The sequence below is a fragment of the Telluria sp. Soil_C_11 genome (genome assembly GCF_057657395.1).
On sequence record NZ_JBDGIN010000003.1, the window covers coordinates 1 to 55,197 of the forward strand.

General features: G+C 65.9%; 58 protein-coding genes and 1 tRNA gene (1 of these 59 only partly in view). 39 read left to right on the forward strand and 20 right to left on the reverse strand.

What is annotated here, in order from left to right; translation table 11 throughout:
• Positions 1 to 97: 97 nt before the first annotated feature.
• Complete coding sequence (locus AC3A6M_RS05590) at positions 98 to 415, reverse strand: helix-turn-helix domain-containing protein (protein WP_487851742.1); 318 nt, start codon at positions 413 to 415, stop codon at positions 98 to 100.
• 84 nt (positions 416 to 499) lie between these two features.
• Between AC3A6M_RS05590 and AC3A6M_RS05595 the strand changes: the two genes are divergently transcribed.
• The 3 genes from AC3A6M_RS05595 (at position 500) to AC3A6M_RS05605 (ending at position 4,199) form a co-directional block, all read left to right on the forward strand.
• Positions 500 to 865 carry a VOC family protein gene (locus AC3A6M_RS05595; protein WP_487851743.1) on the forward strand — a complete coding sequence of 122 codons (366 nt, stop codon included), beginning with the start codon at positions 500 to 502 and terminating at the stop codon, positions 863 to 865.
• A 155-nt stretch (positions 866 to 1,020) separates the two neighbouring features.
• Positions 1,021 to 3,738, forward strand: a complete 2,718-nt coding sequence (locus tag AC3A6M_RS05600) for a polysaccharide deacetylase family protein (protein WP_487851744.1) — start codon at positions 1,021 to 1,023, stop codon at positions 3,736 to 3,738.
• Positions 3,739 to 3,878: 140 nt separating this feature from the next.
• Positions 3,879 to 4,199 (forward strand): KTSC domain-containing protein, encoded by a 321-nt coding sequence (locus AC3A6M_RS05605; protein ID WP_487851745.1) that lies wholly within the window; start codon positions 3,879 to 3,881, stop codon positions 4,197 to 4,199.
• A gap of 128 nt (positions 4,200 to 4,327) precedes the next feature.
• Here AC3A6M_RS05605 and acs read toward each other — a convergent pair whose 3' ends face one another.
• Positions 4,328 to 6,331: an acetate--CoA ligase gene (acs, locus tag AC3A6M_RS05610; protein ID WP_487851746.1), complete on the reverse strand. Its 2,004-nt coding sequence runs from the start codon at positions 6,329 to 6,331 to the stop codon at positions 4,328 to 4,330.
• Positions 6,332 to 6,552: 221 nt separating this feature from the next.
• Here acs and AC3A6M_RS05615 point away from each other — a divergent pair, with 221 nt between their 5' ends.
• The 4 genes from AC3A6M_RS05615 to AC3A6M_RS05630 all read left to right on the forward strand — a co-directional run bounded on the left by AC3A6M_RS05615 (position 6,553) and on the right by AC3A6M_RS05630 (position 9,831).
• Positions 6,553 to 7,161 carry a YqhA family protein gene (locus tag AC3A6M_RS05615; RefSeq protein ID WP_487851747.1) on the forward strand — a complete coding sequence of 203 codons (609 nt, stop codon included), beginning with the start codon at positions 6,553 to 6,555 and terminating at the stop codon, positions 7,159 to 7,161.
• A gap of 16 nt (positions 7,162 to 7,177) precedes the next feature.
• Positions 7,178 to 8,713: a fumarate hydratase gene (locus tag AC3A6M_RS05620; RefSeq protein WP_487851748.1), complete on the forward strand. Its 1,536-nt coding sequence runs from the start codon at positions 7,178 to 7,180 to the stop codon at positions 8,711 to 8,713.
• A 104-nt stretch (positions 8,714 to 8,817) separates the two neighbouring features.
• Entirely contained in the window at positions 8,818 to 9,681 is an 864-nt protein-coding gene (gene murI / locus AC3A6M_RS05625; RefSeq protein ID WP_487851749.1) for a glutamate racemase, read from the forward strand.
• A 74-nt stretch (positions 9,682 to 9,755) separates the two neighbouring features.
• Positions 9,756 to 9,831, forward strand: a tRNA-His gene (locus AC3A6M_RS05630).
• A gap of 75 nt (positions 9,832 to 9,906) precedes the next feature.
• Here the strand turns inward: AC3A6M_RS05630 and AC3A6M_RS05635 are convergent.
• The 3 genes from AC3A6M_RS05635 to AC3A6M_RS05645 form a co-directional block, all read right to left on the reverse strand.
• Complete coding sequence (locus AC3A6M_RS05635; protein ID WP_487851750.1) at positions 9,907 to 10,584, reverse strand: hypothetical protein; 678 nt, start codon at positions 10,582 to 10,584, stop codon at positions 9,907 to 9,909.
• A gap of 51 nt (positions 10,585 to 10,635) precedes the next feature.
• Positions 10,636 to 11,046, reverse strand: a complete 411-nt coding sequence (locus tag AC3A6M_RS05640) for a hypothetical protein (protein WP_487851751.1) — start codon at positions 11,044 to 11,046, stop codon at positions 10,636 to 10,638.
• 125 nt (positions 11,047 to 11,171) lie between these two features.
• Positions 11,172 to 11,546, reverse strand: coding sequence for a YXWGXW repeat-containing protein (locus AC3A6M_RS05645; RefSeq protein ID WP_487851752.1), 375 nt, complete (start codon positions 11,544 to 11,546; stop codon positions 11,172 to 11,174).
• 310 nt (positions 11,547 to 11,856) lie between these two features.
• On the opposite strand from AC3A6M_RS05645, the gene AC3A6M_RS05650 reads away from it, so the two are divergent.
• Entirely contained in the window at positions 11,857 to 13,371 is a 1,515-nt protein-coding gene (locus AC3A6M_RS05650) for a vanadium-dependent haloperoxidase (RefSeq protein ID WP_487851753.1), read from the forward strand.
• A gap of 53 nt (positions 13,372 to 13,424) precedes the next feature.
• Here the strand turns inward: AC3A6M_RS05650 and AC3A6M_RS05655 are convergent, their stop codons facing one another.
• The 3 genes from AC3A6M_RS05655 to dusA all read right to left on the reverse strand — a co-directional run bounded on the left by AC3A6M_RS05655 (position 13,425) and on the right by dusA (position 16,977).
• Positions 13,425 to 13,766: an energy transducer TonB gene (locus AC3A6M_RS05655; RefSeq protein ID WP_487851754.1), complete on the reverse strand. Its 342-nt coding sequence runs from the start codon at positions 13,764 to 13,766 to the stop codon at positions 13,425 to 13,427.
• Positions 13,767 to 13,840: 74 nt separating this feature from the next.
• Positions 13,841 to 15,625, reverse strand: a complete 1,785-nt coding sequence (locus tag AC3A6M_RS05660) for a methyl-accepting chemotaxis protein (protein WP_487851755.1) — start codon at positions 15,623 to 15,625, stop codon at positions 13,841 to 13,843.
• Positions 15,626 to 15,972: 347 nt separating this feature from the next.
• Positions 15,973 to 16,977, reverse strand: a complete 1,005-nt coding sequence (gene dusA / locus AC3A6M_RS05665) for a tRNA dihydrouridine(20/20a) synthase DusA (RefSeq protein ID WP_487851756.1) — start codon at positions 16,975 to 16,977, stop codon at positions 15,973 to 15,975.
• Positions 16,978 to 17,186: 209 nt separating this feature from the next.
• Here dusA and AC3A6M_RS05670 point away from each other — a divergent pair, with 209 nt between their 5' ends.
• Both AC3A6M_RS05670 and AC3A6M_RS05675 read left to right on the forward strand, forming a co-directional pair.
• Entirely contained in the window at positions 17,187 to 18,011 is an 825-nt protein-coding gene (locus AC3A6M_RS05670; RefSeq protein ID WP_487851757.1) for a flagellin N-terminal helical domain-containing protein, read from the forward strand.
• 137 nt (positions 18,012 to 18,148) lie between these two features.
• Positions 18,149 to 18,979, forward strand: a complete 831-nt coding sequence (locus tag AC3A6M_RS05675) for a hypothetical protein (RefSeq protein ID WP_487851758.1) — start codon at positions 18,149 to 18,151, stop codon at positions 18,977 to 18,979.
• On the opposite strand, the gene AC3A6M_RS05680 is transcribed toward AC3A6M_RS05675, so the two are convergent.
• Genes AC3A6M_RS05680 through AC3A6M_RS05710 form a run of 7 tightly spaced genes read right to left on the reverse strand, consistent with a single transcriptional unit; the run spans position 18,980 to position 25,299 of the window.
• Complete coding sequence (locus AC3A6M_RS05680; RefSeq protein ID WP_487851759.1) at positions 18,980 to 21,082, reverse strand: flagellar biosynthesis protein FlhA; 2,103 nt, start codon at positions 21,080 to 21,082, stop codon at positions 18,980 to 18,982.
• A gap of 2 nt (positions 21,083 to 21,084) precedes the next feature.
• Positions 21,085 to 22,227 carry an EscU/YscU/HrcU family type III secretion system export apparatus switch protein gene (locus tag AC3A6M_RS05685; protein ID WP_487851760.1) on the reverse strand — a complete coding sequence of 381 codons (1,143 nt, stop codon included), beginning with the start codon at positions 22,225 to 22,227 and terminating at the stop codon, positions 21,085 to 21,087.
• A complete protein-coding gene (gene fliR, locus AC3A6M_RS05690; protein ID WP_487851761.1) occupies positions 22,217 to 22,999 on the reverse strand; it encodes a flagellar biosynthetic protein FliR in 783 nt (260 codons plus the stop codon). The genes AC3A6M_RS05685 and fliR overlap by 11 nt, the downstream gene beginning before the upstream one ends.
• A 13-nt stretch (positions 23,000 to 23,012) precedes the next feature.
• Positions 23,013 to 23,282 carry a flagellar biosynthesis protein FliQ gene (gene fliQ / locus AC3A6M_RS05695; protein ID WP_487851762.1) on the reverse strand — a complete coding sequence of 90 codons (270 nt, stop codon included), beginning with the start codon at positions 23,280 to 23,282 and terminating at the stop codon, positions 23,013 to 23,015.
• Between the two features lie 8 nt (positions 23,283 to 23,290).
• A complete protein-coding gene (gene fliP, locus AC3A6M_RS05700) occupies positions 23,291 to 24,085 on the reverse strand; it encodes a flagellar type III secretion system pore protein FliP (RefSeq protein ID WP_487851763.1) in 795 nt (264 codons plus the stop codon).
• A complete protein-coding gene (locus AC3A6M_RS05705; protein WP_487851764.1) occupies positions 24,082 to 24,444 on the reverse strand; it encodes a FliM/FliN family flagellar motor switch protein in 363 nt (120 codons plus the stop codon). Before AC3A6M_RS05705 ends, fliP begins: the two co-directional genes overlap by 4 nt.
• Positions 24,445 to 25,299, reverse strand: coding sequence for a FliM/FliN family flagellar motor switch protein (locus AC3A6M_RS05710; RefSeq protein WP_487851765.1), 855 nt, complete (start codon positions 25,297 to 25,299; stop codon positions 24,445 to 24,447).
• Positions 25,300 to 25,650: 351 nt separating this feature from the next.
• Between AC3A6M_RS05710 and fliE the strand changes: the two genes are divergently transcribed.
• From fliE to AC3A6M_RS05795, 17 genes are read left to right on the forward strand one after another with little or no spacing between them, the layout of a single operon-like run.
• Complete coding sequence (fliE, locus tag AC3A6M_RS05715) at positions 25,651 to 25,995, forward strand: flagellar hook-basal body complex protein FliE (protein ID WP_487851766.1); 345 nt, start codon at positions 25,651 to 25,653, stop codon at positions 25,993 to 25,995.
• Between the two features lie 26 nt (positions 25,996 to 26,021).
• Positions 26,022 to 27,752: a flagellar basal-body MS-ring/collar protein FliF gene (gene fliF, locus AC3A6M_RS05720; RefSeq protein WP_487851767.1), complete on the forward strand. Its 1,731-nt coding sequence runs from the start codon at positions 26,022 to 26,024 to the stop codon at positions 27,750 to 27,752.
• Positions 27,730 to 28,752, forward strand: a complete 1,023-nt coding sequence (locus AC3A6M_RS05725) for a FliG C-terminal domain-containing protein (RefSeq protein WP_487851768.1) — start codon at positions 27,730 to 27,732, stop codon at positions 28,750 to 28,752. The genes fliF and AC3A6M_RS05725 overlap by 23 nt, the downstream gene beginning before the upstream one ends.
• Positions 28,749 to 29,438: a flagellar assembly protein FliH gene (gene fliH / locus AC3A6M_RS05730; RefSeq protein WP_487851769.1), complete on the forward strand. Its 690-nt coding sequence runs from the start codon at positions 28,749 to 28,751 to the stop codon at positions 29,436 to 29,438. The genes AC3A6M_RS05725 and fliH overlap by 4 nt, the downstream gene beginning before the upstream one ends.
• Entirely contained in the window at positions 29,435 to 30,751 is a 1,317-nt protein-coding gene (fliI, locus tag AC3A6M_RS05735; RefSeq protein WP_487851770.1) for a flagellar protein export ATPase FliI, read from the forward strand. Before fliH ends, fliI begins: the two co-directional genes overlap by 4 nt.
• Positions 30,748 to 31,191, forward strand: coding sequence for a flagellar FliJ family protein (locus AC3A6M_RS05740; RefSeq protein ID WP_487851771.1), 444 nt, complete (start codon positions 30,748 to 30,750; stop codon positions 31,189 to 31,191). Before fliI ends, AC3A6M_RS05740 begins: the two co-directional genes overlap by 4 nt.
• 10 nt (positions 31,192 to 31,201) lie before the next feature.
• Entirely contained in the window at positions 31,202 to 32,626 is a 1,425-nt protein-coding gene (gene fliD, locus AC3A6M_RS05745) for a flagellar filament capping protein FliD (RefSeq protein ID WP_487851772.1), read from the forward strand.
• An 11-nt stretch (positions 32,627 to 32,637) separates the two neighbouring features.
• Positions 32,638 to 33,027 carry a flagellar export chaperone FliS gene (fliS, locus tag AC3A6M_RS05750; RefSeq protein WP_487851773.1) on the forward strand — a complete coding sequence of 130 codons (390 nt, stop codon included), beginning with the start codon at positions 32,638 to 32,640 and terminating at the stop codon, positions 33,025 to 33,027.
• The gene (locus AC3A6M_RS05755; RefSeq protein ID WP_487851774.1) at positions 33,020 to 33,343 is read left to right on the forward strand and encodes a hypothetical protein; all 324 of its coding nucleotides are present in this window, start codon (positions 33,020 to 33,022) and stop codon (positions 33,341 to 33,343) included. Before fliS ends, AC3A6M_RS05755 begins: the two co-directional genes overlap by 8 nt.
• A complete protein-coding gene (locus AC3A6M_RS05760) occupies positions 33,340 to 34,473 on the forward strand; it encodes a flagellar hook-length control protein FliK (RefSeq protein WP_487851775.1) in 1,134 nt (377 codons plus the stop codon). The genes AC3A6M_RS05755 and AC3A6M_RS05760 overlap by 4 nt, the downstream gene beginning before the upstream one ends.
• Positions 34,474 to 34,494: 21 nt before the next feature.
• Entirely contained in the window at positions 34,495 to 34,953 is a 459-nt protein-coding gene (locus AC3A6M_RS05765) for a flagellar basal body-associated FliL family protein (RefSeq protein ID WP_487851776.1), read from the forward strand.
• Positions 34,954 to 34,976: 23 nt separating this feature from the next.
• Entirely contained in the window at positions 34,977 to 35,708 is a 732-nt protein-coding gene (gene fliA / locus AC3A6M_RS05770; protein ID WP_487851777.1) for an RNA polymerase sigma factor FliA, read from the forward strand.
• Positions 35,709 to 35,739: 31 nt separating this feature from the next.
• On the forward strand, positions 35,740 to 36,633 hold the full coding sequence (gene motA, locus AC3A6M_RS05775; protein ID WP_487852181.1) for a flagellar motor stator protein MotA: 894 nt from the start codon (positions 35,740 to 35,742) through the stop codon (positions 36,631 to 36,633).
• A 17-nt stretch (positions 36,634 to 36,650) separates the two neighbouring features.
• On the forward strand, positions 36,651 to 37,610 hold the full coding sequence (locus AC3A6M_RS05780) for a flagellar motor protein MotB (RefSeq protein WP_487851778.1): 960 nt from the start codon (positions 36,651 to 36,653) through the stop codon (positions 37,608 to 37,610).
• Positions 37,611 to 37,639: 29 nt separating this feature from the next.
• Entirely contained in the window at positions 37,640 to 37,909 is a 270-nt protein-coding gene (flgM, locus tag AC3A6M_RS05785) for a flagellar biosynthesis anti-sigma factor FlgM (protein WP_487851779.1), read from the forward strand.
• 3 nt (positions 37,910 to 37,912) lie between these two features.
• Complete coding sequence (gene flgN / locus AC3A6M_RS05790) at positions 37,913 to 38,341, forward strand: flagellar export chaperone FlgN (protein WP_487851780.1); 429 nt, start codon at positions 37,913 to 37,915, stop codon at positions 38,339 to 38,341.
• Positions 38,328 to 39,068 carry a glycoside hydrolase family 73 protein gene (locus AC3A6M_RS05795; protein WP_487851781.1) on the forward strand — a complete coding sequence of 247 codons (741 nt, stop codon included), beginning with the start codon at positions 38,328 to 38,330 and terminating at the stop codon, positions 39,066 to 39,068. Before flgN ends, AC3A6M_RS05795 begins: the two co-directional genes overlap by 14 nt.
• Here AC3A6M_RS05795 and flgA read toward each other — a convergent pair.
• Positions 39,058 to 39,771, reverse strand: a complete 714-nt coding sequence (gene flgA / locus AC3A6M_RS05800; RefSeq protein ID WP_487851782.1) for a flagellar basal body P-ring formation chaperone FlgA — start codon at positions 39,769 to 39,771, stop codon at positions 39,058 to 39,060. The two genes, AC3A6M_RS05795 and flgA, sit on opposite strands and share 11 nt — an antisense overlap.
• Positions 39,772 to 39,844: 73 nt before the next feature.
• Here flgA and flgB point away from each other — a divergent pair, with 73 nt between their 5' ends.
• From flgB to AC3A6M_RS05860, 12 genes are all read left to right on the forward strand, one after another.
• Positions 39,845 to 40,216, forward strand: a complete 372-nt coding sequence (flgB, locus tag AC3A6M_RS05805) for a flagellar basal body rod protein FlgB (protein WP_487851783.1) — start codon at positions 39,845 to 39,847, stop codon at positions 40,214 to 40,216.
• A gap of 14 nt (positions 40,217 to 40,230) precedes the next feature.
• Positions 40,231 to 40,635 carry a flagellar basal body rod protein FlgC gene (gene flgC / locus AC3A6M_RS05810; RefSeq protein WP_487851784.1) on the forward strand — a complete coding sequence of 135 codons (405 nt, stop codon included), beginning with the start codon at positions 40,231 to 40,233 and terminating at the stop codon, positions 40,633 to 40,635.
• The gene (locus AC3A6M_RS05815) at positions 40,635 to 41,303 is read left to right on the forward strand and encodes a flagellar hook capping FlgD N-terminal domain-containing protein (protein ID WP_487851785.1); all 669 of its coding nucleotides are present in this window, start codon (positions 40,635 to 40,637) and stop codon (positions 41,301 to 41,303) included. Before flgC ends, AC3A6M_RS05815 begins: the two co-directional genes overlap by 1 nt.
• A gap of 15 nt (positions 41,304 to 41,318) precedes the next feature.
• Positions 41,319 to 42,509 (forward strand): flagellar hook protein FlgE, encoded by a 1,191-nt coding sequence (locus AC3A6M_RS05820; protein ID WP_487851786.1) that lies wholly within the window; start codon positions 41,319 to 41,321, stop codon positions 42,507 to 42,509.
• 17 nt (positions 42,510 to 42,526) lie between these two features.
• Positions 42,527 to 43,252 carry a flagellar basal body rod protein FlgF gene (locus AC3A6M_RS05825; RefSeq protein ID WP_487851787.1) on the forward strand — a complete coding sequence of 242 codons (726 nt, stop codon included), beginning with the start codon at positions 42,527 to 42,529 and terminating at the stop codon, positions 43,250 to 43,252.
• A 20-nt stretch (positions 43,253 to 43,272) separates the two neighbouring features.
• Positions 43,273 to 44,058, forward strand: a complete 786-nt coding sequence (gene flgG / locus AC3A6M_RS05830; protein WP_487851788.1) for a flagellar basal-body rod protein FlgG — start codon at positions 43,273 to 43,275, stop codon at positions 44,056 to 44,058.
• 2 nt (positions 44,059 to 44,060) lie between these two features.
• Entirely contained in the window at positions 44,061 to 44,735 is a 675-nt protein-coding gene (gene flgH / locus AC3A6M_RS05835; RefSeq protein ID WP_487851789.1) for a flagellar basal body L-ring protein FlgH, read from the forward strand.
• 143 nt (positions 44,736 to 44,878) lie between these two features.
• Positions 44,879 to 45,931, forward strand: coding sequence for a flagellar basal body P-ring protein FlgI (locus AC3A6M_RS05840; RefSeq protein ID WP_487852182.1), 1,053 nt, complete (start codon positions 44,879 to 44,881; stop codon positions 45,929 to 45,931).
• Entirely contained in the window at positions 45,931 to 46,287 is a 357-nt protein-coding gene (locus AC3A6M_RS05845; RefSeq protein WP_487851790.1) for a rod-binding protein, read from the forward strand. Before AC3A6M_RS05840 ends, AC3A6M_RS05845 begins: the two co-directional genes overlap by 1 nt.
• A 53-nt stretch (positions 46,288 to 46,340) precedes the next feature.
• On the forward strand, positions 46,341 to 47,711 hold the full coding sequence (gene flgK / locus AC3A6M_RS05850) for a flagellar hook-associated protein FlgK (protein WP_487851791.1): 1,371 nt from the start codon (positions 46,341 to 46,343) through the stop codon (positions 47,709 to 47,711).
• A gap of 22 nt (positions 47,712 to 47,733) precedes the next feature.
• On the forward strand, positions 47,734 to 48,645 hold the full coding sequence (gene flgL, locus AC3A6M_RS05855; RefSeq protein WP_487851792.1) for a flagellar hook-associated protein FlgL: 912 nt from the start codon (positions 47,734 to 47,736) through the stop codon (positions 48,643 to 48,645).
• Entirely contained in the window at positions 48,645 to 49,715 is a 1,071-nt protein-coding gene (locus AC3A6M_RS05860) for a hypothetical protein (RefSeq protein ID WP_487851793.1), read from the forward strand. Before flgL ends, AC3A6M_RS05860 begins: the two co-directional genes overlap by 1 nt.
• A gap of 336 nt (positions 49,716 to 50,051) precedes the next feature.
• Here AC3A6M_RS05860 and typA read toward each other — a convergent pair whose 3' ends face one another.
• The 4 genes from typA to infB form a co-directional block, all read right to left on the reverse strand.
• The gene (gene typA / locus AC3A6M_RS05865; RefSeq protein ID WP_487851794.1) at positions 50,052 to 51,890 is read right to left on the reverse strand and encodes a translational GTPase TypA; all 1,839 of its coding nucleotides are present in this window, start codon (positions 51,888 to 51,890) and stop codon (positions 50,052 to 50,054) included.
• 267 nt (positions 51,891 to 52,157) lie between these two features.
• A complete protein-coding gene (gene truB / locus AC3A6M_RS05870) occupies positions 52,158 to 53,081 on the reverse strand; it encodes a tRNA pseudouridine(55) synthase TruB (protein WP_487851795.1) in 924 nt (307 codons plus the stop codon).
• A complete protein-coding gene (rbfA, locus tag AC3A6M_RS05875) occupies positions 53,078 to 53,506 on the reverse strand; it encodes a 30S ribosome-binding factor RbfA (protein WP_487851796.1) in 429 nt (142 codons plus the stop codon). The genes truB and rbfA overlap by 4 nt, the downstream gene beginning before the upstream one ends.
• Before the next feature lie 92 nt (positions 53,507 to 53,598).
• Positions 53,599 to 55,197 carry the 3' portion of a translation initiation factor IF-2 gene (gene infB, locus AC3A6M_RS05880; protein WP_487851797.1) on the reverse strand. Its footprint extends 1,278 nt past the window's final position, so the window shows 1,599 of its 2,877 coding nt (coding positions 1,279-2,877); the start codon falls outside the window, past its right edge; its stop codon occupies positions 53,599 to 53,601.

Genomic DNA, 55,197 nt, shown 5'->3' on the forward strand with positions numbered 1-55,197 from the left:
CCGACTTGATCCCTGCCTGATCCAAAGGGGACATTTCTACTTTGGAGAGCAGGGGACATTTCTATTTAGCGTTGACAGTGCAACCGTCCAACGGCGGTCACGCCACCTCCAGCCGGCGCCGCCACGGCCTCAGCACATGGCGCACCGGATTGACCTGCGATCCCACCTCCTCCGCCCCGATCAGCCCGCGACGCTTCAGGTGCCGCAGCGCCACCTGCACTGCCGACTTGGACAATCCTGTCTTCACCGCGATGGTCTGCAAACTGGCCGGCACCTGGTCGCGCCCCAGCGCCTGGGCGCTGTGCAGCAGGAACAGATACACGACGAACGCCGCCGGCCGCCGGTCATGCCCCACCAAATCGGGCATCAGGACATCGAATACGTAAGCGTCGAGCGAGGACTGGCGGGTAGTCATGAATACTATAGTGTTTAAAAGCACACGGAGGGCGATGGTGCCACGATAATCACACCCACTACAAGTACAACAGGAAACAAACCCATGATCACCCAACTGAAATTCGTCAGCATCCCCGTCTCCGACCAGGACCGCGCCCTCGCCTTCTACACTGACAAGCTCGGCTTCGAGATCGCCACGGACCAGCCGATGGGTCCGGGCAAGCGCTGGATCGAACTGCGCGTGGCGCATTCGGGCACCCGCGTCGTGCTGTTCACGATGGACGGACAGGAAGACCGCATCGGCACCTTCTTCAACGGCGCCTTCGCCTGCGACAATGTGGAGGCGACTTATCGCCAGCTCAGCGCGCGCGGGGTCGAGTTCATCGAGCCGCCGACTGTGCAGCCTTGGGGATCGTTTGCCAAGTTCAAGGATCCGGATGGGAATACTTTTGTGTTGTCCTCTTCGTAAAAACAACTTGGGTCCCCGCCTTCGCGGGGACGACGTCGAATGCGGGAGCGGCTAATACGACTTTTCAGTATCGTTTGACGCGTCTCGCGCTTTTCCCTGTTCCAGATCTGTCCAGTGGTGATATTGTTGCTTGATTAGAACTTTTCACCACTGCCGTGAAACGCAAAGCCCTCTACCTCGTCATCTTCGCCGTCGCTGCCGCCGGCGCCGCCACCGGCACCTTCATCGTCTCGCGCAAGCCGGGCGCGTCCGCTCCCCAGGCCGCCGGGCCGGCCATCAACGTCAGCGCCATCTCGGACGACATGCGCCACATGCTGGACGCCTACCGCAAGATGATCGTGCTGACGCTCGACGAAGACGGTTTGTCGGCCGCCGCGCAGGCGCAGACGCATGAAGTCGGCCAGCAGATCTTCCACGATAACCAGGAACGCATCGGCAAGGTCGACGACGCGCTCGCCAGGCTGCTGGCCTCTAGCGATCCGCGCCGCTTCGAGGCGGTCGGCAGCCTGCTCGATTACGTCGAGTCGAACGAGGGCCTGTACGACGCCGACCGCCTCGCCTTCCGCGAACTGATGCAGTCGCTGCTCGGCCACGTGGCGAAGGATTCGTCGCTGCCGGCCATCAAGCTGCACAAGCGCGTCTCCGAAGACCTCGATGCGCTGGCCGAGATCGAGCGCAACTACGAAAAGGAGATCCGCGCGGTGTTCGGGCGCTACGAGTCGCGTTCGATCGCCCTCAAGCGCGAAAAGTGGGACAGCTACGTCGCCTACCTGAAGACCATGTACCAGCGCGACCGCATCCTCAAGGATTACGGCGTCGTCATGCCTTATTCGGCAAATGAGCCGGCCAAGCCGGAACCGGCCGAACCGGGACCGTCGCCCCAGGCACGGCAGCCGCAGAAAGAGGACGACGAGATCTTCGGCAAGGCGCTGCCGAAGAAGACCGTGGTGCTGACCTTCGACGATGGTCCGCACCGCCGCTACAGCGAAGAGATCGCCGCCATCCTGAAGCAGTACGGTGCGCCGGCCGTGTTCTTCAGCGTCGGCCGCAACATCGGCACGCTCGACGCGAACGGCGCGGCCCACCTCGGCGCCGGCGCGGAAGTCAGCCGCAAGCTGAAAGCGGCCGGCTACGTGCTGGCCAACCACAGCCTCACGCATGCGCAGTTGTCCAGGCAGAGCGGCGATGGCCTGAAGGCCGAGATCCTCGGCACCGACGCCCTGCTGCGCGCCGTCGATCCGCAGCGGTCAAGCCTGTTCCGCTTTCCCTACGGCGCGCGCAACAAGGAAGGCATGCACATGCTGGCCGATGCGCATCTGAAATCGGTGATGTGGAATATCGATTCGCTCGACTGGGCCGATCCGGTGCCGTCGTCGATCGCCGAACGCGTGCTGCGCTCGGTCGACAAGGAAGGCCGCGGCATCATCCTGTTCCACGACATCCACGAGCGCACCGTGAAGGCGCTGCCGCTGGTGCTGGAAAAGCTCGCGGCCGAGGGCTACCAGTTCGCCGGCTGGGATGGCAGCACATTCAAGGTCAGCGGTTCCGCCGCTGCCAGCGCCGCGCAGTTGCCGATCCAGCGCGCGGCCGCCACCGGCTACGCCAACTCGTGGGCGATCCTGGTCGGCATCGACGAGTACAAGAAGTGGCCGCGCCTGCAGTACGCCGTGCGCGATGCCGAAGGAGTCGGCCAGCTGCTGGTGCAGAAGTTCGGCTTCGCGCCCGAGCGCGTGATCACGCTGAAAAACGAACAGGCCACGCGCGCCGGCATCCTCGGGGCTTTCCACGACCTTCTCGAGCGCGGCAAGAGCACGGGCGGACTGCAGCCGAACGACCGCGTGTTCGTGTTCTTCGCCGGGCACGGCGCCACGCGCAAGCTCAGCTCGGGCCGCGACCTCGGCTACATCGTTCCCTCCGATGCCGATCCGGACAACCTGGCCACCGACGCCATTCCGATGACGGAAATCCAGAACATCGCCGAGAGCCTGCCGGCCAAGCACGAGCTGTTCGTGATGGATGCCTGCTACAGCGGCCTGGGGCTGACGCGCGGCGGCGCCAACGCGTCCTTCCTGCGCGAGAACGGGCGCCGTCTCGGCCGCCAGATGCTGACGGCGGGCGGCAGCGACCAGCTGGTGTCGGACGGCGGCCCGAACGGCCACTCGGTGTTCACCTGGACCCTGCTGCAGGGCCTGGGCGGCAAGGCCGACCTGAACGGCGACGGCCTGATCACGGCGACGGAACTGGCGGCCTATGTGGCGCCGGCGGTGTCCAGCGTGTCGCAGCAGACGCCGGCCTTCGGCAGCCTGCCGGGATCGGAGGGCGGCGACTTCGTGTTCGAGCTGCCGGAAGAGACGGAATTCCTGAATACGAACACGGCCCAGCTGTCGAACGACGCGATCGCGCTGAACACCAGGCTGGACGCCAAAGCTTCTCCTCCCTCCTCGACCGTGGTGGTGAAGGACCTGCAGGGCGGCACCGCCACCATCAAGGCGCCCGCCGCGGTGCCGGTATCGAGCCGCCAGCAGGCCCAGCGCGCCAACGACCACGGCCTGCAGCTGTATAAAGAGAAGCAGTACGCCCAGGCCGAGGCCCAGTTCACCGAGGCCCTGAAACTGCGCCCGAACTTCGCGCTGGCGGCCAACAATCTCGGCTTCGTGTTCTACAAGCAGGACAAGTTTGTGGAGGCCGCGCGCTGGTTCGAGAATGCGATCAGGATGGATCCGTCGCGGGCGATCGCCTACATGAACCTGGGCGATGCGTATGCGCGGGCGGGCCAGGGTGAGAAGGCCCGGACTGCCTACAAGACCTACCTGGAGCTGGCGCCGGGTGGGAGTGGTGCGGGGTATGCTAGGCAGCAGCTCGAAAAACTTTGATATCGTCGTTCCCGCGCAGGCGTAATAGTGCCCCCGGCACTATTCCCCAAGTTAGCTGGTCATTCGCAAAACTTGGATCCCCGCCTGCGCGGGGACGACGTATCGAGGTAGCGGGAACGACGGACTTAAAGGTAACCATCATGGACATGAAACGCATCAACGCCGGCAAACTCCGCGCCATCGGCTACGACCCGAAGGAACGCATCCTGAGGGTCGAATTCGACGACGGCAGCGCCATCGATCATTCCGGCGTCGGCAGCGAAACCTGGCGGCGCTTCTCGACCTCGGGCGCGGCCTGGAGTTTTTATCGCGACAATATCGAGGAAGAGTTCGCGGGCACGCGCGGGCGCGCGGAAGTCGCCAGCAAGCGCGCCGAGCTCGATGCGCTGTTCGGCGGCGCCGAAGCGCCGAAGAAACCGAATCCGCTCGACGCCCTGTTCAGGCAGCCCGGCGACGAATAAAAAAACGTCGCACCGTTTTCACGGATGCGGCGTCAACTCTGCTATCAATCGATACGGAAGCGTGGGCACGTGGTGCCCACCCTACCCTGCTGACCGTAGGGTGGGCTCCCCGAGCCCACGCGGACGATTTACGCGGATTCCTTCAGCTGATCCAGAATCGCCGGATTCTCCAGCGTCGACACGTCCTGGGTGATGGTCTCGCCCTTGGCCAGCACGCGCAGCAGGCGGCGCATGATCTTGCCGGAGCGGGTCTTCGGCAGGTTGTCGCCGAAGCGGATTTCCTTCGGCTTGGCGATCGGGCCGATCTCCTTGCCGACCCAGTTGCGCAGCTCGGCCGCCAGCTTCTTCGCTTCTTCGCCGGTCGGGCGGGCCTGCTTCAGCACCACGAAGGCGCACACGGCTTCGCCGGTGGTCTCGTCCGGCTTGCCGACCACGGCGGCTTCCGCCACCATTGCGTGCGCCACCAGCGCCGATTCGATCTCCATCGTGCCCATGCGGTGGCCCGAGACGTTCAGCACATCGTCGATACGGCCGGTGATGGTGAAGTAGCCGGTGTCCTTGTTGCGGATCGCGCCGTCGCCGGCCAGGTAGTATTTGCCGCCCAGCTCGTCCGGATAATAGGCGCTGCGGAAGCGGTCAGGGTTGTTCCAGATGGTGCGGATCATCGACGGCCACGGGCGCTTCACGACCAGGATGCCGCCCTGGCCGTTCGGCACGTCGGCGCCGGCTTCGTCGACGATGGCGGCCATGATGCCCGGCAGCGGCAGCGTGCAGGAACCCGGCACCATCGGGGTCGCGCCCGGCAGCGGGGTGATCATGTGGCCGCCGGTCTCGGTCTGCCAGAAGGTGTCGACGATCGGGCAGCGCTCGTTGCCGACGTTCCTGTAGTACCACATCCAGGCTTCCGGATTGATCGGCTCGCCCACCGTGCCCAGCAGGCGCAGGCTGGACAGGTCGAAGCTCTTCGGATGCACTTTCTCGTCGGCGTTCGACATCTTGATCAGCGAACGGATCGCGGTCGGCGCGGTGTAGAAGATCGAGACCTTGTGCTTGGCGATGGTTTCCCAGAAGCGGCCGGCGTGCGGGAAGGTCGGCACGCCTTCGAAGATGATCTGGGTGGCGCCGACCGCGGTCGGGCCGTAGCAGATGTAGGTGTGGCCGGTGACCCAGCCGATGTCGGCCGTGCACCAGTAGACGTCCTCCGGCTTGATGTCGAAGGTCCACTTCATCGTCAGCGCGGCCCACAGCAGGTAGCCGCCGGTGCTGTGCTGGACGCCCTTCGGCGTGCCGGTCGAGCCCGAGGTGTAGAGGATGAACAGCGGATGTTCGGCGTCGACCCACTCCGGCTCGCACTGTGCGGACTGGCTGTCGACCAGGTCGTGCAGCCACAGGTCGCGGCCTTGCTGGAAGTTGATGTTGCCGCCGGTGCGCTTGTAGACGATCACGTCCTTGATGGTGTCGCAGCCGCCCATCGCCAGCGCTTCGTCGACGATGGCCTTCAGCGGCAGGGCCTTGCCGCCGCGCATCTGCTCGTCGGCGGTGATGATGGCCACCGCGCCGGCGTCGATGATGCGTTCCTGCAGCGATTTCGCCGAGAAGCCGCCGAACACGACCGAGTGGGTGGCGCCGATGCGGGCGCAGGCCTGCATCGCGGCCACGCCTTCGATCGACATCGACATGTAGATGATGACGCGGTCGCCCTTCTTGATGCCGCGCGATTTCAGGCCGTTGGCGAATTTGCAGACGCGCTCGTGCAGCTCGCGGTAGGTGGCGCGGGTGACCTGGCCGTCGTCGGCCTCGAAGATGATCGCGGTCTTGTCGGCATTGCCGTTCGTCAGGTTGCGGTCGAGGCAGTTGTACGATGCGTTCAGTTGGCCGTCGGCAAACCATTTGTAGAACGGCGCATTCGATTCGTCGAGGGTCTGGGTGAACGGCTTCTGCCATTCGATGTTCTCGCGGGCCAGCCTGGCCCAGAAACCTTCGTAGTCGCTGGCGGCTTCGTCGCACAGCTTGCGGTATGCGTCCATCCCGGAGATGGTTGCGTTGGCGGCGAAGTCGGCAGGCGGGTTGAACACGCGATGCTCGTGCAATGCACCCTGCTCCAGTTCCTGATTGGTCTCGTTCTCAGCCATACTAGTCTCCATAGTAGTTTTGTTTTGCCACATACCATATGCGTACTCGCTTACTGAGCCCTTACAGACCAGCCTGGGCCGTAGTAGCCGCGGCACGCCTTCCGGCATCCCAAGATCATTTTACCAACCTTTACGGAACATCGAAGGCAAGCCAGCCGCGCGCAGCAGGTGTAGAATGTTGAGCTGTTTTGACCGCGGCCGTTCACCGGCCTCCATCACAGATGCTCGAATCGCAATCCCCCTCCGGTGCCCGCAAGCGCAGCGCCATCGCCAATTTCATGTTCGCCAGCCGCTGGCTGCAACTGCCGCTCTACCTCGGCCTGATCCTGGCGCAGTGCGTCTACGTGTTCCATTTCTGGGTCGAACTGAAAGACCTGGTGCTGGCCGCGATGGGCAACGAAGACGCCCTGCAGCACATCTTCCAGGCCGTCGCCGTGCCGGGCGCGCCGCTGCCGAGCAAGCTGAACGAAACCACCATCATGCTGGTGGTGCTGGGCCTGATCGACGTGGTCATGATCTCGAACCTGCTGATCATGGTGATCGTCGGCGGCTACGAGACCTTCGTCTCGCGCATGTACCTCGAAGACCATCCGGACCAGCCGGAATGGCTGTCGCACGTGAACGCGTCCGTGCTGAAGACCAAGCTGGCGATGGCGATCATCGGCATCTCCTCGATCCACCTGCTGAAGACCTTCATCAACGCGAATGCCTACGAGCCGAAGGTGCTGATTTCGCAAACCACCATCCACGTCGTGTTCCTGCTGTCGGCAATGGCGATCGCCTACACCGACCGGATCATGACCAATACCGCAAGCACCACCAAACACTAACCTGAACGAGAACGAAATGACTGTCATCAAACAGGAAGACCTGATCGAATCGGTCGCCGCCGCGCTGCAGTACATCAGCTACTACCACCCGGCCGACTACATCCAGCACCTGGCGCGCGCGTACGAAGCCGAGCAGAGCCCGGCCGCCAAGGACGCGATCGCCCAGATCCTGACCAACTCGAAGATGTGCGCCGAAGGCAAGCGCCCGATCTGCCAGGACACCGGCATCGTCAACGTGTTCCTGAAGGTCGGCATGAACGTGCGCTTCGAAGGCTTCGGCAGCGGTTCGATCACCGACGCCGTCAACGAAGGCGTGCGCCGCGCGTACAACTTCGCCGACAACAAGCTGCGCGCCTCGATCGTCGCCGACCCGCACTTCGAGCGCAAGAACACCAAGGACAACACCCCGGCCGTCGTGCACATGGAACTGGTGCCGGGCGATACCGTGGACGTCAAGGTCGCAGCAAAAGGCGGCGGCTCGGAGAACAAGACCAAGTTCGTGATGCTGAACCCGTCCGACTCGCTGGTCGACTGGGTCCTGAAGACCGTGCCGCTGATGGGCGCCGGCTGGTGCCCGCCGGGCATGCTGGGCATCGGTATCGGCGGCTCGGCCGAGAAGGCGATGCTGATGGCGAAAGAGTCGCTGATGGAAGACATCGACATGTACGAACTGAAGCAGCGCGGCCCGCAGAACAAGCTGGAAGAGCTGCGTATCGAACTGTGCGACAAGATCAACGCGCTGGGCATCGGCGCCCAGGGCCTGGGCGGCCTGACCACCGTGCTGGACGTGAAGATCAATATGTACCCGACCCACGCGGCCTCCAAGCCGGTGGCGATGATCCCGAACTGCGCCGCCACCCGCCACGCCCACTTCGTGCTGGACGGCTCGGGCCCGGCCTACATCGAACCGCCGGCGCTGTCGACCTGGCCGGACGTGCAGTGGACCCCGGACACCCAGAAGTCGAAGAGCGTCAACCTCGACACATTGACCCGCGAAGAAGTCGCCTCGTGGCAGCCGGGCCAGACCCTGCTCCTGAACGGCAAGATGCTGACCGGCCGCGATGCCGCCCACAAGCGCATCCAGGACATGCTGGCCAAGGGCGAGCAACTGCCGGTGGACTTCACGAACCGCGTGATCTACTACGTGGGCCCGGTCGATCCGGTGCGCGACGAAGTGGTCGGCCCGGCAGGCCCGACGACCGCCACCCGCATGGACAAGTTCACCGACATGATGCTCGAGAAGACCGGCCTGATCGCGATGATCGGCAAGGCCGAGCGCGGCCCGGCCGCCATCGAGGCGATCAAGAACCACAAGTCGGCCTACCTGATGGCGGTCGGCGGTTCGGCCTACCTGGTGTCGAAGGCGATCAAGTCGGCCAAGGTGGTCGGCTTCGAAGACCTGGGCATGGAAGCGATCTACGAGTTCGAAGTGAAGGACATGCCGGTGACCGTGGCTGTCGACTCCACCGGCACCTCGGTGCACCAGACCGGTCCGAAGGAATGGGCTGCGAAGATCGAGTCGCTGAAGGGTATTCCGGTCAGCGTCGCCTGATAACGTAGGGTGGGCACACCGTGCCCACGCGGACGCCGGCAACTTGCGCACGTCACACGTGGGCACATGGTGCCCACCTACGAGCCGGCGTTATCATCTCTTCCATGACCTCTTCCTCCTCATCCCACGACGCCCCGGTCGGCATCTTCGATTCCGGCGTCGGCGGACTCTCCGTCCTGCGCCATGTGCGCGCCCAGCTACCCCACGAACACCTGGTCTACGTGGCCGACACCGGCTTCGCACCCTACGGCGACAAGCCGGAGGAAGTGGTAGCCGAACGCTCGCTCGCCATCGCCCGCTTCCTCGTCGCCCAAGGCGCGAAGGCACTGGTCGTCGCCTGCAACACGGCGACCGTGGCAGCCGTGAAGCTGCTGCGCGCGCGCATGCCTGACATGCCCATCGTCGGCGTCGAGCCCGGCCTGAAGCCGGCCGCCGCGGCGAGCAGGAACGGCAAGGTCGGCGTGCTGGCCACCGAGCGTACCCTGGCCGGCGCCAAGTTCCTGCAACTGCGCGACCAGGTCGCGGAAGCCACCGGCGCGCAATTCCTGCTGCAACCCTGCCAGGGCCTGGCCGACCAGATCGAATTCGGGGAGCTCGATTCGCAGGAGACGGCCGCCATGCTGAAGCGCTACATCGCCCCGCTGCTGGCGCAGGGCGCCGACACCCTGGTGCTGGGCTGCACCCACTATCCGCTGGTGCAGGCCTCGATCGAGCGGGTGATCGCGGAAGCAGGCGCTGACAACGTGGCGCTGGTCGACACCGGCGAGGCAGTCGCGCGCCAACTGGGCCGCCTGCTCGAGGCCGGCGGCCTGCTGCGCCCGTCCGATGCGCAGGGGCCGGCGCGCATCGAAGCCTATACGAGCGCGAGCGCCACCGCGCTGTCGGCGGCGTTCAACAGCCTGATCGGCATCGATCCACCCGTGCACGAGACCCATTTCGCCCTGCCCCGTACTGCTGGGCACATTTAGATTTGCCAGATGGGGAAGGTGCCGCTATAATCTCGTTCTGTCTCGGCAACAACGAGACAGCAAGCAAGACAGTGGTGGCTGTAGCTCAGTTGGTAGAGTCCAGGATTGTGATTCCTGTTGTCGTGGGTTCGAGTCCCATCAGCCACCCCAAGAATTCGATGAAAAGCCCGGTTCGCAACACCGGGCTTTTTGTTTTTCCGGAGACACGGCCGCAGTCCTGCTCATTCACGGGGCATGCCCACCGGTATCCGGCGTATCCCCGGCGCCCGGCGCTTCCTGTTTGAGCGGAACGCCGTTGATGGTCACGACATTGATGTTCGGAGCGTTAATAATTTGTTGAATTATTCTGACGTTCTTCACGATGGCCTTGTGCCTGCGCCCCTGGTGGGGATGCTGGCTCGGTCCCGTTTGCGCCGGCTTCTCGTTCATCCTGTGACGGATTTCTTCGGTTTCGGCCCGGATCCTGTCGATCTCGGCAACTGAAAACTCCTTGTCGATTTGCCGTTGCATTTCGCTGTCCGCATGCCGGTCGTAGATCAGCTGGCCCTGACCCGCCAAGGCGATGATCGCCCCTACCGTCGCCAGAACCACCTGTATCCTGCGATTCCCCAGTGTTCCACGCTTTGCCCCAGCGGCTGTGCGCCTGCCGGAGAAGCGGAAATCGATCGAGTTTCCGGTTCGGGCAAACTCCAGGCACAATTCCGAATCCTGCTCCGTCCTGAGGTACTCGAGATAATCAGGGGGCGGATAAGCCAGTTCGAAGGCGCCGGCCAGCGCTTCCCTTTCATCAGCCACCAGGCTGTAGATGTTCGACATCGCTGACAAGAGCAATGCCAACTGCGAAGCCGGCAATGACGTGAAGCCGACATGAAGGCTTAGAGGAGCGGACGAATCTTCATTCATGATGATGTCCTGGGCCGGCAAGGTGATCGGAGCGTCAAGAATAACGCAGATCTACCGGCACCGAAACTCCAGCCCGCCCGCCATCAGCGCATCCCTGCGCACCGGCCTTTTCGCGATGCAACGCCCCGCACTACGCGCATCGAAGCGCACGAAGCGGGAAGTCCCCATGTACAGGCAATCGACCTGGTAAGTCATGGTGCGCGGGCCCTTCTTGAGGTTCCAGGACTGGAACAAGGTGCCTCCCAGTTGCCACTCGTCGTCGGGCGCGCCTTGCGGCAAGGCTTTGTCGCCGAAGCGGCTGCCAGGCAGGTAGGCGAGCATCCGCACCCGGTCGAGCCGCACCTTGCCGGCCTTCCATTCCGGCGGGGCGTTGAGCGGGCATTCGAGGACGGCGGCGTTGGCCATGCAAAAGGGAAGCAGCAGCGCACAGAAAGCGATTTTCTTTCTAGAAATGCGAGGCATGATCGTCTTTTGTCATCTCCGGACTACCCATGCTACATACCGCTCAGCCGGACTATTTGCGCCCCCTCACCCGCAAAAACAAAGAGCCAGTCACATGACTGGCTTCTTGCGTTGGCTGGGACGGATTACGAACGGTTCGGATTGTTCGGACGGTTGTCGAAGCGGTTCGGCACGCCGTCGCCGTCGCGGTCGCCGCGGCGCCAGCCGCCGCGTTCCAGGGTCCAGCCGTTGTCGCCCTGGCGCCATTCCGGACGGTGGTAGGTGTAGCCCTTACGAACTTTCTCGAAGTGCCCTTTGACCCACACGTAGCGGTGGCCGTTCCAGTTCCAGTAGCCCGGCGCCCATTCATAGCCGCGGCGTGCGTGCGGCACGGTTTCGTGGCGCGGCGCCGGCGGCGCGGTGCGGACGACCAGGACGTCACCTTTTGCGAACGCCTGCGCCGGCACGAAAGCGGCGGTGCTGATCAGGGCTGCGGCAGCGGCACAGAGGATACGTTTCATGATGCTTCTCCTTTCGGTTGGTGTGAAACCACTATAGCGATCCGAAGAGCGAAACAGTGGTTTTGATGCAACTGCTTACACCCGAAACATGACGCGACAGAGGTGTAACAGAAACCCTGCGCGTGTTGCGCCACGTTAAGCCTCTTTCGATGCTGGGCGGAATCGTCGCTGTCGCCGATCAAACCCCTTTGCGGTTGTGCTTGTTCCGATCCGGCCGACCCCGTACCGTCGAAGCACCGGGCCCGCTTCAGCGTCCGCCTGACGCGCAGCGGACGCCTGTCCTCCTTGCGCTTCCGACCGGAGTTCTGCCATGAAATTGCGCGTCAAGCCATTGCTCTGCACCCTGCTCTTCCCGATGCTGGCCGCCAGCGCCGGATCGTTGCTGCCGTCCGTCGGCGGCAGCCCCGTGGTGCCGGCCTTTTACCCGTCGCAGCCGGACTCGCATGCGCCGCCGTGGCGCTACCCCGCCCCGTCCGGCCCGAACGCCAACGCCCGCCTGGCCTACTGGAGCGAACAGGCGTGGCGCACGATCGCGATCGACCATGCGCCGCCGCCGGCCGGGCCTTCCGCCTATTTCGAACAGGCCGGCCCGACGCGCAGCAGCCGCGTGCTGGCGATCTTCCACATCGCCATCTACGACGCCCTGAACGCCATCCGCCGGCGCTATCCCGGCTACAGCGGCTCCCTGCCGGCGTTTGCCGACAGCTCGCCGGATGCGGCGATCGCCCAGGCCGCGCATGACGCCCTGGCCGCCCTCTATCCCCGCCAGGCCGCGCGCCTGGACGCCGTGCTGAACGCCGACCTGGCCCGGCTGCCCGGTGGCCGCAATAAACTGAACGGCATCGATATCGGGCGCCGCGCCGCCGCCGCGATCCTGGCGCTGCGCGCCAACGACGGCTCCCAAAGGCCCGAGCCCATCGTCGGCGAGGACTATCCGCTCTACACCGAACCCGGCAAATGGCGCCCGGATCCGGTCAGCGGGATCCAGCTCGCGTTCGGCGCCTGGTGGGGTTATGTGAAACCCTTCGTGCTGCCCTCGGTGGGCGCGTTCCGGCCGCCACCGCCGCCATCCCTGGCCAGCGACGCCTACACGGGCGCCTTCCATGAAGTCAGGCAGCTGGGCGGCAACGGTCCCGCCACCCGGCGCACAGGCGAACAGACCAGGATCGGCATCTACTGGGGCTACGACAGCTCGGCCTGGCTCGGCACACCCCTGAACATGTACAACCAGATCGCGATGCAGATCATCCGCACGCACACCACGGACCCGCTCGAACAGGCCAGAGCGCTGGCCCTGCTCAACGTCGGGCTTGCGGACAGCGTCATCGTCGGCTGGGAAGCCAAGTATTACTACCGCTTCTGGCGGCCCGTGCACGGCATCCGCGAAGCCAGCCCGGGCACCGGACCGACCGGCCGGGGCGACGGCAACCCGGACACCCTGGCCGCCCCCAACTGGACGCCGCTGGGCGCGCCGGCCAGCAATCTCGTCGGCCCGGACTTCACCCCGCCCTTCCCCGCCTATCCGTCCGGCCATGCGCTGACGGGAGGCGCAACCTTCCAGACCTTGCGCAAGCTGTACGGCGACAGGGTCCCGTTCACCTTCCTCTCGGATGAATGGAACGGCGTCACGCGCGATAACGAAGGGTGGATCAGGCCGCGCTGGCCGCGCAGCTACGCCAGCTTTTCGCAGGCCGAGGCGGAAGCCGGGCAAAGCAGGATCTACCTCGGCGTGCACTGGCAATTCGACAAGACGGCCGGTCTTGCGTTGGGTCACCAGGTGGTGGACTACGTATTCAGGCGCGGGCTGGTGCGTCCGCAGCCGTAAACGACAAACCGGCCACGCGGGCCGGTTGTTCGTCATTCAGGCAGGAAGAAGAATCAGTCCAGCTTCCAGGAGTAGTCGACCTTGGTCCAGGTCTGGGCCGGTGCGCCGTCCTTGGTGCCCGGCTTGAACTTGCACGACGACAGGCCTTTCAGCGCTGCCTTGTCCAGGCCTTTGAAGCCGCTCGACTTCTCCAGCTTCGAATCCGCCACCGAACCGTCGGCATTGACCAGGAAGGACATCGAGGTCACGCCTTGTTCTTCGTTCATCAGCGACGCTTTCGGGTATTCGACCTTGCACTTCGACGGATCGAAGCTTGCCGGCGTCTCTGCGGCAGCAGCGAAACCGGTGACGAACAGAGCAGCAACCAGGCCGACGGCAAATTTCTTGTTGGACATTTTAGTTTCCCCTAAATAACAAAGTTTTTTTAAAAGGCCGGTGTGTTACCGGCCGTTCGACGAGCCGTCCTGGCTCAGAATTCTTCCCAGTCGTCGCTGGCGGCGGCCGCGGCGACCTTCTTCGAGGTCGACGAGGCGCTGTCCGATGCCGGCGCCTGCTCGTCCGCGGCCTTGGCCTTGCGGGCGGCGGCCGGCTTCTTCAGCTGGGGTCGGGCCGGGCGGGCGACCACGGCGCGGGTCGCCACGGCGGTCGAGACCGCTACCGGCGCCGGCGCTTCGGCCACGGCTTCTTCGCCTTCGGCCAGTTTGAAGATGCTGACCACGCGCTGCAGTTCGGCAGCCTGGTCCTGCAGGCTCTGGAAGGCGGCGGCAGCCTCTTCGACCAGGGCGGCGTTCTGCTGGGTCATGCCGTCCATCTCGATGATCGACAGGTTGACCTGCTCGATACCGGCGCTTTGCTCGGCGCTGGCGGCGGCGATGTCGCTCATGATGTCGGTCACGCGCTTGACGCTGTCGACCACTTCTTCCATCGTCACGCCGGCCTGGCCGACCAGCTTCGAACCGCGGCCGATCTTCTCGACCGAGTCGCCGATCAGGGTCTTGATCTCTTTCGCCGCCGCAGCCGAACGCTGGGCCAGGTTGCGCACTTCCGACGCCACGACCGCGAAGCCGCGGCCCTGTTCGCCGGCACGGGCCGCTTCCACGGCGGCGTTCAGCGCCAGGATGTTGGTCTGGAAGGCGATGCCGTCGATCACGCCGATGATGTCGGCGATCTTGCTGGCCGAGCTGTTGATCTCGCCCATCGTGCCGACCACCTGCGACACCACTTCGCCGCCCTTGCGCGCCACATCCGATGCGGCGGCGGCCAGCTGGTTGGCTTCACGGGCGCTGTCGGCGTTCTGTTTCACGGTCGAGGTCAACTCTTCCATGGCCGAGGCGGTCTTCTCCAGCGAGCTGGCCTGCAGTTCGGTACGCGAGGACAGGTCGACGTTGCCGGCTGCGATTTCACGCGAGGCGGTGGTGATGGTGTGGGTGCCGCGGCGGACCTGGCTGACGATGTCGACCAGGCTGTTGCGCATCTGTTTCATTTCGCTCAGCAGGCTACCGCGATCCGACGACTTGGTGTCGATGGCGATCGACAGGTCGCCTTCGGCGATGCTGGTGGCGATCTTCGCGGTATAACCCGGCTCGCCGCCCAGCTGCTTCAGCAGGCCGCGGGTGATCACGGTGGCGGCGGCCACGCCCATGGCGACGGCCAGGCCCAGCAGGATCAGCATGAAGTTACGTGCGCTGACGAACTGGGCTTCCGCATCGGCCTGGGTCTGGGTGTTCTGCTTGTCTTCCAGGGCGCCCAGCTGGTCCAGCGCTTCCAGCCACTTCTTCTGGGCCGGACGGATTTCCTTGACCATCACGCGGGTCGCATCCATCGCGTTGTTGGCCAGGTAGAGCGCCGACGCCTTGGCGATGGCCGGCATGGCCACGCCTTCCGCTTCCTTGATCTGGTTCAGCAGGGCTTTTTCCTCAGTCGAGGCTTCGAGCGCGAACTTCTCGGCCAGTTTCTGCTGGAAGGCGTCGTACTTGGCGGTCTGTTCCTTGAAACGGTTCAGCTCCGGTTCCATGTCGGCCGGGTCGGTCATCAGGGTCAGGGTGCGCAGCGAGGTGACGCGTTCGCTCACGTTGTTGCGCATGTCGACGACCAGGCGGGTCACGACATTGTTCACGCTGACGACATGGTCGAGGCGGTTCTGGATCTGCGCCATGCGCACCACGCCGACGACGGTCAGGATGACCATCAGCACGAGCACAAGCGCGAAGCCCAGCCCCAGACGCACGCCGACCTTCATGTTCGATAAGTTCATTGAATCTTCCCTGTCTCTCTCAAATGATTTTGAATCCGCCCGGAACTTCTGCGCCGCGCGTCGCTCTATTACTTAAAGTTCAACTTCTTCGTGAACTTTCGCGTATTTCCGTCAGGATAAATCAAAACACTGCGATTGCAGTCAGTAATCATGCTCTGGCTCAATACTGTTTCGCTACTACAACAATATCAAGGCCTATGCGAGGAGAAGAGCCCGATTATGGGTCTATTCTTTCCTTTGGGCAAGGAAAACGAGGCCGCCGCAGCTATCCATGCAACAGCGATTGACGATTTTTTAACAAGGCGCGGAGGCGCCGGAGGGCGCCGCCTTGTCAGGAAGGAAATTGATCAGGCAGCCTTGCGCAGGCGTCCGGCGGCTTCCAGCAGGAGTTCCGGATTGCCTTCGGCGAGGCGGCGCGAATCCGACAGCAGCTGGCGGAAGCCACGCGCGCCCGGCAGGCCGGCCATCAGGCCCAGCATGTGGCGGGTGATGCTGTTCAGGCGCAGGCCCAGCGGGCCATATTTGTCCAGCTCGGCGCGGATATAAGGAATCATCGCTTCCAGCACCTGCTCGCGCGACTTCGGCGCCGCGTCGTCGCCATAGAAGCGCGCATCCCAGTCGGCCATCACATACGGGTTGTGGTAGGCCTCGCGCCCGATCATCACGCCGTCGACGTGCGCCAGGTGGGTTTCGATGTCATCGCTGGTCTTGATGCCGCCGTTGATGATAATTTCCAGTTCCGGGAATTCGCGCTTGAGCTGGTAGGCCACGGCGTAGCGCAGCGGCGGGATCTCGCGGTTTTCCTTGGGCGACAGGCCCTTCAGGACGGCATTGCGGGCGTGGACGATGAAAGTGCGGCAGCCGGCGTCGGCGATCGTGCCGACGAAATCGCGCACGAAACCGTATTCCTCGTTGTAGTCGATGCCGATGCGGTGCTTGACGGTGACGTCGATGGAGACGGCGTCGCGCATCGCCTTCACGCAGTCGGCCACCAGCTGCGGCTCGTTCATCAGGCAGGCGCCGAACGCGCCCTTCTGCACGCGCTCGGACGGGCAGCCGCAGTTCAGGTTGATCTCGTCGTAGCCCCACTGCTCGCCCAGCTTCGCGCTCTTCGCCAGGTCGGCGGGCTCGCTGCCGCCCAGCTGCAGGGCGACCGGGTGCTCGACCTCGTCGTAGCGCAGGTGGCGCTCGACGTCGCCGTAGACCAGTGCACCGGTGGTCACCATCTCGGTGTACAGCCAGGTGTGGCGGGTGATCTGGCGGTGGAACACGCGGCAGTGGCGGTCGGTCCAGTCCATCATGGGGGCGACGGACAGGCGGCGGCTGGGCAGGCGGGAGGCTTGGTCGGACACGAGACTCTATATATAGATGGAACAGGGAGGCGACATGATACGCGAATCGCCTGACGCCGTCAGGAAGAGCTCGCCGACGGGTCCGGCAAAAATATTTTAAAAAATTTCTGCATGGCATTTAATGCCGCACGGAAATTGGTCGTCTTGTACTTGTGAGAGCGCGAGATGCGCACCTCCAAACAAGTTTCCAGCCAATCAGGAGCCAAATCATGCTGAGCCTTCACACCAACGCCGCCGCCCTTTCCGCCCAGAATTCGCTGACCCGCACCCAAAGCAGCCTGTCGACCTCGATGACCCGCCTGTCGACCGGTTACCGCATCAACTCGGCAATGGACGACGCAGCCGGCCTGCAGATCGCTACCCGCCTGAAAGCACAGACCAGCGGCATGGCCGTGGCAATGCGCAACACCCAGAACTCGACCTCGATGCTGCAGACCGCCGGCGGCGCACTCGAAGAAGTCACCAACATGATGGTCCGCATGAAGGACCTGGCGACCCAGGCTGCTGACGCATCGTCGAGCACCGCCGACCAGACCGCCATGCAGGCTGAATTCAAGAGCCTGTCGGACGAACTGAGCAACGTTGTCGCCAACACCACCTTCGGCGGCCAGAACCTGTTCGGCACCACCCTTGGCGCCGCGATGACCTTCCAGATCGGCGCCGCCGATACGGAAAAAATGACGATCAACGTCGCGACCGAAAATACCAAATTCACGGGCGACGTGACCACCCTGGCCTCGGTTGACCTGACCACCGGCGCGAACGCCGCCATCAAGACGCTGTCCGACGCGATCGATGACGTCGGCGCGCTGAACTCGAACCTGGGCGCCGCCGCCAACCGCCTCGAGCACGTCTACAACAACCTGTCGAACATCAGCACCAACGTCAAGAACGCAACCGGCCGTATCATGGACGTCGACTTCGCAGCCGAGTCGTCGAACATGACCTCGAACCAGATGCTGATGCAAGCCGGCACCGCCATGCTGAAGCAGACCAACAGCATGTCGTCGATGGTCATGTCCCTGCTGCAGTAATCGCAGGGCCGTTACGGCCATCTTCCCGGGCTGGTACAGCCGGGAGTTTTCAAAGGCCAGCCTTGCGGTTGGCCTTTTTACTTGTTACCCTGCCTTCCGCCATGGCCTCCCTGTCCTTCCCTCCGCTCGCATCAAAGGTGTTGCCCGCAGTGCCCGCCGCGCCGGCGCTGCCGGTCGGTCCGGTGGCCGCCGTCGCCCCGGCCGCACTGCTGGCCGAGCTGGATTCCCTGCCGCTGCCGCTGCCGGGATCGCAGCCTGCCCAGGCGCAGGCCGCCCAGGCAGGCGACGGCGGCATGCCGGACGGCGCCGCGATGCGGCCGGACCAGGTGATGATGGCGCGCCAGCTGTCCTGGCCGAGCCGGGATGGCGGCACGCTTGCCAGCTCCTGGCGCAGCATGGTGCGCAGCTATGGCGCCCAGCTCGTGAGCCGCGACCTGCAGGCGCGCCCGGGCCAGGTCCCGGCCGCGATGCTGCTGGCCGGGCAGCTCGGTGGCCAGGACGTGCGCATCCTGCGCCAGCCCGCCCCGGACGGCTCACCTTTCGATGCCTGGCGCTTCACCGTGCATGCGGGCAGCGCCCAGGACCAGCATCTGCGCGTGGTACAACAGGATCAGGAACCCCAGCAGCAACAGCAGCGCCGCCGCCGCGCGCGCGCCGCCCTGCGCCTGGAACTGGTGCTGGGCGACGGCACCGTGGTGACGGTGCAGGCCGAGCCGGTGGCCGATGGCGTGCTGCTGGAATTGTGCGCACCGGACCAGGGCAGCCTCGCGCGCCTGCGCGCGCTGCAGCCGGAACTCGAGACGGCGGTGGCACGTGCGGGACTGCGCGTGCTCGGATGGAAGTACCGCGACAGCCTGCCGCTGGGGCCTGCGCACATCCGGCTGCCTTCGGTGGATGCGGCGTCGGCGCTGAGCCTGCCGGTGTTCAGGGCGATGGCGGAACTGGCGCTGGTGCTGCCGGCTCAATAATCAGCCGACCGTACCGATGATGGAGACCTCGCGGTTCTCCGGGATCTCGTTATACGACAACACGTGCAGCCCCGGCGCGAACAGGCGCGCGTAGCGGGCCAGCAGCGGACGGATCTGCGGCAGCACCAGCAGCAGCGGCGGCGTGTGCTGCTGCTTCATCTGCTCGCGCGCGACCGGCATGTTCAGCTGCAGCTGGGACAGCAGCTGCGGGTCGATCGGGTAGTTATCCAGCGCCACCTTGCCGCCGTTGTTCTGGCGCGCCTGGTTCAGGGAGCCGAGCAGCATGTTCTCGAGGTCGCCGGACAGGTTAAATGCCGGCATGTCCTTCTTCTTCCCGTACAGGCCGGACACGATCTGGCGCCGCAGCGCGCAGCGCACCTCGGCCGCCAGCAGGATCGGATCCTTGGTCGACTCCGAGCTGTCCAGCAGCGTGGTGGCGATCACCACGATATCCTTCAGCGACACGTGCTCGGCCAGCAGCACCCGGAACACGCGCAGCAGCTGGGTGTGCGTGAGGGCCTTGTCCAGCGCCGCGGCCAGCTTCGGCGACAGCGCCATCAGGCGGTCCATCATCGCCGGCACGTCTTCGTGGCGGAACAGCTCCGACAGATAATCCCTGGCGATCTTCGAGGCGTGGGTCGCGATCACGCTCGCCACTTCGACCACCTGGTAGCCCTGGCCCAGCGCGTGCGCCTTCTGCTCCGGGTCGATCCAGGTGACCGCCATGCCGAAGGCCGGCTCGATGCCGGGAATGCCATCGAGCTGGCCGTACACCGTCGGCGACGGGATCGCCATCAGCGCCTCGGGCACCACCTCCCCTTCCGCCACCACGGTGCCGTTCACCGAGATCGCATACTGGTTCGGGCGCAGCGTGAGGTCGTCGCGCACGCCGATGCTTGGGAGCAGCAGGCCCATTTGCTCGGACAGGCTCTGGCGCACGCCCTTGATCCGCTTGGACAAGGCTTCGCCTTGCGCCTTGTCCACCAGGTGCACCAGCTTGTAACCGACGGCCACCGAGATCGGCTGCACCACCGGCAGCTGCTGCCAGTCGAGGTCGGGCACGCGGTCATCGCGCAGCGCGGCCTCGATCGCCTCGACGCTTTCCTGCGACGGCGCCTTGACCTCGCGCGTCAGGCGCCAGCCCACGTAGCCCAGCACGCCGGCGAAGCTCATGAAGAAGAACCATGGCATGCCCGGCACCAGGGCCAGGATGACCATCACGCCGGCGGCCGAGAACAGCACGTTCGGCTGGGCCAGCAGCTGGCCGCTGACCTGCTCTTCGAAGTCGCCGGAATCGCTGATGCGGGTCACCAGGATCGCCGCCGCCGCCGACAGCAGTAGCGCCGGGATCTGCGCCACCAGGCCATCGCCGATGGTCAGCAGCGCGTACTGGCGGAACGCCTCGCCCATCGACAGGCCGTGCATCAGCGCGCCGATGGCGACGCCGCCGATCAGGTTAATCAGGAGGATCAGGATCGAGGCAATGGCGTCGCCGCGCACGAACTTCGAGGCGCCGTCCATGGCGCCGTAGAAGTCCGCTTCGTTGGCGACGTCCTTGCGGCGCTGCTGCGCCTTTTCCTGGTTGATCAGGCCCGCGTTCAGGTCGGCGTCGATCGCCATCTGCTTGCCGGGCAGCGCGTCCAGCGTGAAGCGCGCCGACACTTCGGAGATACGTTCGGCGCCCTTCGTGACCACGACGAAGTTGATGATCATGAGGATCACGAACACCACGATGCCGACCACGAAGTTGCCGCCGATGACGACGTTGCCGAAGGCCTCGATCACGTGGCCGGCCGCGGCCGTGCCCTCGTGGCCGCGCAGCAGCACCACGCGGGTCGAGGCCACGTTCAGCGCCAGCCGCATCAGCGTGGTGCCGAGGATCACGGTCGGGAACACCGAGAAGTCCAGCGGGCGCCTGGACGATACGGATACCAGGATCACGATCAGCGCCAGCACGATGTTGAACGTGAACAGCACGTCCAGCAGCACCGGCGGCAGCGGCAGCATGATCATCGCCAGGAGCGTCAGGAGGAACGCCGGGGTGGCGAACTTCTGGCGGCGCAGCTCGGCGATCAAGCTGCTGATCGTGTTTGTGGTGCGCATGTTCATGTTGCGGATACCTCACTCAAATGGCTAGGGACGACGACTTCGTTGGGGAACCGTGGGGGCGCCTGGCGCCGGCCGTCACGGAATGCGTTCAGTTGCAGCACGTAGTTCAGCACCTGCGATACCGCCTGGTAGAGCTGCGCCGGGATCTGCTGCTGGACCTGGCTGGTGTTGTAGATCGCGCGCGCCAGCGGCGGCAGCGTGACCGTCTCGATCTTGTGCTTCGCCGCGACGGCCTTGATGTACAGGGCCATCTCGTCGATGCCCTTGGCCACCACGAACGGCGCCTCGGCGCGGCTGGTGTCGTACTTCAGCGCGACCGCGTAGTGTTCGGGGTTGACGATCACCACGTCGGCGGTCGGCACGGTCTTGTTCACGTTGCGCCGCGCCAGCTGCTGCTGGATCTGGCGGATGCGCTGCTTCACCTCGGGCTTGCCCTCGGAGCTCTTGTATTCTTCCTTCACTTCCTGCTTGCTCATGCGCTGGCTGCGCGCGAACAGGAAGGCCTGCAGCGGCACGTCGATCAGGGCGAACAGCAGGAACACCGACACCAGCGCCATCAGCCCGTCGAACATCTGCGATGCGCCGCGCAGCACGGCATCCGACAGCGGCATGCGCTGCAGGTCGATCCACGACATCGCCGCCGAGCTCACCGCGTACCACAGCACGATCGCCAGCGCGGCCGCCTTGGCGACCGAGACCGCGAAGGTGCTCCAGTGCTTGCCCGACGCGAGGTTGCCCAGGTTCCTGGCCGGCGAGAAGCGGCCGACGTTCGGCGCCAGGCTGGCGGTCGAGAAGTTCCAGCCGCCGGGCACGAGACTCGACAGCACCACCGCCAGCGTCACGCCGAACAGCGGCAGCAGCATCTTGACCAGCAACATGGCGGCGCTGGCGAACACGACCGACAGCGCATTCTCCATCGCGCCCGTTGCGCCGAGCGGCACGAACACCATCCGGAACAGCGCACGGAAGGACTCGAGGTAGTCCGGCATCAGGACCACCAGCAGCTTCAGGCTGGCCAGGATGCCGACCGCGGTGGCCAGGTCCTTCGAGCGCACCACCTGTCCCTGTTCGCGCGCCTTCCGCAGCTTCTGGCTCGACGCCTTTTCTGTCTTGTCGCCGCCGGTGCCGTTATCCGCCATGGGCCGCCCTCATCTGCTGCTGGAGCATCTCCAGCACCTGGTTGGTCATCTGCACGTAATGCTCGGGGATGAAGCGCACGACCTGCGCCAGCATCATCAGGCCGAACAGCGTCACCAGCGAAAAGCCCAGCGAGAACAGGTTCAGCGATGGCGACACCCGGTTCAGGAAGCCGAAGCCGATCTGCACCACCAGCGTCGAAAAGACGATCGGCAGCGCCAGCAAAATCGCCGCCGCGAACACCCAGCCCACGTTCAGGGCCACCGTCTGCAGCAGCAGGCCGTTGTAGCCGCCACCCACCGGCCAGGCCCGGAAACTCTGTCCCAGCACCCCGACCAGCACCAGGTGGCCGTCGATGGCGAAGAACACCAGGATCGCCACCAGCCCGAGCATGCCGGACACCACGTCCGACTGCTGGCCGTTGACCGGGTCGTTCATCTGCGCCATCGAAAAGCCGATCTGGCTCGAGGCCAGGAAGCCGAGCATCGACACCACGGCCATCGTCAGCTGCAGCGCCAGGCCGATCACGCCGCCGATCACGGCCTGCTCGAGCATCGCCACCACGCCGGCCAGCGAAAACGGATCCGGCATCGCGTGGCCCTGCGTCAGCGGCAGCATCATGAAGGCCAGCGCCACCGACAGCAGCGCACGCACCGGCAGCGGCACATAGGCCTCGCCCAGCACCGGCGCGGTCGCCAGCATCGCCATGCAGCGCGCGAACGGCCACCACAGTGCGCTGATCAGGGGAAGCAGGAGGCCGACGAGTTCGAGCATCGATTCAGCCGGGTCAGCCGACCAGTTGCGCGGCGCGCTGGAACACGGACACGCAGTAGTCCATCAGTTTGCCGGTCATCCAGTGGCCGGCCACGATCAGCGCCAGCAGCGTCACCAGCAGGCGCGGCAGGAAGCTCAGGGTCTGCTCGTTGATCGAGGTGGCGGCCTGGAAGACCGCGACGATCACCCCGGTCAGGAGGCCGGGGAGCACCAGCACGGCCGCCAGCAGCATCACCAGCTGCAAGGCCTCGACCATGATGTCGACAGCGATATCGGGAGTCATATCTCTACTCAGTATCCGTGGATGCTGCCAACCAGCGTGTTCACGGTCAGGGTCCAGCCATCGACCAGCACGAACAGCAGCAACTTGAAGGGCAGCGAAATCACCAGCGGCGACAGCATCATCATGCCCATCGCCATCAGCACCGACGACACCACCAGGTCGATGATCAGGAAGGGAATGAACAGCATGCAGCCGATCTGGAAGGCGCTCTTCAGCTCCGAGAGCACGAAGGCCGCCAGCTTGACGGTGAAGCCGCGCGCCATCGGCGCCATGTCGGCCGGTTCGCCGGCCAGGTGCGCGACCTGGGCCAGCGCGGCCTTGCTGGTCTGGGCCAGCATGAAGCGCGACAGCGGCACCTCGGCGGTCTTGAGCGCCTGCTCCAGCGTGATCTTGTCCTTGTCGTAGGGGACGAAGGCTTCGTTCCAGACCTGCTCGCCGACCGGGCGCATCACCAGCAGCGTGAGGATCAGCGCGACCCCGGTGACGATCCGGTTCGGCAGGCCCGATTGCAGGCCGAGCGCCTGGCGCAGCAGCGACAGCACGATCACGAAGCGCGTGAAGCTGGTCATCATCATGACCATCACGGGCAGCAGCCCGAGGATGGTCATCAGGACCAGGATCTGCGACTTCACGGTCAGGCCGCTGCCGGTGCCGGGGATGATCCCGGGCAGGACGTCAGGATTCTGCGGCGCCGCGTGGGCGCCGTTCGCGGCGGCGATCAGCAAAAGGAAAACGCCGGCGGCCGCCGGCGCATGACGACGCAGGGTATGAAGAAACCCGGCGCCGCCCGGTTGGAACGTCATGGTGCGATCAGGTCCAGGTTGAGGCCATCGAGATCGATCACTTTCAGGCCGTACTGCTCGCCCGCGACCACCACTTCGGCGCGGCCGATGGCGGCGCCGTTGACCTTGATGACCAGCGGCTCCCCGGCCAGCGCGTCGAGCGGCAGCACGGAGGACGGGCCGATCTCCATCAGTTCCTGCAGCGAGATGCGGGCCGAGCCCACTTCCAGGGTCAGGGTCACCGGGATGCGGCGCATCATCTGCGGCAGGCGCGCCGCCCTGGCCGCCCCGCTTGCTGCGGGAACGGCGGCATCAACGCCCGCCAGGTCGTCGATGATGATGTCGCCACCGGCGATATGCTCGTTCAGGTTCATGTCCATTTACTCGGCATCTTCAAAAGAGGTTAAACACAGCTTTCCCTTGTGCTCGGCGACGGCGGCCGTAAACAGGCGCGCCTCGTCGAGCAGGACCTCGGCCCGGCCCACGCTGACCGGAATGACGTCCCCGATTTTCAGGTCGAACAGCGCGCCCAGCGTGATCTCCTTGCTGACCAGGCGGCCGTCGAGCTTGACCTGCAGCTTCGACGACAGCGGCTCGGCCGGGCCGCGCACCGCGTGGCTGCGCGCATGCTCCGGGCGCAGGCTGCCCAGGATCTCGCCCATCAGGGCCTGGTCCGGGGCGATCCAGAACCGGCCCGTTGCACCGTTGGCATCGCGCACCGTTGCGCAAACCGTCCAGGCGCTCTTGCCCGGCATCGTCGAAGTACTCACGGCGCCGGCTGGCACCGGTGCCGGCGCCACGTCCATTGCCACACTGGCAGCGACGCGCGCATACAACAGGTCGACCATCTGTTGCGTCAGCACGACGATCAAACGCTCTTCCGTTGCCGTCACGCGCTCGCTGCCGGGGTCACGCGGCGTTGCGCCAGCGCTACGTCCGCCGTAGCGCCGTTCCAACAGTGTCAGTAATAAACCACGTTCGAAGGCCACCGACACCGTGCCCATGGCGCCCGCGGCAGCCATCCAGCGCAGGCTGCCATCCTGCGGCACGCGCCCGAATTCGATGCTGTCGAGACGCCAGCCGCCCCAATAGCGGCGTGCAGGGCCCTGCATCGCGGCATCGATGTCATCCTGCAGGCGCACTGCGAACTGGGGCAGCAGATGCACCGGACGCCCCAGCAGGCAGGGGTCGAGCACTTGGTGCTGCGAGATGGTGTCAGGGGTAGCGATCGGCATGTTCAAATTAACAATCTAATAAGCGGGAATGACTTCTTTTCATTCCCCACGGCAACAATTATACCCGTTAAATTGTGTCGCGGCGCTTGAGATTCCTCTTTGAATTCGTCGTTGCCGTACGGTAAGATGTCCGTAATCCGTGCCGTATCAGGGAAATCCTCATTGGGCGACGCCAGACCAAGCTGGTATTCTCTCCGGTTCTTGAACAGAAACCAAGCTCCTGGAAGAACCTAAAAATTTAACAATTTCCACGGCGCAATCAACATTGCGACACATTGACACAGAGAAACACTGTCAAATCGCTACCGACCGTTACACACACGATATCTACGCATGGGAGTGGGAAATTCGATGGGAACTGAACTTGCTGGTCTGATCCGCGCCGACCTGGCTGCCCTGACCAATGACGCCAGCCGCCTTGCCGTGGCGCCGGCACTCGACGCCGCGCAGCTGACCCAGGACAGCACCTCCGGGAATTTCTCCTTCGCGCAAAGCATGAAGAATGCGCTGGCCAGCGTCGACGGCGAAGAACGCGCCGCCATGGAAAAGATGGCCGCCGTCGACAGCGGCAAGAGCGACGACCTGGTCGGCGCCATGCTCTCCTCGCAGCAGGCCAACCTCTCGTTCTCGATGCTGATGCAGGTCCGTAACAAGGTCATGGGCGCGGTCGACGAACTGCTCAAACTGCCCGTCTGACCAGGAAGAACAGGAAGAAGCCCACCGTGATTGCTGCTCTCAAGTCCGCCATTGGCGGAAAACGACTGCCGGCGCTGCCGCCCGCGCTGTCGAAGAACCTGACCCCGATGCTGGTGCTGGCGATCGCCATCACCGCCGCGGTCACCCTCTTCATGTGGAAAGACCAGGCCGACTACAAGCCGGTCTTCGGCGCGCGCGAAAAGGTCGCGGCCTCCGACATGATGACCGTGCTCGAAGCCGAACATGTGCCCTACCGCGTCCACCCGGACAGCGGCCAGGTCCTGGTGCCGGCCTCCCAGCTCGGCAAGGTACGGATGCTGCTGGCCGCGAAAGGCGTGACCGCCCAGCTGCCGGCCGGCCTCGAGCTGATGGACAAGAGCGACCCGCTGGGCGTGTCGCAGTTCGTGCAGGATGTCCGCTTCCGGCGCGGCCTGGAAGGCGAACTGTCGCAGTCGATCATGACGATCGACGCGATCGCTTCGGCGCGCGTGCACCTGGCGATCGCCAAGTCGACCAGCTTCGTGGCCAGCGACGGCGACAAGTCCTCGGCCTCGGTGGTGGTCGCGGTCAAGCCGGGCCACACCCTGTCGAACGAGCAGATCGCCGCGATCGTCAACCTGGTCTCGGGCAGCGTCGCCAGCCTGGCACCGAACCGCGTCTCGCTGGTCGACCAGAACGGCAACTACCTGTCTTCGCGCGTCGACCTGAGCGACGGCTTCGACGGCGCCGCGCAGGGCGACACTGCCGCCAAGCGCTTCCAGGACGAAGTGCGCGCCAACGTCAACGAGCTGCTCGGCCCGGTCCTCGGCGCCGACAACTTCAAGGTCAGCGTGACCGCCGACGTCGACAACGACAAGATCGAAGAGACCCAGGAGAAGTACGGCGAAGCGCCGAAGGTCACCAGCGAAGCGATGCGCGAAGAGATGGAGAAGAACCGCATGGCGCTGGGCGTGCCGGGCACGCTGTCGAACCGTCCGCCGGTCGCGAGCAACCCGGCCGACCCGAATGCCGCCGCCGATCCGAACGCGGCCAAGGCCGACGACGGCGGCGCGCGCAAGAACGCCACCACCCGCCAGTATGCCTACGACCGCGCGATCACCCAGATCAAGCGCTCGCGTGGCCGCCTGAAGAAGCTGTCGGTGGCGGTAGTGCTGAACAACGCCAAGGCGTCTTCGCCGAAGGCCGGCTGGACCCCGAACGAGATCGCCAACATCGACAAGATCCTGCGCGGCGGCCTGGGCATCGACGCCGCCCGCGGCGACGTGCTGGCAGTGTCTTCGCTGAGCTTCCCTGCCCCGGCCCCGGCCGAACCGTGGTACCAGCAGCGCGACAACGTGGTCGACATGACCGGCTGGGCCGCCTGGATCGTCGGCGCCCTGTTCGCGTGGTTCGCCGTGCTGCGTCCGCTGATGCGCATGCTGACCCAGCGCGGCGCGCCGCAGGGCAAGCAAACGCCTGCGCTGGCCCAGCTGCCGGGCGGCGCGGCAGCGAACGGCGCCGCCGGCGCGCTGGCCGCACCGGGTGTTGCGGCATTGCCGGGCGCCGCCGCGGCCCTGCCGGCCGCGGGCACGCCTTCGCTGGGCGGCGCGATGCCGGTCCAGCCGCTGCTGGAAAACTACGATTTGCCACCGGCCGGTTCGGCGGTGGACGTGATGGTCGACCACCTGAAGGTATTGGCCGGCAAGGAGCCGGAGCGGGTGGCGGAAGTGGTCAAACAATGGGTGCAGAAGAAAAATGGCGGATCTGAACAATATTGACGTGCAGGAAGTGGTGCTGAGCCCGGTCGAGCAGGCCGCGATCGTGCTGCTGTCGATCGGCGAGGAACCGGCGGCCGCCGTGCTGCGCTGCCTCGAGCGCGATGAATTGATCGAGCTGACCCAGGTGATGAGCCGGATGAGCGGCATCAAGGTCGACGCCGTGAAGTCTTCGCTGCAGAAATTCTTCGACGACTACCGCCAGCAAAGCGGCCTGCATGGCGCCTCGCGCAACTACCTGAAGCGCTCGCTGGACCTGGCGCTGGGCAGCGAGATCGCCAACAGTGTGCTCAACACCATCTACGGCGATGCGATCCGTCCGATGATGGCGCGCCTGCAGTACGCGTCGCCGAAGTGGCTGGCCGACTACATCGCCGCCGAGCACGTGCAGATGCAGGCCGTGTTCCTGGCCTTCCTGCCCCCTAGCCTGGCCGGCCAGATCATCGACGCGCTGCCGGAAGAAGGCCGCGAGCTGGTGCTGCTGAACCTGGCCCGCCTGGAAGAAATCGACCGCGAGCTGCTGGCCGAACTGGAAGAGCTGGTGCAGCGCTGCCTGTCCGCGCTCGACACCCAGAGCGCCACCGTGGAAGGCGTGCGCCAGGCGGCCGAGATCCTGAACCGCCTGCCGAACAACCGCGCCACCATCGTCGAACTGCTGCGCGCCCACGATCCGGAAGTCGTGTCGCAGATCGAGATGTCGATGTACGACTTCTTCATCCTGTCGAAACAGACCGAACAGACCATCACCCGCCTGCTGGACGAGATCCCGCTGGAGCAATGGGCTGTCGCCCTCAAGGGCGCCGAACCGGCCCTGCGCGAAGTCATCCTGGGCGCGATGCCGAAGCGCCAGGCGCAAAGCTTCGAAGACCTGATGCGCCGTTCCGGCCCGGTGCCGATGTCGCGCATCGAACAGACCCGCCGCGAGATCATGGCTTCCGTGAAGGACCTGGCCGACAACGGTGAAATCGAAGTCCAGCTGTTCGCCGAGGCGACCGCCGAATGAAGCAGTTCCGGCCCTATCACTTCCCTCCCCTGGCCCAGTTCGTGGCGGCCAATGGCAGCACCTCGCCCGCCGCTTCCGCGGCCACCGCGGAAGCGGACTGGCAGGGCGCGATGGCCGACGGCTTCCGCCAGGGCCAGCAGGACGGCTACGACGTCGGCGTCGAGCAGGGCCGCAGCGACGGCTTCGATGCCGGCCATGCGGAAGGCCTGGCGCGCGGCATCGAAGAAGGCCGCCAGCGGGCGCTCGCCGAACTGGAGGCGATGGCCAGGCCGGTCGACGCCATGCTGCGTGGACTGAAGAAGCTGAAGACCGAATACAAGAATGCCCAGCGCAAGGAAGTCGTGGACCTGGTCGGCAAGATCGCCCGCCAGGTGATCCGCGCCGAACTGGCGCTGCAGCCGGTGCAGATGCTGGCCCTGGTCGACGAAGCCCTGTCGGCGATGCCGCCGACCCGCGACGAGGTCGAGGTGATGCTCAACCCCGAAGAGATGAAGCGGATCCAGGAACTCGACCCGAAGCGCGCAAAGAAATGGAACCTGATGGCCGACCCTGCCCTCGAGCCGGGCGAGTGCCGCGTCAGGGCCGGCGACCACGAAGTCGACGCCGGCTGCCAGGGCCGCCTTGCCGCCTGCATGGAGCAGGTGCGTGAAGCCCTGTCCGCGCAAGACCAGGAGGAAGCCGCGTGAGCGCACTCGCCGAAACCCTGCGTTCGCTCGACATCGGCGCGGTGCCGGTGGCCACGCCCACCGGGCGCCTGGTCGCGGTGCAGGGCCTGCTGCTCGAAAGCGTCGGCGTGCGCCTGCACACCGGCCAGCGCTGCCGCATCGAACTGGTCGACGGCGAGTGGCTGGATGCGCAGGTCGTGGGCTTTCGCGACAAGGTGACTTACCTGATGCCGTTCAAGAAGGCCGACGGCCTGGTGACCGGTGCGCGCGTGCTGCCGGCCGCCGGCCCGTCCAGCATCCAGATCGGCCCGTCGTGGATGGGACGCATGGTGAACGGCCTCGGCGAACCGATCGACGGCCTGGGCCGCCTCGGCGGCGACCAGATCCTGCCGACCGCTCCGCCCCGGGTGAATCCGCTGAAGAAAGCCCCGGTCGAGGAGCCGCTCGACGTCGGCGTACGCGCGATCAATGCGATGCTCACGATCGGCAAGGGCCAGCGCGTCGGCCTGATGGCCGGCTCCGGCGTCGGCAAGTCGGTGCTGCTCGGCCTGATCACGCGCCAGACCGTGGCCGACGTGATCGTGGTCGGCCTGATCGGCGAACGTAACCGCGAGGTGCGCGAATTCGTCGAGAAGTCGCTCGGCCCCGAAGGTTTGAAGCGCGCCGTGCTGGTGGTGGCCCCGGCCGACGAAAGTCCGCTGATGCGGGTGATGGCGACGGAACTGTGCCATTCGATCGCGGCGCATTTCCGCGACCGCGGCCAGAACGTGCTGCTGCTGTGCGATTCGCTGACCCGCTACGCGATGGCGCTGCGCGAAGTGGCGCTGTCGCTGGGCGAGCCGCCGGCCACGCGCGGCTATCCGCCGTCGGTATTCTCGAATCTGCCACAGTTGTGCGAATCGGCCGGCAACGGCGAGAACCCCAACGGCAGCATGAGCGCGATCTATACGGTGCTGGCCGAAGGCGACGACCAGCAGGACCCGGTGGTCGACAGCGCGCGCGCGATCCTCGATGGCCACATCGTGCTGACGCGCGAGCTGGCCGAGCGCGGCCACTACCCGGCGATCGATGTCGCCCAGTCGATCAGCCGCTGCATGGCCCAGGTGGTGTCGCCGGAGCACGCCCAGGCGGCTCGCAAGCTGAAGGCCGCGATGGCGAAGCACGCGCGCGTGCGCGACCTGATCCCGCTCGGCGCGTACCAGCCGGGCGCCGATCCGGAAACCGACCGCGCAGTGAAGCTGCATCCGCACATCGAAGCATTCCTGTGCCAGGGCACGCGCGAAGACGCGCCGTTCGCCCCCTGCGTCGACCAGTTGAAAGCGATGATGGCATGAGCAAGCAGAATACGATCGACAGCCTCGGTACCCTGGTGCGCCTGCGCAGCACCGAAGTCGAGCGCCTGCAGGCCGACCTGGCCAGGCAGGAAGCGATGCGCGCGCGCTACCAGGCGACCGTCGAACGCCTGACGGACCTGGCGGTCGGCAGCGGCCCGTCGGCGCCAAGCGCGGCCAGGCTGTCGCCGGCGCTGGCGGTCAACTGCGGCAATTACAAGCAGGCGGTGTTCGCGCTGGCCGACACCCAGCGCACCGACCTGCACCTGATTGACGCCAATATGGCGGTCTCGCAGCGCAACCTGGCCCAGGCCTGGACCCGCCGCGAGCTGCTCGGAAAAGTGCTGTCCCAGCACGAAGTCGCGTTCGCACGCGAGCAGGACCGCGCCCAGCGCAAACGGGAAGATGACGTCGCCACGCAGTCGTGGCTGGCAAATCAATAAAGGAGCAAGCATGTCCAGTATTACCGCCCCAACTTACGATCCGACCAGCACCGCGCAGGCGATGGCGCAAAAGACGACTGCCGCGGCGCAGCAGATCCTGACGAGCCAGACCGCCACCGCCAGCGCCACGGCGAAAGCGCTGACCTCATTGAGCTCGGCGATCTCGGCGTTCCAGTCGAGCCTTGCTTCGCTGACCGGTCTTGGCAAATCGATGCTGGCCCAGCGCGCGACCCTGTCCGACACCACGATCGGCACGGCCAGCGCCAAGCCGACCGCGGCGGCCGGCAGTTACAGCCTGTTCGTCGACCAGCTGGCCACTGCCAACCAGCTTTCATTCACCCCGTCGGACAGCGCACTTGCGCAGGGTTCCCTGACGATTACACTGGCGGCACCAGCTGTCGACGTGAACGGCAATCCCGTCGTCCCGGCGGCCCCGGCGTCTCCCGCCACCGCGACCATCGATGTGGACCTGACTGCTGCGGATACGGATGGCGCCAATGGCCTGAGCGTGCGCGAGGTGGCTGCGGCGATCAACAGCGCCTCCATGAATGCGGGCAAGGTCTCCGCTGGCGTGGTGACCGTGAATGGCGTGCCCCAGCTGGTGCTGACGTCGAACAATACCGGCGCCGCAAATACCATCTGGGTCGATGCGTCCACAACAAACGGCGTGCCCGACTATGACCTGGGAACCCGCACCGAGATCGCGAAGGCACAGGATGCACTCATCCATTATGGCAGCACCCCGATCACCAACGCGTCGAACACCTTCACCAACATCGACGGCGTGTCGATGACCTTCACCCGCGCCCAGGCTGCGGGCGAGAAGCCGTTCACGCTGACCGTCGGCAGCGACACCAGCGGCACCGTGTCGAACGTGCAGGCCTTCGTCGACGCCTACAACAAACTGAAGACCGCCATCGACGGCCTGGTCGACGCCGGCGATGCGGCGAACGGCAAGACTCCAGGCGCATTCGCGCACGACGCCGGCGTCAAGGCGCTGCAACAGCGTCTCGTCAGCCTGATGCGGCCGGCCGGCAGCACATCGCTGGCCAGCTACGGCATCATCGCGGCCCGCGACGGCACGCTGACGGTCGATTCGGCGCGCCTGACGAAACAGCTGTCCGTCTCCCCGACTGGCCTCGACCAGTTGATCGGCTCGGCCAGCCTCAGTAATTCGACGGGCGTCGCCGGCGCGCTGAATACCTATCTGAACAACTGGAGCAACAGCACCAACGGCCAGATCAAGGGCCGTACCGACGCGAACACCAAGCTCCAGTCCGACCTGACGAAGCGCCAGGCCGACCTGGATACGCAATTCGACTCGGCTTACCAGCGCTATCTCAAGCAATTCACCGAGCTGCAGACCCTGCAAGCGACCATGAACAGCAATGTATCGATGTTCGACGCCCTGTTCGGCAACGACAAGTCCAACTAAGAGATATTCCGATGTCTTATCAAGAAGCCTACAGCAGCTATCACGCGACCAACCTGGATGCCCAGGCCTCCCGCGCATCGCCGATCGAACTGGTGCTGCTGCTCACCGACGGCCTGCTCGAAGAGCTGGCCCGCGCCCGCGCCCACATCGTCGGCAAGCGCTATGAAGCCCGTGCCCAGAGCATCAACAAATGCGTCGACATCATCAACGGCCTGTCCAGCTCCCTCGATTTCGAGAGCGGCGGCCAGGTCGTCGCCAACCTCGCCAACCTGTACGATTTCTGCGCCCGGCACCTGAATGCGGCCGGCATCAAACAGGATCCGAAGATGGTCGATGAAGTCGTGAAGATCATGACCACCATCCGCCAGGGCTGGGCCGGCGTGCAGGCGCGCAATGGATAATTCCGCCGCCCTGCTCCGTACCGCCGAGTCGCTGCGCAGCGCAGCCGACGGCGCCGCCTGGGAACAGGTGGCGCAGATGACGCGCGCGCTGGCTCCACAGCTCGACGCGCTCGCGGCCCGCGGCCCGCTGAGCGTCGCCGAACGCGCCGCCCTGCAGCGCCTGCGCGAGGCGCACGACCATGCCGCCGATGCCGTCGCCGCCGCCGCCCGGGCGCTGAAGACGAGGATGGACGACATGCGCGCCAACAAGGACGGCTGGATCGCCTACGCGATGCACAACCCAGGCGACTCGGGCGCAAGCCAGGTACAACCATGATGATGAGTACCGTCCCCCAATCCACCGCGGCCGCGCCAAAGAACGCCGACGCCCGGCCGGCCCAGGCCGCGCCAGACGCCGCCGCACAGCCGAACGCCTCCACGCAGGGCGGCGCAAGGCCGCAGCGCTTCGCGGCCTGGCTCGGCAACCAGGCCGAGGCTGCCGCGCAGGCGATCCCGGCCGGCCTGCCGGACGCCGCCGCGGCACAGGATGCCGCCGGCAAGGGCGAGGCTACGCCGGATGGCGCCGACGACGACAGCGCTGCCGCTTCGGCCCCGCAGGACGGCGCGCTGCTGGCCGCGATGGCGATGCCGCTGATGCCGCTGACGCCGGTCCAGGTGGCGCAGGCCGTGCAGGCCGCGCAGCCATCCGGCGCACAGGACGATGCGGACGCTTCCCCGGCCTCCGGCGCCCCGGCGGTCGCAGGCATTGGCAGCGACCCAGGCCGCCGCGCCGGCCCGGCGCTGCCGCTGGCGGCGGAAGCCCCGGCCGCGCGCCCGGTTCCGGCGCAGGGCGAGGCACTGCCGATGGTGCGCCTTGCCGGACATGCGCAGGCCGACGCCGGCGCCGCGCATACCGGCGCGCAGGACGGCGGCGCCGACCAGAATGGCAGCGGCACCGGCGCCCCGGCTGTCCCGGTCGCCGGCGCGGTCCCGGCCCAGCCGGGTGCGAATGCCCCGGCGCCCGATGCCGTCAAGCTGGCCGGTCCGCCGACCGCATGGCGCCAGAGCCTGCAGGAAGCGCTGGGCGAACGCCTGAACGTCCAGGTCGGCAAGAACATGGAGCAGGCCGTGATCCGCCTCGAGCCGCCCCAGCTGGGCCGCATCGACATCGCGATCCGCCACAGCGCCGGCACGCTGGAAGTGAACATCTCGGCCACCAACGGCGAGGTGCTGCGCCAGCTGCAGACCGTCAGCGACAACCTGCGCAGCGACCTGTCGCAGCGCCAGTTCACCGAGGTCGCGGTGACGGTGTCCCCGGCGCCGAAGAATGGCGCGGCGCCGTTCGGCGATCCGCAGCAGGGCCGCGGCCGCCAGCAGGAGCGCGGGCAGGAAGACCAGCAGCCCGGCCGCGCCCTGGCCGAGGCGAGCAACAACCCGTCCGCCTTCTCGCTCGGTGGACGCGACTAACGCAGGACAACGATGAGCAAAATGAAAAAGATAATCGCCATCGCCAGTGCCGTGATCATCAGCGCCGCCGGCGCGGGTGGCGCGGTCTGGTGGTTCATGCCCAAGCCGGCCACCGCCGCGGGCACGGCAAAGACGGCAGCGGAGCATCCGAAGGAAGCCAAGCCGGTGAAGTACGTCACCCTCGACAAGGTGATCGTGATGCTGCGCCGCGGCCCCAACGAGACCGAAAGCCATTACCTGTCGACCGACCTGGTGCTGGCCACCGAGCCGGCCAAGGAAAAGGAAACCAAGGAACACCTGCCGCTGCTGCGCAGCCTGGCCGTGCGCACGCTGTCGAGCTACACGCTGGCCGAGGCGTCCACCATGACGGTCGAGAAGTACGCCGAGCAGCTGAATCATTCCTTCAACGCCGACTATGAACGCACGCATGCGGAAAAGCCGTTCGTGGAAGTCATGATCGGCAAGCTGATCATCGAATAACAGCCGGGGACAATGTGGGTTACATGACCGACTACGCCGACAGCTACGCCAGTACCGAATACGCCGGCGCCGCCGTGCACGCGGCGATGAGCGCCAAGGACGAGCAGCGCCACCTGGTCGCCTATGCGCCGCTGGTCAAGCGCATCGCACGCCAGCTCAACTCGCAGGTGTCGGGCGCCATGGGACGCGAGGACATGGAACAGATCGGGCTGATGGGCCTGCTGGAAGCGCTGCGCCGCTACGGCACGCCGGATGCCGGTTTCGCCAGCTACGCCGGCCTGCGCGTGCGCGGCGCCATCCTCGACGAACTGCGCCGCCAGGACTGGCGTCCGCGCGCCGTGCGCCAGGACAGCCACAAGATGCGCGACGCCGTGCGCGCCCTCACCCGCAAGCTGGGCCGCGAGCCGAACGACAAGGAAGCCGCGGAAGCCCTCGGCATCAGCCAGGAAGAGTGGCGCCAGTTCCTGCTGGACGATGTCGCCGAGGAGCTGCTCAGCTTCGACGACATCCTGCAGGAAGCGAGCGAACGCGCCCACAGCGCCCCGGGCCCGGAAGAGCAGTTCATGGTGCGCCGCAGCCTCGAGCAGGCCCTGAACGCCCTGTCGGAGCGCGAGCAGCGGGTGATCCAGATGATTTACGAATTCGAGCTCAGCTACAAGGAAATCGCGGCCGTGCTCGACCTGTCCGATGCGCGCGTCTGCCAGCTCAACAAGAGCGCGCTGGCGAAGATGAAAGCCGCGCTGGCCCAGGCCTGAAGCCCGGACAGACAACGAGAAAGGTAACAACATCATGCAAATTATCGGCATCCTCATCGTGCTCGGCGCCGTGTTCGGCGGCTTCGCCTTCATGGGCGGCACCGTCGGCGCCATCTGGCAGCCCATCGAAATGCTGATCATCGTCGGCGCCGCGGTCGGCGCCCTGGTGGTGGGCAATCCCAAGCACGTGCTGGCCGAGATGCTGGTCCAGTTCAAGAAGATCATCGGCCGCCAGAAGCACGATTCGGATTTCCAGCGCCAGCTGCTGCTGTTGATGTACGAGCTGCTGCAGACCGCCGCCGGCGGCCTGAAGGCGCTCGACGCCCACGTCGAGGCGCCCAAGGAAAGCCCGATGTTCCAGCGCTACCCGCTGATCCTGGAAGAGCCGAAGCTGCTGGCCTTCATCGTCGACAACTTCCGCCTGATGGCGATGGGTAAGATCAACGCCCACGAACTGGAAGGCGTGCTGGAACAGGAACTGGACGCCATCCACGAAGAACTGACCCAGCCCTCGAAGTCGCTGCACAAGATCGCCGAGGCGATGCCGGGCTTCGGCATCCTGGCCGCAGTGCTGGGCATCGTGATGACCATGAACTCGGTCGGCGGCGGCGCCGACACCGCCGAGATCGCGGAGCACATCGGCGCCGCGATGGTCGGCACCTTCATCGGTATCTTCTTCTGCTACGGCGTGCTGGACCCGATCTCCAACATGATGAAGCAGCTGGTGAATTCGGAAGCCTCGACCATGGAGACGGTCAAGGTCGTGCTGTGCACCCACGTGGCCGGCAAGCCGCCGCTGCTGGCGATCGACGCCGGGCGCCGCCTGATCCAGCTGAACACCAAGCCCAGCTTCGCCCAGCTGGAAACCTGGATCACGGCCATGGCCGACGGCGAAGACGCCGGCGCGTCCCGGAAGCGCGCGTAAGGATTGGACTGACCAGCATGCAAGCAGCTAAAAAAGGCGACAAGCTCCACGAAGAGACCATCGTCAAGCGTGGCGGCGGCAAGCAGCACGACGACGAGCACGGCGGCGCGTGGAAGGTGGCGTTCGCCGACTTCTGCATGGCGCTGATGGCGCTGTTCCTGGTGCTGTGGCTGATCGCCGCGCGCGAGGCGTCGGCGCTCAAGAACATCGTGCGCGACAACACCTCCGCCGGCCTGATCGAAGGCAGCGGCCGCAAGCCGGACATCGCCGGCAACCCGGCCGGCAGCCTGATCGAACGCTTCCCGATGCCGAAGGCGAACGGCGGCGCGCAAGGGCCGGACAGCGGCGGGAAATCCACCGCCGTCCATACCAAATACGAATCGCCGTCCGAGCTGGCGGCGCTGGCCCACGCCTTGCAGCAGATGAGCGCCGATGCCGGACTGGCATCGAACCTGGCCACGGTGGTCACGCCGGACGGCCTGCGCGTGATGCTGCACGATACCGACCGCCAGGGCATGTTCGTGCGCGGCAGCCCGATTCCGACCGACCGTTTTTCGAAACTGTTGCGCGCGATGGCGCCGCTGTTCGAAAAAATGGAAAACCAGATGCTCATCGTAGGCCACACGGACTCCTTGCAGTACACTAGCAGCGATCCGAACAGCTACTCCAACTGGAGCCTGTCGGCTCACCGCGCGCTGGCTGCGCGCTCCCAGCTCCTCATCGGCGGCATGCGCAAGGAAAGCATCCTCCAGGTGGTCGGCATGGCCGACCGCGCACCGCTCGATGCCGCCAAACCCGACGCCTCCGTCAACCGCCGCATCGAACTGTTGATCCTGACAACCAGACAGGCCGCCGCCGTCACCGCGATGTTCGGCGTGCCCTCCCAGGTCGAAGATCTGGGCAAGGACGTATCGATCACCAAGCCGGGCGAGGACGCGCTCAAGGAACTGCGCAGCCAATTGCCGAAGAAACCATGACGATTCAATCCAAAACCCGAGGACAACGCATGAAGATCACAGGCGCCTCCACTCCTTCCATCACGATCGCGCCGCAAGCCGGCGGCCCCGCGGCCGCGCCGGCCGTCGCGCCGTCGACTGCCGCCGAAACCCTCGAATCGGCAGTGCTGCAGCCGGCGCAAGCCGCGCTCAAAGCCCTGCCCGACTTCGACGCCGCCAAGGTCGCCGAACTGCGCGACGCCCTGCAAAAGGGCGAGCTGCCGTTCGACGCCGGCCGCCTGGCGGGCCTGATCCAGCGCTTCCACGGCAGCCAGGGCTGAGCGATGGGCCGGCTTACCCGCGACCAGGCCGTCGCCCGCCTGCTGGACGGCATCCAGGCCGACCTGCAAGCCTGCGCCGTGATCCGCGACCTGCTGGAGCGCCAGTTCGAGGCCGCGCTGCGTCACCGCGGCGCCGAACTCGGCGTGCTGGCCGAGGAACTCATGCCCCAGCTCGACGCCATGGAGCAGCGCCGCCAGCAGCGCGTGCAGCTGGTGCGCGCCCTGCATGGGGCCGCGGCAGGCATGGACGATCTGCTGAACGCCCTGCCGGCCGCGCAGCGCAGCCGCGCAGCGAGCGACTGGGAGCGCCTGGAACAGCTGGTGCGCGACTGCAAACAGGCCACCACCCGCAACGGCAACCTGATGGCCGACCAATACACGGTGATGCAGCGCGTGCTGCACGGCGAGGATCAACTGTATGCGCCACGCTGACCTGAACACGGCTTTCACCCCGGCGACGGCACCGACCGCGCCGACCCGCCCGACCGCCGGCATCGGCGGCGGCGGCGGCGGCGGCTTCGACAGCATCTTCGGTTCCGTTCAGGAGGAAGTCGCTTCCTTCATCCAGAACGGCGGCGGCGACAGCTTCAGCAGCGGCGGCAGCGCTTCCCTGAGCCCGGAAGGCAGCGTCTGGCAGGCGCGCGCCAGCCAGGCCGCGAATGCGATCGTCGGCGCCGGCGATGGCGAGGCGTCGCCCGACCGGCAGGCTTTCCTGGAAAGCATCGCGCCCTGGGCCAGGGAAGCGGCCGACAAGCTGGGCGTGGCGCCCGAACTGGTGTCGGCGCATGCAGCGCTGGAATCGGGCTGGGGCCAGCGCCCGTTGCGCAATGCCGACGGCAGCTCGACCCATAACCTGTTCGGCATCAAGGCCGGCAACAGCTGGCATGGCGACGTTGCCGAATCCGCCACCACCGAATACGTCGGCGGCGCCGCGCTCAAGACCAGCGCCCGCTTCCGCGCCTATCCGGACCAGGCCAGCGCCTTCCGCGATTATGCGCAGATGTTGATCGATAACCCGCGTTTCCGCGGCGCCCTCGGTGCCGGCAGCGACGCCCATGCCTTCGCCTCCGGGCTGGCCAAGGGCGGCTATGCGACCGATCCGGCCTACGCGGCGAAGCTGTCGCGCCTGGCAGGCCGGCTACAAGGGATCAGCGGCTGAGGCCGCTGTCGATGGGTTCGACGGTTCCCGGCCCGGCCACGCGCATGCGCACCACCTGGCCGCTGCCGGCGTTGCGTACCCGGATCATGGCGCCACGCGCGCCCGCATCCAGCGCTTCGCCGGCCGTGCTGACTTCGATGCCTTCGCGGCGCGCGACCATGAGGACCGCATCGCCGCGCTTGACCAGGATCGGCGCACTGAGCTGCCCGCTGCGCAAAATGTCTCCTGGACGCAACATGCGGCGTGACATTTGTCCGACAGCTTCATCAGGCGAACTGATCGGATCTGCGATGTTTGAAATATCACGGCGCTCGATCGTTACTTGTGCATCGGTCAAGGCTTCGTTGGCCGCCACCGGCGCCGCGGCGATCGCCACCATCGCCGTCACGCGGGCCCGGACGATGTACTCGTACCGCCACCCGGGGGTGTCGTTACAGCGCGCCACGAAGCGCATTCGCTGGGGAGAACGGGTATCGAGGGCCTCGATGGCCACATTCTGGACACACGGCGGCGTGGCGCGCGCGGTCACGACGGAAACCTCGAATTGTGGTTCCGTCAAGCCGGCGGCCGCCATCTGCCGTTCGAGTTCGGCGCGTGCGGCCTGTTCGATTTGCACTGGAATCGACGGGGGAGCGGCTTGCGCGGCCGCACAAACCAGCGCAAATAACGAAGCAACAAGGGTTGCCTTGTGGAAAGCAATCATTAGAAAATAGCGTCAGCGAAAAACCTGATTCTAACCAATCACACTGAAGTACCCATCACGGAGGTTCCTGCACATGACAATTAACTTCAAGGACGCGATCGGGGTGCATGCCGACGCGCTCGCGCTGCGCGCCGAGCGCACCAAGGTGTTGGCCGCCAACATCGCGAACGAGAGCACGCCAGGCTATACCGCTCGCGACCTCGACTTCGGCGCCATGCTGCAGGAACGCCAGGATGCCGAAGCCGGCCAGATGAGCGGCCAGCTCAGCCTCGGCGAGGATTCCCCGCTGTACCGCGTGCCCTACCACCCCAGCGCCGACGGCAATACCGTCGAAATCGGTGTCGAGCAGGCCGCGTTCTCGCAGAACGCCTCCGATTTCAACACCAGCCTCACCTTCATCAACATGCAGCTGCGCGGTCTGGCAAAAGCGATCAACGGTCAATAAGGCGGAAAACGAACATGGGCTTCAAGGACATCTCCCAGATCGCCGGTTCGGCGATGGCGGCGCAATCGGTGCGCCTGAACACGATCGCCAGCAACCTGGCCAATGCCGACGTGGCGGCCGGCTCGGAAGCCGAAGCCTACCGCGCGCGCAAGCCGGTGTTCGCGGCCGTGATGGACAATGCCGCCGGCGGCGGCGTGCGCGTGCTGGACGTGGTGCAAAGCGCCGAGCCGCTGCGCCGCGTGCACGAGCCGGACAATCCGAAGGCCGACGCCGAGGGCATGGTCTATTACACCAACGTCAACGAAGTGGCCGAGATGGCGGACATGATGTCGGCCTCGCGCGCCTTCGAGACCAACGTCGAGGTGCTGGGCCGCATCAAGTCGATGCAACAGTCGCTGCTGAAGCTGGGAGAAGGCTGATGGTCGCCGCCGCATCCACCTCGAACAGCCTGGCCAACAACACCGGCGCCCAGGCTTCCGCCAAGGTCGCCACCCAGGCCGCGACCAACGAAAACCGCGACATGTTCACCAAGCTGCTGGTCGCGCAGATCCAGAACCAGGATCCGCTGGCGCCGCAGGACCCGACCGCCTACGTCAACCAGCTGTCGCAGCTGTCGCAGACCGAGGCGCTGCAGAACCTGTCGCAGATGACCACCGCGAACGCCAGCATCCTGCAAAGCATGCAGACGCTGGCGATGGGCAGCCAGGTCGGCTCCGACGTCACGGTGGCGACCAATACGCTCAAGCTGGACGGCGGCAAGGTCAACGGCACCATCCAGCTGAACGGCGCCAGCAGCGCCACCACGCTGGTGCTGACCGGCCTCGATGGCCAGCAGCACACGATCGACCTGGGCGCCCACGGCTCCGGTCCGCAATCGTTCACGATCGACCCGGACGCGCTTGGCCTGCCGCCGGGGACGTATGCGATCCAGGCCAAGCCGTCGGACGGCACTTCCCCGCAGATCGAAGTCGCGGCGCGCCTGAACAGCGTGCGCGTCGCGAACGGCGGCGTGATGCTGCAGGTGGCGAACATCGGCGAGGTCGATCCCTCGTCCATCACCGGCTTCAACGGTAAAACCGAATCTTAAGAACAAGGAATCGACATGAGCTTCGACATCGCACTGTCCGGCATCCAGGCCATCAACGAATCGCTGGAAACCACTTCGAACAATATCGCCAACGCCGCCACCTACGGCTTCAAGAGCAGCCGCGCGAACTTCGCCTCGGTCTACGCCGGCACCTCCGCCAACGGCGTGGAAGTCGGTTCGCTGACCCAGACCATCGGCCAGAACGGCTCGACCCAGACCACCGGGCGCGGCCTGGATGCCGCCATCGACGGCCGCGGCTTCTTCGTCAGCCGCGATCCGCAGGGCGGCCTGACCTATACCCGCGTCGGCATCTTCTCGACCGACACCAAGGGCTACCTGATCGACAGCAACGGCAAGAAGGTGCAGGGCTATGGCCCGGCCAATGGCGGCGCGCTCGGTCCGATGGGTGACATCCAGGTCCCGACCGGCCAGATCCCGGCCGTCGCCACCAAGAACATCGCCTTCATCGGCAACCTGTCGGCCGACTGGAAAGTGCCGGCAGCCGCCTTCGACCCGTCCAAGTCGACCACCTACAACATGGTCAAGCAGTCGATCGCCTACGACTCGCTGGGCACCCAGCACACCGTGTCGCAGTACTTCGTGAAGAAGGACGACAACACCGTCAACGTGTTCTACGCGCTGGACGGCGCCGCCCCGGCCTCGACCACCACCCCGAACACCACCTTGAGCTTCGGCGCCGACGGCATGCTGACCACCACCGCTCCCGCGACCCTGGCGATGCCGGCAACGGCCGGCGCGGCCGGCGGCACCCTCAGCATCGACTACACCGGCACCACCCGCTTCGCGGGCGAAGCCACCACCACCACCAACCGCAGCGACGGCTATGCCTCGGGCGCCTACATCGGCCTCGAACTGGCCGCGGACGGCTCGCTGGTCGCCAAGTACAGCAACGACCAGTCGCAGGTGGTCGGCACGGTCGCCATCGCGACCTTCGCCAACGAAGGCGCGCTGCGGTCCATCAGCGACACCAGCTGGACCGCCAACGCCGATTCCGGCGCCGCCCTGTACAACACGCCGGGCGTCGGCCTGTCGGGCAAGCTGACCACCGGCGCGCTGGAAGGCTCGAACGTCGACATCACGTCGGAACTGGTCGGCCTGATGACCTCGCAGCGCAACTACCAGGCCAACTCAAAGGTGCTGACCACCGAGAGCCAGATGATGCAGGCCCTGATGCAGGCCCTGTAAGCGGACGGCCCTGAACCATGGATAAACTGATCTTCACTGCCGTCTCCGGCGCCGAGCGCCTGCTGCGCTCGCAGCAGGTCCACGCCAACAACCTGGCGAACATGGACACCTCGGGCTTCCGCGCCAGCATGGAAGTGGCGGGCAACACGGAACTCGGCGGCTTCGGCTACGACGACCGCCACCTGTCGACCATGCAGTCCGACACCGTCTCGACCCGCGCCGGCAGCGTGCGCGAAACCGGGCGTCCGCTGGATGTCGCGATCGGCGGCCAGGGCTACCTCGCCGTGCAGTACGGCGACAACGAAGCCTATACCCGCTCGGGCGAGATCGACATCGACGCCAACGGCGCGCTGTCGGTGCACGGCCGTGCGCTGCTCGGCGAAGGCGGGCCGATCACCCTGCCGCCCCACGTCGCGGTGGAGATCGGGACCGACGGCACCATCTCGGTGCTGACCGAAGGCGCGACGCAGATGCAGGTGGTCGACAAGCTGCGCCTGGTGAATGCCGAAGGCGCCGAGCTGACCAAGAACGAGGCCGGCCTGATCGTCTCGCGCGACGGCGCGCCGCTGCCGGCCGATCCGGCGGTCAGCGTGAAGCCGCGCGCCCTCGAAGGCTCGAACGTGTCGGCGGTCGAGGAGATGGTCGCGACCATGAGCCTGAACCGCAGCTTCGAAATCCAGATGCGCCTGTTCAAGGCCAGCGACAGCATGAACGAGGCGGGCAACCGTCTCATCGGCGCTTAATAAAGAATACGGAGAGAACCATGAACCCAGCAATGTGGATCAGCAAGACCGGCGTGCAGGCGCAGGACGCAAAACTGCAGGCCATCGCCAACAACCTGGCGAACGTGAACACGGTCGGCTTCAAGCGCGACCGCGTGGTGTTCGAAGACCTGTTCTACCAGGTCGACAAGCAGCCGGGCGCCCAGACCGCCGACAACACGGTCTCCAACGGCGTCCAGCTGGGCAACGGCACGCACATCGTCGGCACCCAGAAGGTTTTCACCAACGGCAGCATCCAGACCACCGGCCAGTCGCTCGACGTGGCGATCTCGGGCAACGGCTTCCTGCAGGTGCGCCGCCCGGACGGCCAGCCGGCCTACACCCGCGCCGGCCAGCTGCAGGTCGACGCCAACGGCGTGCTGACCAATGCCCAGGGCCTGCCCCTGGTGCCGCAGATCACGGTGCCGAACAACGCGACCGCCATCACGATCGGCGAAAACGGCATGGTCAGCGCGACCGTCCCCGGTTCGATCGCGCCGACCGAATTGGGCCAGCTGACCCTGACGTCCTTCGTCAACCCGGCCGGCCTGCAGGCCCTCGGCGAGAACCTGTTCCAGGAAACCGCCGCCAGCGGCACCCCGAACGAAGGCAAGGCCGGCGACGGCGCCTTCGGCAAGATCAAGCAGGGTGCGCTGGAAGGCTCGAACGTGCAGGTGGTCGAAGAGATGGTCGACATGATCGCCGCCCAGCGCACCTACGAGATGAACACCAAGGTGCTGTCGGCTGCCGACAACATGCTGCAATACCTGGCTTCCGCATCCCGCTGATCATGATTCGCCCGACCACCGCGGCAGTCGCCGCACTACTGCTCGCGGGCTCGCTTGCCGGCTGCGCTTCGCGCGTCCCCCTGAACAACCCGAAGCCGGTCGACGATGCGCTGGCCCTGCCGAAAGCGGGGCCGGCCCGCGCCGGCGTCTCCGGCGGCGTGTTCTCGGCCGATACCGTGTCCCTGACCTCCGATGCGCGCGCTTTCCGCGTCGGCGACGTCGTCACCGTGCTGCTGCAGGAAACCACCCAGGCCAGCAAGAAGGCCGGCACCAGCTTCTCGAAAGGTTCGAGCGTGGGCGTGAACCCGATCGGCGCGCTGGGCAAGAGCTTCGGCCGCACCGGCATCGACGTCAGCGCCGACCGCAGCTTCCAGGGCGACGCCACCAGCACCCAGCAGAACGCGCTGTCCGGCGCCGTCACCGTGATCGTGCAGGAAGTGCTGCCGAACGGCCTGCTGCGCGTGGCCGGCGAAAAGCGCCTGCAGCTGAACCAGGGCGAGGAATACCTGCGCCTGGCCGGCTACCTGCGCGCCGCCGACATCGACAACGACAACCAGGTGTCCTCGCTGCGCGTGGCGAATGCCCGCATCGCCTACTCCGGCCAGGGTTCGCTGGCCGACGCCAACACGCCCGGCTGGCTGACCCGGTTCTTCACCGGTCCGCTGATGCCGTTCTGACCGCCCTTTCAAGGCAAATCATGATTCGAATTCCTGCTGCCGGCCCGATTTTCCGTATCGCTTCCGCACTGCTGGCGGCGTCCCTCGCCTTGCCTGCGCTGGCCGCGCCGGCTGCTTCCGTGCGCTCGCCGAACGCCGAAGCGATGCCGCAGTCGCGCGTCCAGCCGCTGCGCAACCTGGCCAGCGTCGAAGGCGTGCGCGACAACCCGCTGGTCGGCTACGGCCTGGTGGTCGGCCTGAACGGCAGCGGCGACTCGACCCAGGTGAAGTATTCGAGCCAGTCGGTGGTGAACATGCTCAAGCAGTTCGGCGTCAAGCTGCCGGAGGGAGAAGAAGCGAAGAACAAGAACGTCGCCGCGGTCATGGTGTCGGCCGTGTTCCCGCCGGGTTACCGCCGCGGCCAGGCGATCGACGTCACCGTGTCCTCGCTCGGCGATGCCAAGAGCCTGCGCGGCGGCACCCTGCTCCTGACGCAGTTGCGCGCGGCCGACAACGAAGTCTACGCGCTGGCCCAGGGCAACCTGGTGGTCGGCGGCCTGTCGGCGTCCGGCAAGAGCGGCTCCTCGGTGACGGTGAACACCCCGACCGGCGGCCGGATCCCGAACGGCGCCCAGATCGAGCGCGAGATCCCGACCGATTTCGCGACCCGCCAGCAGGTCGTGCTGCGCCTGCGTCATCCGAACTTCGACACCGCCACCAACGTCGTCGACGCGATCAACCGCCGTTTCGGGCCGGTCGCCACCACCGCCGACGGCACCAGCGTCGAAGTGGTCGCACCCACCAACCCGACCGAGCGCGTGGCGTTCGTGGCCAAGCTGGAAAACATGCCGGTCGAAGCCGGCGTCGAAGTGCCGAAGGTGGTGTTCAACTCGCGCACCGGCACCGTGGTCATCTCGGACGGCCTGCGCGTGAAGTCGGCCGCCATCACCCATGGCGCGCTGAAGGTCGTGATCTCGGAAAGCTCGGCGGTCAGCCAGCCCGGCCCGTTCTCGAAGGGCCAGACCGCGGTCACCCCGCAATCGAAGGTCTCGGTGGACCAGGGCTCGGGCCAGATGTTCCATTGGCCGGCCGGCGCCAGGCTGCAGACCATCATCGACGTGGTCAACAGCCTGGGCGCGTCGCCGGACGACATCATGGCGATCCTGCAGGCGCTCGACCAGGCCGGCGCGATCGAAGGCGAACTGGTGGTGATCTGATGCTCGATAAACTGAACCCGCTGAACGCCCAGGCCCAGGGCCCGGAATCCGCCGACCTCGAGAAGGCCCCGGTCGCCGCCGCGGCCGACCAGCCCGATCCGGCGTATGTAAAGAAAGCCACCAAGGCTGCCGTCGAATTCGAGAGCTTCTTCATCTCGCACATGCTGCAGCAGATGCGCGAGAGCGCGCGTACCCTGGCGCCCGAGGACAGCTCGCTGAAGGACCCGGTCAACAGCGACATGCTGGACATGGCCGACAAGATGCTGGCCGGCCACATGGCGGGCCAGCGCGCTTTCGGCGTGGCCGACGCGATTCTGAAGCAATTGTTGCCGCCAGGACTTAATAAAGCGGGTTAAACGGTCGCCTTTAGTTCCTGAACGGTAATGATTCCGCACAAGAAAGACACGCAATGAGCATCCTGAACAACGCACTCTCCGGCGCGCTGGCCTCGCAACTGGCCCTGTCTTCGAGCAGCCAGAACATCGCCAACCTGCAGACCAAGGGTTATACGCGCCAGGCGGCGCTGCTGAACGCCGTCGGTCCCGCGGCCGGTTCGAACCAGGCCGGCAATGGCGTGCGCGTCACCTCCTTGCTGCGTTTTTCGGACAACTACAAGACCCAGCAGCTGTGGCGCACCGCGTCCGACCTGGGCGCGCATTCCCAGACCCAGCCCTACATGACCCAGCTGGAAAGCGTCATGGGCAACGACGACGCCAGCCTGTCGGGCGGAATCGACAAATTCTTCGCGGCCCTGAACGCGGTGGCCGGCGTCGACCCGACCTCGACCCCGCTGCGCCAGCAGGTCGTGACCGCGGCCGGCCTGCTGGCCCAGCGCTTCAACAGCCTGAACAACGTCTACAACTCGCAGCTGCAGTCGGTGCGCCAGCAGCGCGTCGCGATCGTCGATTCGGCCAACACTGCGATCGCCGCTATCGCCTCGCTGAACGCCCGCATCGCCACCGCGAACGCCACCGGCAGCAATGCCTCGTCCCTGATCGACCAGCGCGACCAGGCGATCGACGGCCTGGCCAGCCAGATGGGACTCGAAGTCAGCGACCAGCCGGACGGCACCCGCAACGTCTCGCTGAAGTCCGGCCAGTCGCTGGTGCTGGGCGGCGTGGCCGGCAAGCTGTCGGTCGGCGGCGGCGCCGACCAGGCCTTCAGCCTGACCTTTGCCGGCACCTCCTTCGACCTCGACGTCACCCGCGCCGGCGGCCAGCTGGGCGGCCTGTCGGCGTACGAAAAGGACGTGCTGCTGCCGCTGCAGAACAACGTGGCCGAGATGGCCCAGCAGGTCGCCGACAAGGTCAACACCCAGCTGGCGGCCGGCTACACCATGGACGGCAGCAAGGGCAAGCCGCTGTTCGTCTACAACACCGGCAGCACCTCGAACATGCTGCAAGTGGCGAGCGGCTTCCAGACCGCCGACCTGGCCTTCTCCAGCGACGGCACGCCCGGCGACACCGGCAACCTGCAGAAGCTGGCCGCGATCAAGAACCAGACCGTCGACCTCACCGGCCTCGGCGCGGTGCTGCTCGGCGACGCCGACACCCAGCTGGTCGGCAAGCTGGCGGTCGACAGCCAGCAGAACAAGGGCGCGCTCGACACCTACCAGAGCATGCGCGACCAGGCCGAGTCGGACTGGCAGTCGACCAGCGGCGTCAACCAGGACGAGGAAGCGGTGAACCTCGTCGAATACCAGAATATGTACCAGGCCAACATGAAGGTGATGTCGGTCGCGAACGCCCTGTTCGACGCCACCCTGGCGATGATGGCTTAGTTGGTGCGTTAAGGAGAAGATCATGCGTATCGCAACCGCCCAGTACCAGGCGATGATGAACCAGTCGCTGCAGAAGAACCAGAGCCGCATCACCGAGCTGACCGAGCAGATGGCCAACGGCAACCGCATCCAGGTGCCGTCGGACGATCCGGTCGACAGCGTGCGCATCTCGCGCCTGAAGCGCGAAGAAGCCGCCATCGGCCAGTACCGCGACAACATCGCCGCGGTGAAGCAGCGCATGTCGAAGAACGAAGGCTACCTGTCGAATATGGTCAACGACATGAACTCCGGCCGCGACCTGCTGGTCTGGGCTGCGGACGGCAGCAATGCGCCGGACGACCTGAACGCGATGGTGACCTCGCTGACCTCCCTGCGCGACAGCCTGATGTACACCTCGAACACGATCGACCAGGAAGGCCGCCACATCTTTTCCGGCACCGCCACCGGCACCGCGCCGATTGCCTACGACGCCAACGCGCCGCTGGGTTCGCGCTACAGCTATGCCGGCAACACCAACGACCAGAGCGTAGTGGTCGGCAACGGCATCACCCAGGTCGCGAACCAGAACGTGAGGGGCCTGGAAAAGCTGCTCAACCAGCTCGACCAGACCATCGCCACGCTGTCGGCGCCCGGCGTGAACCCGAACGACCCGGCCGTGCACGCCACCATCGCGGCCAACCTCAAAGGCTTCGACGACGGCATGGATCTGTTGTCGGGCAAGGTCGCCGTGCTGGGCGGGCAGCAGAACATCCTCAACACGATCGACGCCAACCACGGCAACGTCAGCCTGTCGAACCAGATGGCGATCACCGAGATCGGCCAGCTCGACGTGGGCGCCGCGGCGATCGAGCTGGGCGGCTATTCGACCGCCCTGCAGGCAAGCTACAAGGCATACAGCAAGATCGGTAACCTCTCCCTGTTCTCGGCGCTTTAATGGCAATGGAAACCACACTACGACCAACGACTGCCGGCGGCACCGGCAGCCCCCCCGGCACGCGTGCCGGGGCTTCGGCGCGCCTGGTCCAGCCACGCGCGGCCGAGCCGACGACGGAAGCCGGCAGCGCCGCACAATCCGCGGCGGCCGGCGTTTCCGCCCCCGCGCCGCTGCGCAGCAATGCCGCCAGCATCGGCAGCGCGCTGCAGGACCAGGTCGCGCGCGCCCAACAGGCGCTCGATTATCTCGACCAGGTGCAGGGACAGCTCGAATCGCTGAAAGGGGAACTGACATCCAGGCTGGCCGGCGCCCGCGGCGCGGCGCGCCAGCAGGCCGATAGCCAGGCCAGCGCCAGGCTCAACACCCTGGTGCGCCAGCTGGCCTCGACCCTGGCCTCGCGCAGGAAGAACGCCGGCGGCGGCATCGACAGCAATCTGCATTTCACCGGCAAGCCGGCCACCCAGCGTTTCCGCATCCGCGGCCTGGACCTCGATGCCCTGCGCAGCAATGGCGCGCAAAGCCTGGCCTTCTCGGTCGGCGGCAACGGCGGTCCGCAGCTGTCGGTCGAGATCGGCCCCGGCATGAGTGACGAAGAGATCGCCGCCGCGATCGACCGCGCGATGGCGCCGATGGGCGTGCGCGCCGGCCTCGACGACCAGCGCGGCCTGGTGTTCTCGACGCCGGAAACGAACTGGCCCGGGGTCAAGGACAGCATCGCCATCAGCGGCCGCGGCCGCGTGGCCACCGAGGAAGTCCCGGCCGAGCTGGCGCCGCAGCAGTGGAATGCGGGCAGCGGAAACGGCAACGGCGACAGCCTGCGCGCCAGCCTGCGCGAAGTGGTGCAGGCGCTGGAACGCGTGCGCCGCTCGCGCGACGCCGCCAGCAACGCACTGTCGGCCGCCACGGTGCAGATGACCGAGGCCACCACCCCGCCGCCGGAAGCCGAGGAAGCGGCCCAGGAATTCGCGACCACCGCCGCGAATCCCGACTACGAGTCGCTGCTGTCGCTGACCTCGGCGCTGGTGGGAGTGAGCCGCGAGCGCGTGCTGGCGTTGCTGGGCCTGCGCTAAACCAACACCATGGAAACTGTCGTCCCCGCGCAGGCGGGGACCCAAGTTCTGCATGCGTTACTTCAGCGCTGACAAACTTGGGTCCCCGCCCTCGCGGGGACGACGTTGACAAGCTAACGCTCCACGCTGCACGCTCCTAGCGCAGCTTCACGCTGATCGTCCCCCCCCCCGCAAATCGATATCGCGGATCTCCACGCTCCCGAAGCCGGGCCCGGCGCACTGCCCACGCGGATGTTGCGGGAGCCAAATCGATGGATTCCCGAGCCAGTCGTTTGACGCGGGCATAAAAAAACCCGCTGCGGGCAGCGGGTTTTCGTGGCGGCGGGAAGCGCGTGCTTATGCGGCTTCGCGGCTGGCCTTCTTGCGCTCGTGCTCTTTCAGGAAGCGCTTGCGCAGGCGGATGCTCTTCGGGGTGATCTCGACCAGTTCGTCGTCCTCGATGAACTCGACCGCGTATTCCAGCGACATCTGGATCGGCGGCACCAGGCGCACGGCTTCGTCGGTACCCGACGCGCGCACGTTGGTCAGCTGCTTGCCCTTGATCGGGTTGACGACCAGGTCGTTGTCGCGCGAGTGGATACCGATGATCATGCCTTCGTACACCGGCGTGTTGTGCTCGACGAACATGCGGCCGCGGTCCTGCAGCTTCCACAGTGCGTAGGCGACGGCCTGGCCGTCATCCTGCGAGATCAGCACGCCGTTGCGGCGGCCGGCCAGCTCGCCCTTGCCGGTGTCGACCGGCGAGTAGGCGTCGAACACGTGGCTCATCAGGCCGGTGCCGCGGGTCAGGGTCATGAAGTCGCCCTGGAAGCCGATCAGGCCGCGGGCCGGGATGCGGTATTCCAGACGGACGCGGCCCTTGCCGTCCGATTCCATGTTCTGCAGGTCGCCACGGCGGCGGCCCAGTTCTTCCATCACGCCGCCCTGGTTCACTTCTTCCACGTCGACGGTCAGGTTCTCGTACGGCTCGCACTTGACGCCGTCGATTTCCTTGAACACCACGCGCGGACGCGACACGGCCAGCTCGAAGCCTTCGCGGCGCATGTTTTCCAGCAGGATGGTCAGGTGCAGTTCGCCGCGGCCCGACACTTCGAAGATGGTGTCGTCGTCGGTCGGCAGCACGCGCAGCGCGACGTTCGACTTCAGTTCGCGGTCGAGGCGGTCGCGCAGCTGGCGGCTGGTGACGAACTTGCCTTCGCGGCCGGCCAGCGGCGAGGTGTTGACCATGAAGTTCATGGTCAGGGTCGGCTCGTCGACGGTCAGCATCGGCAGCGCTTCCGGGGTATCCACGGCGGTCACGGTCACGCCGATGCCGATGTCCTCGATACCGTTGATCAGCACGATGTCGCCGGCGACGGCTTCTTCGACCTGCACGCGCTCCAGGCCCTTGAAGTTCAGCACCTGGTTGATGCGGCCCTTGATCGGGTTCTTGTCGTCCTGGCCGTTCACGACCAGCACGTCCATGCCCGGCTTGATGCGGCCGCGGTTGATGCGGCCGATACCGATCTTGCCCACGTAGGACGAGTAGTCCAGCGAGGTGATCTGCATCTGCAGCGGGCCGTCCGGGTTGTCGTCACGCACCGGCACGTATTTCAGGATGGCGTCGAACAGCGGCTTCATGTCGCCGCCGCGCACGCTTTCGTCCATGCCGGCATAGCCGTTCAGGCCCGAAGCGTAGACGATCGGGAAGTCCAGCTGCTCGTCGGTGGCGCCGAGCTTGTCGAACAGTTCGAAGGTCTGGTTGATCGCCCAGTCGGCGCGCGCGCCCGGACGGTCGATCTTGTTGACGACCACGATCGGCTTCAGGCCCAGGGCCAGCGCCTTGCGGGTCACGAAACGGGTCTGCGGCATCGGGCCTTCCTGGGCGTCGACCAGCAGCAGCACCGAGTCGACCATCGACAGCACGCGCTCGACCTCGCCGCCGAAGTCGGCGTGGCCCGGGGTGTCGACGATGTTGATGTGGGTGCCTTCGTACTCGACCGCGCAGTTCTTCGACAGAATCGTGATGCCGCGTTCTTTTTCGAGGTCGTTCGAGTCCATCACGCGGGTGTCGACCGCCTGGTTTTCACGGAAAGTGCCCGATTGGCGCAGCAGCTGGTCCACGAGAGTGGTCTTGCCGTGGTCAACGTGGGCGATGATTGCGATATTACGAATCGCGCGTTTGGTGTCTGACATATGCGTTATTCAACAGTGAATGTTGCGTGATGGAAGGTGGCGGTCGGCCAGATGCGTTGCGCTTGCCGATTTCCAGAACCCGCTAGTATAGCATGCGGATTTGGCTTGCTGCGATGCAGCGATGAGAAAAGCCCTGAATTTTCAACGATTTGCCGTTTCCGCGCACGTTTTCGGGTTTATGCGGCCCCATGTGGAGGGCCGCCGGCCGATTTCAAGGCCGCCGCAGCGCGCACGCGGCGCCGATCCGCAGGATCAACGCCGCGAACCTCAGCCCTGTGGCCGCGAAATCAGCCGTTCCGGCGCCAGGATCGCGTATTCCTGCAGGATGGCGGTGCCCAGCAGTTTATCGCCGGCATAGACACGCACCCTGCCCTGCTCCTGCGGCACCTGCACCGGTTCCTTGCCGAGCGCCAGGCGCTGGCCGTTCAGGAAGCGCTTCTCCAGCTCGGGCGTCAGGTCGACGCGCGGGAAGCTCGACAGCAGCGCATCGACCGGCGCCAGCAGCGACAGCGGGTCCGCGTGCGCCTGCAGCTCTTCCAGCGTGACCATGTCGGCGGTGGTGAGCGCACCGACCTGCACCCGGCGCAGTGCGCTCAGGTGGGCGCCGCAGCCGAGCGCCGCGCCGATGTCCTCGCCGAGCACGCGCACGTAGGTGCCCTTGCTGCAGGTGACGCGGATGCTCAGGAAAGGCGCCGCGATGGCGACCAGTTCCAGCGCGTGGATCGTGACCGGGCGTGCTTCGCGCTCCAGCACGATGCCTTCGCGCGCATATTCGTACAAGGCCTTGCCGTCGCGCTTCAGGGCCGAGTACATCGGCGGCACCTGCAGGATCGGGCCGCGGAAGCGCGCCAGCGCGGCTTCGACCTGCTCCGTGCCGACGTCGACGTCACGCGTTTCCAGCACTTCGCCTTCGGTATCGCCGGTGGTGGTGGTGATGCCGAGGTGGATGGTGGCGAGATAGGTCTTGTCCGCTTCCAGCAGGTCTTGCGAAAACTTGGTCGCCTCGCCGAAGCACAGCGGCAGCAGGCCGGTGGCGAACGGGTCGAGGGTGCCGGTGTGGCCGGCCTTCCTGGCGTTGACGATGCGCTTCACTTTGGTCAGCGCGTCGTTCGAGGACAGGCCGACCGGCTTGTCGATCAGGAGCACCCCGTCGACCAGGTCGCGGGGCTTCTTCGGGGGCCGTGCGTTCACTCGCTATCCGAATCTTCGTCAGTGTCTGCGGGGGCAGACTCGTCCACATAGTCCGCGGCACGGGTCGCGTTGGCCTGGTCGATCAGGGCCGACATTGCGAGGCCGCGGCTGGTCGAGGTGTCGTGCACGAAATGCAGCTGCGGCAGCGTGTGGATGTGCAGGCGCTTGCCGAGCAGGTTGCGCAGGTAGCCGGCCGCCTTGCTCAGGCCTTCGAGGGTCTGCTTGATCTCTTCCGGGCTGTCTTTCAGCAGGGTGAAGTAGACCTTCGCGTGCGCGTAGTCCGGGGTCAGCTTGACCTCGCTGATGGTGACCATGCCGACGCGCGGATCCTTCAGTTCGAACGCGATGAGTTCCGACAGGTCCTTCTGGATCTGGTCGGCGACGCGCAAGCCGCGCGAGGGGATGCTTTTACTGTGTTTTGGCATTGTATTCTTAAAAAAACTTGGGGCCAGTGGCCCACGCCACGCGGCGCAGGCCTACTAGCCCCAATGCTACTCCAATCGATGGAACGACCGTATTACAGCGTACGCGCCACTTCCTGCACTTCGAACACCTCCAGAACGTCGCCGACCTGGATTTCGTTGTAGTTCTTCAGCGACAGGCCGCACTCCAGACCGGCGCGGACTTCTTTCACGTCGTCCTTGAAGCGCTTGAGCGAATCGATCTCGCCGGTCCAGACCACGATGTTGTTGCGCAGCAGGCGTACCGACGAGGTGCGCTTGACGACGCCATCGGTGACCAGGCAGCCCGCGATCGCGCCGACCTTCGACACCAGGATGACCTGGCGGATTTCGACCTGGCCGGTGATGTGCTCGCGCTTCTCCGGCGCCAGCATGCCCGACAGTGCGGTCTTGATCTCGTCGATCGCATCGTAAATGATGCTGTAGTAACGGATGTCGACGCCGTTGGCTTCCGCGAGCTTGCGCGCCTGGGCGTCGGCACGGGCGTTGAAGCCGATGATGACTGCCTTCGACGCGGTCGCCAGGTTGACGTCCGATTCCGTGATGCCGCCCACGGCCGCGTGCACGATCTGCACACGCACTTCCGAGGTCGACAGCTTCTGCAGCGAACCGACCAGCGCTTCCTGCGAACCCTGCACGTCCGTCTTGATGATGAGCGGCAGGTTCTTGACCTCGCCCTCGGCCATCTGGTCGAACATGTTTTCCAGCTTCGCCGCCTGCTGCTTGGCCAGCTTCACGTCGCGGAACTTACCTTGACGGAACAGTGCGATCTCGCGCGCCTTGCGCTCGTCCGCCATGACCATGACTTCCTCGCCGGCGCTCGGCACTTCGGTCAGGCCCTGGATCTCGACCGGGAAGGAAGGACCGGCTTCGGTCACCGCCTTGCCGTTCTCGTCCAGCATCGCACGGACGCGGCCGAAGGACGAACCCGCCAGCACGACGTCGCCGCGCTTCAGGGTACCCGACTGCACCAGGATGGTGGCGACCGGGCCGCGGCCCTTGTCCAGGCGGGCTTCGACCACCAGGCCGCGCGCCAGCGATTCCACCGGTGCTTTCAGTTCCAGCACTTCGGCCTGCAGCAGCACGTTTTCCAGCAGGTCGTCGATGCCCTGGCCGGTCTTGGCCGACACCGGCACGAACGGCGACTCGCCGCCGTATTCTTCCGGCACCACGCCTTCGGCAACCAGTTCCTGGGTCACGCGGTCGGTGTTCGCACCCTGCTTGTCGATCTTGTTGATCGCCACCACCAGCGGCACGCCGGCGGCTTTCGCGTGGGCGATCGCTTCCTTGGTCTGCGGCATCACGCCGTCGTCGGCCGCCACCACCAGGATCACGATGTCGGTCGCCTTGGCGCCGCGGGCACGCATGGCCGTGAAGGCTTCGTGACCCGGGGTATCCAGGAAGGTGACCATGCCGCGCGGGGTATCCACGTGGTATGCACCGATGTGCTGGGTAATGCCGCCGGCTTCGCCAGCAGCCACTTTCGCGCGGCGGATGTAGTCCAGCAGCGAGGTCTTGCCGTGGTCGACGTGGCCCATCACGGTCACGACCGGCGCGCGCGGCTTGGCCTCGAACTCGGCGTGCTCGCCGTGGTCGGCCAGCAGCGCTTCCGGATCGTCCTCGGCGGCGGCGAAGGCCTTGTGGCCCATCTCTTC

Excerpts from the sequence above, each read along its gene's own strand:
- AC3A6M_RS05590 (WP_487851742.1), bottom strand. The coding sequence starts at position 415 with ATGACTACCCGCCAGTCCTCGCTCGACGCTTACGTATTCGATGTCCTG.
- AC3A6M_RS05595 (WP_487851743.1), top strand. The coding sequence starts at position 500 with ATGATCACCCAACTGAAATTCGTCAGCATCCCCGTCTCCGACCAGGAC.
- AC3A6M_RS05605 (WP_487851745.1), top strand. The coding sequence starts at position 3,879 with ATGGACATGAAACGCATCAACGCCGGCAAACTCCGCGCCATCGGCTAC.
- acs (WP_487851746.1), bottom strand. The coding sequence starts at position 6,331 with ATGGCTGAGAACGAGACCAATCAGGAACTGGAGCAGGGTGCATTGCAC.
- AC3A6M_RS05615 (WP_487851747.1), top strand. The coding sequence starts at position 6,553 with ATGCTCGAATCGCAATCCCCCTCCGGTGCCCGCAAGCGCAGCGCCATC.
- AC3A6M_RS05620 (WP_487851748.1), top strand. The coding sequence starts at position 7,178 with ATGACTGTCATCAAACAGGAAGACCTGATCGAATCGGTCGCCGCCGCG.
- murI (WP_487851749.1), top strand. The coding sequence starts at position 8,818 with ATGACCTCTTCCTCCTCATCCCACGACGCCCCGGTCGGCATCTTCGAT.
- AC3A6M_RS05635 (WP_487851750.1), bottom strand. The coding sequence starts at position 10,584 with ATGAATGAAGATTCGTCCGCTCCTCTAAGCCTTCATGTCGGCTTCACG.
- AC3A6M_RS05640 (WP_487851751.1), bottom strand. The coding sequence starts at position 11,046 with ATGCCTCGCATTTCTAGAAAGAAAATCGCTTTCTGTGCGCTGCTGCTT.
- AC3A6M_RS05645 (WP_487851752.1), bottom strand. The coding sequence starts at position 11,546 with ATGAAACGTATCCTCTGTGCCGCTGCCGCAGCCCTGATCAGCACCGCC.
- AC3A6M_RS05650 (WP_487851753.1), top strand. The coding sequence starts at position 11,857 with ATGAAATTGCGCGTCAAGCCATTGCTCTGCACCCTGCTCTTCCCGATG.
- AC3A6M_RS05655 (WP_487851754.1), bottom strand. The coding sequence starts at position 13,766 with ATGTCCAACAAGAAATTTGCCGTCGGCCTGGTTGCTGCTCTGTTCGTC.
- AC3A6M_RS05660 (WP_487851755.1), bottom strand. The coding sequence starts at position 15,625 with ATGAACTTATCGAACATGAAGGTCGGCGTGCGTCTGGGGCTGGGCTTC.
- AC3A6M_RS05670 (WP_487851757.1), top strand. The coding sequence starts at position 17,187 with ATGCTGAGCCTTCACACCAACGCCGCCGCCCTTTCCGCCCAGAATTCG.
- AC3A6M_RS05680 (WP_487851759.1), bottom strand. The coding sequence starts at position 21,082 with ATGCGCACCACAAACACGATCAGCAGCTTGATCGCCGAGCTGCGCCGC.
- AC3A6M_RS05685 (WP_487851760.1), bottom strand. The coding sequence starts at position 22,227 with ATGGCGGATAACGGCACCGGCGGCGACAAGACAGAAAAGGCGTCGAGC.
- fliR (WP_487851761.1), bottom strand. The coding sequence starts at position 22,999 with ATGCTCGAACTCGTCGGCCTCCTGCTTCCCCTGATCAGCGCACTGTGG.
- fliQ (WP_487851762.1), bottom strand. The coding sequence starts at position 23,282 with ATGACTCCCGATATCGCTGTCGACATCATGGTCGAGGCCTTGCAGCTG.
- fliP (WP_487851763.1), bottom strand. The coding sequence starts at position 24,085 with ATGACGTTCCAACCGGGCGGCGCCGGGTTTCTTCATACCCTGCGTCGT.
- AC3A6M_RS05705 (WP_487851764.1), bottom strand. The coding sequence starts at position 24,444 with ATGGACATGAACCTGAACGAGCATATCGCCGGTGGCGACATCATCATC.
- AC3A6M_RS05710 (WP_487851765.1), bottom strand. The coding sequence starts at position 25,299 with ATGCCGATCGCTACCCCTGACACCATCTCGCAGCACCAAGTGCTCGAC.
- fliE (WP_487851766.1), top strand. The coding sequence starts at position 25,651 with ATGGGAACTGAACTTGCTGGTCTGATCCGCGCCGACCTGGCTGCCCTG.
- AC3A6M_RS05725 (WP_487851768.1), top strand. The coding sequence starts at position 27,730 with ATGGCGGATCTGAACAATATTGACGTGCAGGAAGTGGTGCTGAGCCCG.
- fliH (WP_487851769.1), top strand. The coding sequence starts at position 28,749 with ATGAAGCAGTTCCGGCCCTATCACTTCCCTCCCCTGGCCCAGTTCGTG.
- AC3A6M_RS05740 (WP_487851771.1), top strand. The coding sequence starts at position 30,748 with ATGAGCAAGCAGAATACGATCGACAGCCTCGGTACCCTGGTGCGCCTG.
- fliD (WP_487851772.1), top strand. The coding sequence starts at position 31,202 with ATGTCCAGTATTACCGCCCCAACTTACGATCCGACCAGCACCGCGCAG.
- fliS (WP_487851773.1), top strand. The coding sequence starts at position 32,638 with ATGTCTTATCAAGAAGCCTACAGCAGCTATCACGCGACCAACCTGGAT.
- AC3A6M_RS05755 (WP_487851774.1), top strand. The coding sequence starts at position 33,020 with ATGGATAATTCCGCCGCCCTGCTCCGTACCGCCGAGTCGCTGCGCAGC.
- AC3A6M_RS05760 (WP_487851775.1), top strand. The coding sequence starts at position 33,340 with ATGATGATGAGTACCGTCCCCCAATCCACCGCGGCCGCGCCAAAGAAC.
- AC3A6M_RS05765 (WP_487851776.1), top strand. The coding sequence starts at position 34,495 with ATGAAAAAGATAATCGCCATCGCCAGTGCCGTGATCATCAGCGCCGCC.
- fliA (WP_487851777.1), top strand. The coding sequence starts at position 34,977 with ATGACCGACTACGCCGACAGCTACGCCAGTACCGAATACGCCGGCGCC.
- AC3A6M_RS05780 (WP_487851778.1), top strand. The coding sequence starts at position 36,651 with ATGCAAGCAGCTAAAAAAGGCGACAAGCTCCACGAAGAGACCATCGTC.
- flgM (WP_487851779.1), top strand. The coding sequence starts at position 37,640 with ATGAAGATCACAGGCGCCTCCACTCCTTCCATCACGATCGCGCCGCAA.
- flgN (WP_487851780.1), top strand. The coding sequence starts at position 37,913 with ATGGGCCGGCTTACCCGCGACCAGGCCGTCGCCCGCCTGCTGGACGGC.
- AC3A6M_RS05795 (WP_487851781.1), top strand. The coding sequence starts at position 38,328 with ATGCGCCACGCTGACCTGAACACGGCTTTCACCCCGGCGACGGCACCG.
- flgA (WP_487851782.1), bottom strand. The coding sequence starts at position 39,771 with ATGATTGCTTTCCACAAGGCAACCCTTGTTGCTTCGTTATTTGCGCTG.
- flgB (WP_487851783.1), top strand. The coding sequence starts at position 39,845 with ATGACAATTAACTTCAAGGACGCGATCGGGGTGCATGCCGACGCGCTC.
- flgC (WP_487851784.1), top strand. The coding sequence starts at position 40,231 with ATGGGCTTCAAGGACATCTCCCAGATCGCCGGTTCGGCGATGGCGGCG.
- AC3A6M_RS05815 (WP_487851785.1), top strand. The coding sequence starts at position 40,635 with ATGGTCGCCGCCGCATCCACCTCGAACAGCCTGGCCAACAACACCGGC.
- AC3A6M_RS05820 (WP_487851786.1), top strand. The coding sequence starts at position 41,319 with ATGAGCTTCGACATCGCACTGTCCGGCATCCAGGCCATCAACGAATCG.
- AC3A6M_RS05825 (WP_487851787.1), top strand. The coding sequence starts at position 42,527 with ATGGATAAACTGATCTTCACTGCCGTCTCCGGCGCCGAGCGCCTGCTG.
- flgG (WP_487851788.1), top strand. The coding sequence starts at position 43,273 with ATGAACCCAGCAATGTGGATCAGCAAGACCGGCGTGCAGGCGCAGGAC.
- flgH (WP_487851789.1), top strand. The coding sequence starts at position 44,061 with ATGATTCGCCCGACCACCGCGGCAGTCGCCGCACTACTGCTCGCGGGC.
- AC3A6M_RS05840 (WP_487852182.1), top strand. The coding sequence starts at position 44,879 with ATGCCGCAGTCGCGCGTCCAGCCGCTGCGCAACCTGGCCAGCGTCGAA.
- AC3A6M_RS05845 (WP_487851790.1), top strand. The coding sequence starts at position 45,931 with ATGCTCGATAAACTGAACCCGCTGAACGCCCAGGCCCAGGGCCCGGAA.
- flgK (WP_487851791.1), top strand. The coding sequence starts at position 46,341 with ATGAGCATCCTGAACAACGCACTCTCCGGCGCGCTGGCCTCGCAACTG.
- flgL (WP_487851792.1), top strand. The coding sequence starts at position 47,734 with ATGCGTATCGCAACCGCCCAGTACCAGGCGATGATGAACCAGTCGCTG.
- AC3A6M_RS05860 (WP_487851793.1), top strand. The coding sequence starts at position 48,645 with ATGGCAATGGAAACCACACTACGACCAACGACTGCCGGCGGCACCGGC.
- typA (WP_487851794.1), bottom strand. The coding sequence starts at position 51,890 with ATGTCAGACACCAAACGCGCGATTCGTAATATCGCAATCATCGCCCAC.
- rbfA (WP_487851796.1), bottom strand. The coding sequence starts at position 53,506 with ATGCCAAAACACAGTAAAAGCATCCCCTCGCGCGGCTTGCGCGTCGCC.